Annotated in this window: 48 protein-coding genes and 4 tRNA genes (2 of these 52 cut by a window edge); 15 read left to right on the forward strand and 37 right to left on the reverse strand. The window is 68.4% G+C overall.

The genetic code is table 11. The annotated features are described in order from the left end of the window. The 8 genes from DMC61_RS37580 to ruvC form a co-directional block, all read right to left on the reverse strand. A protein-coding gene (locus tag DMC61_RS37580) for a bifunctional (p)ppGpp synthetase/guanosine-3',5'-bis(diphosphate) 3'-pyrophosphohydrolase (RefSeq protein WP_037338923.1) crosses the window boundary here: on the reverse strand, nt 1-1,354 show its 5' portion. It extends 977 nt beyond the left edge of the window; 1,354 of the gene's 2,331 nt are visible here — the first part of the coding sequence; the start codon lies at nt 1,352-1,354; the stop codon falls past the left edge of the window. Nucleotides 1,355-1,432: 78 nt separating this feature from the next. Beyond that, nucleotides 1,433-1,951, reverse strand: a complete 519-nt coding sequence (locus tag DMC61_RS37585) for an adenine phosphoribosyltransferase (protein ID WP_125695263.1) — start codon at nt 1,949-1,951, stop codon at nt 1,433-1,435. A 107-nt stretch (nt 1,952-2,058) separates the two neighbouring features. Beyond that, on the reverse strand, nt 2,059-3,261 hold the full coding sequence (gene secF, locus DMC61_RS37590) for a protein translocase subunit SecF (RefSeq protein WP_016334754.1): 1,203 nt from the start codon (nt 3,259-3,261) through the stop codon (nt 2,059-2,061). Then, nucleotides 3,258-4,952, reverse strand: coding sequence for a protein translocase subunit SecD (gene secD, locus DMC61_RS37595; RefSeq protein WP_016334755.1), 1,695 nt, complete (start codon nt 4,950-4,952; stop codon nt 3,258-3,260). The genes secF and secD overlap by 4 nt, the downstream gene beginning before the upstream one ends. A 207-nt stretch (nt 4,953-5,159) precedes the next feature. Then, complete coding sequence (yajC, locus tag DMC61_RS37600) at nt 5,160-5,567, reverse strand: preprotein translocase subunit YajC (RefSeq protein WP_016334756.1); 408 nt, start codon at nt 5,565-5,567, stop codon at nt 5,160-5,162. A 145-nt stretch (nt 5,568-5,712) separates the two neighbouring features. Continuing rightward, entirely contained in the window at nt 5,713-6,786 is a 1,074-nt protein-coding gene (gene ruvB, locus DMC61_RS37605; RefSeq protein ID WP_016334757.1) for a Holliday junction branch migration DNA helicase RuvB, read from the reverse strand. 8 nt (nt 6,787-6,794) lie between these two features. Further along, the gene (gene ruvA / locus DMC61_RS37610) at nt 6,795-7,394 is read right to left on the reverse strand and encodes a Holliday junction branch migration protein RuvA (protein WP_016334758.1); all 600 of its coding nucleotides are present in this window, start codon (nt 7,392-7,394) and stop codon (nt 6,795-6,797) included. Continuing rightward, nucleotides 7,391-7,975, reverse strand: a complete 585-nt coding sequence (gene ruvC, locus DMC61_RS37615) for a crossover junction endodeoxyribonuclease RuvC (RefSeq protein WP_125695264.1) — start codon at nt 7,973-7,975, stop codon at nt 7,391-7,393. Before ruvC ends, ruvA begins: the two co-directional genes overlap by 4 nt. Before the next feature lie 76 nt (nt 7,976-8,051). Here ruvC and DMC61_RS37620 point away from each other — a divergent pair, with 76 nt between their 5' ends. After that, a complete protein-coding gene (locus tag DMC61_RS37620) occupies nt 8,052-8,498 on the forward strand; it encodes a cupin domain-containing protein (protein WP_125695265.1) in 447 nt (148 codons plus the stop codon). Nucleotides 8,499-8,611: 113 nt separating this feature from the next. Here DMC61_RS37620 and DMC61_RS37625 read toward each other — a convergent pair whose 3' ends face one another. The 5 genes from DMC61_RS37625 to DMC61_RS37645 all read right to left on the reverse strand — a co-directional run bounded on the left by DMC61_RS37625 (nt 8,612) and on the right by DMC61_RS37645 (nt 11,728). Next, entirely contained in the window at nt 8,612-9,142 is a 531-nt protein-coding gene (locus DMC61_RS37625) for a DUF4262 domain-containing protein (protein ID WP_125695266.1), read from the reverse strand. Nucleotides 9,143-9,209: 67 nt separating this feature from the next. Next, complete coding sequence (locus tag DMC61_RS37630; protein ID WP_016334762.1) at nt 9,210-9,959, reverse strand: YebC/PmpR family DNA-binding transcriptional regulator; 750 nt, start codon at nt 9,957-9,959, stop codon at nt 9,210-9,212. A 51-nt stretch (nt 9,960-10,010) separates the two neighbouring features. Continuing rightward, the gene (gene pdxT / locus DMC61_RS37635; RefSeq protein WP_016334763.1) at nt 10,011-10,640 is read right to left on the reverse strand and encodes a pyridoxal 5'-phosphate synthase glutaminase subunit PdxT; all 630 of its coding nucleotides are present in this window, start codon (nt 10,638-10,640) and stop codon (nt 10,011-10,013) included. 54 nt (nt 10,641-10,694) lie between these two features. Next, nucleotides 10,695-11,015 (reverse strand): AzlD domain-containing protein, encoded by a 321-nt coding sequence (locus DMC61_RS37640; RefSeq protein WP_125695267.1) that lies wholly within the window; start codon nt 11,013-11,015, stop codon nt 10,695-10,697. After that, nucleotides 11,015-11,728 (reverse strand): AzlC family ABC transporter permease, encoded by a 714-nt coding sequence (locus tag DMC61_RS37645; protein WP_148106756.1) that lies wholly within the window; start codon nt 11,726-11,728, stop codon nt 11,015-11,017. The genes DMC61_RS37640 and DMC61_RS37645 overlap by 1 nt, the downstream gene beginning before the upstream one ends. 68 nt (nt 11,729-11,796) lie before the next feature. Between DMC61_RS37645 and DMC61_RS37650 the strand changes: the two genes are divergently transcribed. Next, nucleotides 11,797-12,363 carry a helix-turn-helix domain-containing protein gene (locus DMC61_RS37650; RefSeq protein ID WP_125695268.1) on the forward strand — a complete coding sequence of 189 codons (567 nt, stop codon included), beginning with the start codon at nt 11,797-11,799 and terminating at the stop codon, nt 12,361-12,363. Here the strand turns inward: DMC61_RS37650 and DMC61_RS37655 are convergent, their stop codons facing one another. After that, nucleotides 12,364-13,740 (reverse strand): APC family permease, encoded by a 1,377-nt coding sequence (locus DMC61_RS37655; protein ID WP_125695269.1) that lies wholly within the window; start codon nt 13,738-13,740, stop codon nt 12,364-12,366. It lies immediately after the preceding gene. Between the two features lie 142 nt (nt 13,741-13,882). Here DMC61_RS37655 and DMC61_RS37660 point away from each other — a divergent pair, with 142 nt between their 5' ends. Both DMC61_RS37660 and DMC61_RS37665 read left to right on the forward strand, forming a co-directional pair. After that, complete coding sequence (locus DMC61_RS37660) at nt 13,883-14,494, forward strand: TetR/AcrR family transcriptional regulator (protein WP_125695270.1); 612 nt, start codon at nt 13,883-13,885, stop codon at nt 14,492-14,494. Then, a complete protein-coding gene (locus tag DMC61_RS37665) occupies nt 14,491-15,558 on the forward strand; it encodes a P1 family peptidase (RefSeq protein ID WP_125695271.1) in 1,068 nt (355 codons plus the stop codon). The genes DMC61_RS37660 and DMC61_RS37665 overlap by 4 nt, the downstream gene beginning before the upstream one ends. On the opposite strand, the gene DMC61_RS37670 is transcribed toward DMC61_RS37665, so the two are convergent. From DMC61_RS37670 to DMC61_RS37680, 3 genes are all read right to left on the reverse strand, one after another. Then, entirely contained in the window at nt 15,548-18,250 is a 2,703-nt protein-coding gene (locus DMC61_RS37670; protein WP_125695272.1) for an AfsR/SARP family transcriptional regulator, read from the reverse strand. The genes DMC61_RS37665 and DMC61_RS37670 overlap by 11 nt on opposite strands. A gap of 89 nt (nt 18,251-18,339) precedes the next feature. Beyond that, nucleotides 18,340-18,840 (reverse strand): peptidase inhibitor family I36 protein, encoded by a 501-nt coding sequence (locus DMC61_RS37675; protein ID WP_125695273.1) that lies wholly within the window; start codon nt 18,838-18,840, stop codon nt 18,340-18,342. Nucleotides 18,841-18,963: 123 nt separating this feature from the next. Next, nucleotides 18,964-19,380, reverse strand: a complete 417-nt coding sequence (locus DMC61_RS37680; RefSeq protein WP_125695274.1) for a hypothetical protein — start codon at nt 19,378-19,380, stop codon at nt 18,964-18,966. A gap of 75 nt (nt 19,381-19,455) precedes the next feature. Between DMC61_RS37680 and DMC61_RS37685 the strand changes: the two genes are divergently transcribed. Beyond that, nucleotides 19,456-19,881 carry a PaaI family thioesterase gene (locus DMC61_RS37685; RefSeq protein WP_125695275.1) on the forward strand — a complete coding sequence of 142 codons (426 nt, stop codon included), beginning with the start codon at nt 19,456-19,458 and terminating at the stop codon, nt 19,879-19,881. Between the two features lie 49 nt (nt 19,882-19,930). Here DMC61_RS37685 and pdxS read toward each other — a convergent pair whose 3' ends face one another. Both pdxS and DMC61_RS37695 read right to left on the reverse strand, forming a co-directional pair. Beyond that, entirely contained in the window at nt 19,931-20,845 is a 915-nt protein-coding gene (gene pdxS, locus DMC61_RS37690) for a pyridoxal 5'-phosphate synthase lyase subunit PdxS (RefSeq protein WP_016334773.1), read from the reverse strand. Nucleotides 20,846-21,040: 195 nt separating this feature from the next. After that, nucleotides 21,041-22,459, reverse strand: coding sequence for an FAD-binding oxidoreductase (locus DMC61_RS37695; RefSeq protein ID WP_125695276.1), 1,419 nt, complete (start codon nt 22,457-22,459; stop codon nt 21,041-21,043). A 164-nt stretch (nt 22,460-22,623) separates the two neighbouring features. Between DMC61_RS37695 and DMC61_RS37700 the strand changes: the two genes are divergently transcribed. Further along, nucleotides 22,624-24,732: an elongation factor G-like protein EF-G2 gene (locus DMC61_RS37700; RefSeq protein ID WP_125695277.1), complete on the forward strand. Its 2,109-nt coding sequence runs from the start codon at nt 22,624-22,626 to the stop codon at nt 24,730-24,732. Here DMC61_RS37700 and DMC61_RS37705 read toward each other — a convergent pair. The 6 genes from DMC61_RS37705 to DMC61_RS37730 all read right to left on the reverse strand — a co-directional run bounded on the left by DMC61_RS37705 (nt 24,726) and on the right by DMC61_RS37730 (nt 29,048). Continuing rightward, nucleotides 24,726-25,187 (reverse strand): XdhC family protein, encoded by a 462-nt coding sequence (locus DMC61_RS37705; protein WP_125695278.1) that lies wholly within the window; start codon nt 25,185-25,187, stop codon nt 24,726-24,728. The genes DMC61_RS37700 and DMC61_RS37705 overlap by 7 nt on opposite strands. Before the next feature lie 11 nt (nt 25,188-25,198). Beyond that, a complete protein-coding gene (locus tag DMC61_RS37710) occupies nt 25,199-25,681 on the reverse strand; it encodes an NUDIX hydrolase (protein WP_125695279.1) in 483 nt (160 codons plus the stop codon). After that, entirely contained in the window at nt 25,678-26,823 is a 1,146-nt protein-coding gene (locus DMC61_RS37715) for a glycosyltransferase family 4 protein (protein ID WP_125695336.1), read from the reverse strand. The genes DMC61_RS37710 and DMC61_RS37715 overlap by 4 nt, the downstream gene beginning before the upstream one ends. A 22-nt stretch (nt 26,824-26,845) precedes the next feature. Beyond that, the gene (locus DMC61_RS37720; protein WP_016334779.1) at nt 26,846-27,763 is read right to left on the reverse strand and encodes a phosphatidylinositol mannoside acyltransferase; all 918 of its coding nucleotides are present in this window, start codon (nt 27,761-27,763) and stop codon (nt 26,846-26,848) included. Beyond that, nucleotides 27,760-28,401 carry a phosphatidylinositol phosphate synthase gene (gene pgsA, locus DMC61_RS37725; protein ID WP_125695280.1) on the reverse strand — a complete coding sequence of 214 codons (642 nt, stop codon included), beginning with the start codon at nt 28,399-28,401 and terminating at the stop codon, nt 27,760-27,762. The genes DMC61_RS37720 and pgsA overlap by 4 nt, the downstream gene beginning before the upstream one ends. A 104-nt stretch (nt 28,402-28,505) precedes the next feature. Then, entirely contained in the window at nt 28,506-29,048 is a 543-nt protein-coding gene (locus tag DMC61_RS37730; protein ID WP_043848884.1) for a MarR family winged helix-turn-helix transcriptional regulator, read from the reverse strand. A gap of 105 nt (nt 29,049-29,153) precedes the next feature. Here DMC61_RS37730 and DMC61_RS37735 point away from each other — a divergent pair, with 105 nt between their 5' ends. Beyond that, nucleotides 29,154-29,696, forward strand: a complete 543-nt coding sequence (locus tag DMC61_RS37735) for a YceI family protein (protein ID WP_125695281.1) — start codon at nt 29,154-29,156, stop codon at nt 29,694-29,696. A 189-nt stretch (nt 29,697-29,885) separates the two neighbouring features. Here DMC61_RS37735 and DMC61_RS37740 read toward each other — a convergent pair whose 3' ends face one another. The 5 genes from DMC61_RS37740 to DMC61_RS37760 form a co-directional block, all read right to left on the reverse strand. Beyond that, on the reverse strand, nt 29,886-30,422 hold the full coding sequence (locus tag DMC61_RS37740) for an HIT domain-containing protein (protein ID WP_016334783.1): 537 nt from the start codon (nt 30,420-30,422) through the stop codon (nt 29,886-29,888). Then, a complete protein-coding gene (thrS, locus tag DMC61_RS37745; protein WP_199750201.1) occupies nt 30,419-32,437 on the reverse strand; it encodes a threonine--tRNA ligase in 2,019 nt (672 codons plus the stop codon). The genes DMC61_RS37740 and thrS overlap by 4 nt, the downstream gene beginning before the upstream one ends. Nucleotides 32,438-32,617: 180 nt before the next feature. Further along, nucleotides 32,618-33,232, reverse strand: a complete 615-nt coding sequence (locus tag DMC61_RS37750) for a malonic semialdehyde reductase (protein ID WP_125695283.1) — start codon at nt 33,230-33,232, stop codon at nt 32,618-32,620. 109 nt (nt 33,233-33,341) lie between these two features. Beyond that, nucleotides 33,342-34,868, reverse strand: a complete 1,527-nt coding sequence (locus DMC61_RS37755) for a sugar transferase (RefSeq protein ID WP_199750196.1) — start codon at nt 34,866-34,868, stop codon at nt 33,342-33,344. Between the two features lie 893 nt (nt 34,869-35,761). Beyond that, nucleotides 35,762-35,833: transfer RNA gene (locus DMC61_RS37760), tRNA-Val, on the reverse strand. Between the two features lie 400 nt (nt 35,834-36,233). Here DMC61_RS37760 and DMC61_RS37765 point away from each other — a divergent pair. The 4 genes from DMC61_RS37765 (at nt 36,234) to DMC61_RS37780 (ending at nt 37,040) form a co-directional block, all read left to right on the forward strand. Further along, on the forward strand, nt 36,234-36,659 hold the full coding sequence (locus tag DMC61_RS37765) for an SsgA family sporulation/cell division regulator (RefSeq protein WP_005159130.1): 426 nt from the start codon (nt 36,234-36,236) through the stop codon (nt 36,657-36,659). A 136-nt stretch (nt 36,660-36,795) separates the two neighbouring features. Then, nucleotides 36,796-36,868, forward strand: a tRNA-Gly gene (locus DMC61_RS37770). A gap of 25 nt (nt 36,869-36,893) precedes the next feature. Beyond that, a tRNA-Cys gene (locus DMC61_RS37775) sits at nt 36,894-36,964 on the forward strand. Between the two features lies 1 nt (nt 36,965). Next, a tRNA-Val gene (locus tag DMC61_RS37780) sits at nt 36,966-37,040 on the forward strand. Between the two features lie 49 nt (nt 37,041-37,089). Here DMC61_RS37780 and DMC61_RS37785 read toward each other — a convergent pair. From DMC61_RS37785 to DMC61_RS42175, 3 genes are all read right to left on the reverse strand, one after another. Next, nucleotides 37,090-38,448: a tyrosine-type recombinase/integrase gene (locus DMC61_RS37785; RefSeq protein WP_125695284.1), complete on the reverse strand. Its 1,359-nt coding sequence runs from the start codon at nt 38,446-38,448 to the stop codon at nt 37,090-37,092. Between the two features lie 63 nt (nt 38,449-38,511). Beyond that, nucleotides 38,512-38,823, reverse strand: a complete 312-nt coding sequence (locus DMC61_RS37790) for a helix-turn-helix domain-containing protein (RefSeq protein WP_233595078.1) — start codon at nt 38,821-38,823, stop codon at nt 38,512-38,514. A 177-nt stretch (nt 38,824-39,000) separates the two neighbouring features. Next, nucleotides 39,001-39,279, reverse strand: coding sequence for an XF1762 family protein (locus tag DMC61_RS42175; protein ID WP_370456444.1), 279 nt, complete (start codon nt 39,277-39,279; stop codon nt 39,001-39,003). Nucleotides 39,280-39,291: 12 nt separating this feature from the next. Here DMC61_RS42175 and DMC61_RS37800 point away from each other — a divergent pair, with 12 nt between their 5' ends. Both DMC61_RS37800 and DMC61_RS37805 read left to right on the forward strand, forming a co-directional pair. Then, the gene (locus DMC61_RS37800; RefSeq protein WP_199750197.1) at nt 39,292-39,627 is read left to right on the forward strand and encodes a hypothetical protein; all 336 of its coding nucleotides are present in this window, start codon (nt 39,292-39,294) and stop codon (nt 39,625-39,627) included. Between the two features lie 684 nt (nt 39,628-40,311). After that, nucleotides 40,312-41,067, forward strand: coding sequence for a DUF5753 domain-containing protein (locus DMC61_RS37805; RefSeq protein ID WP_125695286.1), 756 nt, complete (start codon nt 40,312-40,314; stop codon nt 41,065-41,067). A 544-nt stretch (nt 41,068-41,611) separates the two neighbouring features. Here the strand turns inward: DMC61_RS37805 and DMC61_RS37815 are convergent. Then, entirely contained in the window at nt 41,612-42,844 is a 1,233-nt protein-coding gene (locus tag DMC61_RS37815) for a Shedu immune nuclease family protein (protein WP_233595079.1), read from the reverse strand. Between the two features lie 506 nt (nt 42,845-43,350). Beyond that, on the reverse strand, nt 43,351-44,112 hold the full coding sequence (locus tag DMC61_RS37820) for a GNAT family N-acetyltransferase (RefSeq protein WP_125695287.1): 762 nt from the start codon (nt 44,110-44,112) through the stop codon (nt 43,351-43,353). 863 nt (nt 44,113-44,975) lie between these two features. Here DMC61_RS37820 and DMC61_RS37825 point away from each other — a divergent pair. After that, on the forward strand, nt 44,976-46,403 hold the full coding sequence (locus tag DMC61_RS37825; protein ID WP_158634162.1) for an MFS transporter: 1,428 nt from the start codon (nt 44,976-44,978) through the stop codon (nt 46,401-46,403). Nucleotides 46,404-46,414: 11 nt separating this feature from the next. Next, nucleotides 46,415-46,768, forward strand: a complete 354-nt coding sequence (locus DMC61_RS37830; RefSeq protein WP_125695289.1) for an antibiotic biosynthesis monooxygenase — start codon at nt 46,415-46,417, stop codon at nt 46,766-46,768. A 63-nt stretch (nt 46,769-46,831) separates the two neighbouring features. On the opposite strand, the gene DMC61_RS37835 is transcribed toward DMC61_RS37830, so the two are convergent. Further along, nucleotides 46,832-47,956: an ROK family transcriptional regulator gene (locus tag DMC61_RS37835; protein ID WP_158634163.1), complete on the reverse strand. Its 1,125-nt coding sequence runs from the start codon at nt 47,954-47,956 to the stop codon at nt 46,832-46,834. Nucleotides 47,957-48,164: 208 nt separating this feature from the next. Then, nucleotides 48,165-57,671 carry the 3' portion of a hypothetical protein gene (locus DMC61_RS37840; RefSeq protein WP_125695291.1) on the reverse strand. The gene runs 366 nt beyond the window's last position, so the window shows 9,507 of its 9,873 coding nt (coding positions 367-9,873); its start codon lies off the right edge, out of view; it ends in the stop codon at nt 48,165-48,167.

Below are 57,671 nucleotides of genomic sequence, written 5' to 3' on the forward strand. Positions count from 1 at the left end.
GCAGCGTGATCACGTCACCCTTGGGCGTGAACACGAAGATCTCGCGCGAGGCGAGCTCGTAGCGCAGCGACTCCAGGAAGTCGCCCGGGTCCGCCGCTTCCCGCTGCCAGTCGAGGAGCTGGCGCATCCACGCCATCTCGTCGACGTCCATGGCGTTCCCGTTGTGGGTGCCCTTGGTCTCCTTGTAGCGCCAGTGCGCGGCGATGCCGTACTCGGCGGTGCGGTGCATCTCGTAGGTCCGGATCTGGACCTCGAGCGGTTTGCCGTCCGGCCCGATCACCGTGGTGTGCAGCGACTGGTACACCCCGAAGCGAGGCTGCGCGATGTAGTCCTTGAACCGGCCGGGGACCGGCTGCCACAGCGCGTGGACGACACCCATCGCGGCGTAGCAGTCGCGGACGTCCTCGACCAGGATCCGCACGCCCACCAGGTCGTGGATGTCGTCGAGGTCGCGGCCGCGGACGATCATCTTCTGGTGGATCGAGTAGTAGTGCTTCGGGCGGCCCTCGACCTTGGCGGTGATCCGCGAACCCTCGAGGTGGCTGGTCAGATCCGTGATCACCGATCGCAGGTACGTATCGCGCGAAGGCGCGCGATCGGCGACCAAGCGGACGATCTCGTCGTACTTCTTCGGCTGCAGGATGGCGAAGGCCAGGTCCTCCAGCTCCCATTTGACCGTCGCCATCCCGAGCCGGTGCGCCAGCGGGGCGAGGACCTCCAGGGTCTCGCGCGCCTTGCGGGCCTGCTTCTCCGGCGGCAGGAAGCGCATCGTGCGCATGTTGTGCAGCCGGTCGGCCAGCTTGATGACCAGCACGCGCGGGTCGCGCGCCATCGCGATGACCATCTTGCGGATGGTCTCGGCCTCGGCGGCCGTACCGAGCTTGACCTTGTCCAGTTTGGTGACGCCGTCGACGAGCTCGCCGACCTTCTCGCCGAAGTCGGCCTTCAGGCTCTCCAGCGAGTAGCCGGTGTCTTCGACGGTGTCGTGCAACAGCGCCGCGACCAGCGTCGTGGTGTCCATGCCGAGTTCGGCGAGGATGGTCGCGACGGCGAGCGGATGCGTGATGTACGGGTCGCCGGACTTGCGCCGCTGCTCGCGGTGCAGCTCTTCGGCGACGTCGTACGCGCGCTGCAGCTGCGCGAGGTCCGCGTTGGGGTGCAGCTCGCGGTGGATGACGGCGAGCGGTTCGAGAACCTGCTTGACCGGCGCGGCGCGCTGCGCGGTGATCCGGCGGGCGAGACGGGCGCGCACGCGGCGTGTCGCGGACGGTGTCGGCGCCGCCCCCTGTCGCGCCGCACCGTTCTGCTCGGTGCCGTCCTTCGAGGACACCGCGGCATCGAGCTCTTGGCTCACCCGCACCTCCTGCGCTTCGTGCGGCCTTCGGACATCAAGGGTAACCGCTCCCCCTCGCGGCTCACTTGGTGCGCCCGGTCAACACACCCGGAGGGCCTCCACACGGCGCCCCTCAAGCACGGAACGACCACCGAGCGCGCCGAGTTCCATGACCACCGAAACCCCGCTGACCTGCGCCTTCGCGTCTTCGAGCAGTTTGCAGGTCGCCGCGACCGTGCCACCGGTGGCGAGCACGTCGTCGAGGATCGCGACACGCTGGCCGGGCTCGACGACACCTTCGGGCAGTTCGACGGTCGCGGTGCCGTACTCCAGCGTGTAACCGACCCTGCCCGCGACGCGGGGCAGCTTGCCCGGCTTGCGGATCAACGCGACACCGAGGCCGCGGGCATAACCGACGGCGGCCGCGAGCAGGAATCCGCGAGCCTCCACCCCGGCCAGCAGATCGACGTCGGGGTCGACGGTGGCGGCCAGCGCGTCGGTGACGGCCTTGAAGCCCGCCGCGTCGGCGAACAGCGGGCTCAGGTCCCGGAACAGCACACCGGGTTCCGGGAAGTCCGGTACGTCGGCGATGAGGTCGAGTGCCTTGGGCAGCTCCATGTACTTCCTGCTCTCCAGTCGTGCTTCGGGTCCCTGAACGCTATGAACGGTCCGTTCCTTGCAAATTTCGCAAGGAACGGACCGTTCATAGCGTTCGACGGCCGGGATTACCTCTTGCGCTTACCCGACGGACGCCCCTTGTGGGCCTTCTGGTTCCGCGCCGGCACGCTCGCCGCCGCGGCGTACGCCTTCTCCTTGCGGAGCTCGGCGGCCAGGGCGTCCTCGTCGTTCGGGTCGAAGTCGTCGTCGCGCTCGGCGGCCTTGCGGGCCTGGTTCGCGCGCCGCGCGGCCACCCGGTCGGCCTGCTGACGGAACTTCGGGTCACGCATCTTCAGGTCCACCAGCAGCGGCGTGGCCAGCGCGACCGAGGACAGCACGCCGACCAGGGTGCCGGTGAGCTGCACCAGCGCCAGGTCCTGCAGGGTGCCCGAGCCGAGCAGGATGTACCCGACGACGAGCAGACCGAGAATCGGCAGCATCGCGATCAGCGCCGTGTTGAACGACCGCATCAGCGTCTGGTTCAGCGCCAGGTTGGCCGCCTCGCCGAAGGTGCGGCGGGTGAGCCCGAGCAGGCCACGCGTGTTCTCGCGGACCTTGTCGAACACCACCACCGTGTCGTACAGCGAGAACCCGAGGATCGTCAGCAGACCGATCACCGTCGCCGGCGTGACCTCGAAGCCGATCAGCGAGTACACACCCGCCGTCACCACGATGTCGTGCAGGAGCGAGATCAGCGCCGCGGCGGCCATCCTGGTGTCGAAGTACAACGCCAGGAACAGCGTGACCGCGAGGAGGAACACCCCGAGCGCGATCAACGCCTGCCGCGAGATCTCCCCGCCCCAGGACGCGCTGACCGCGCTGTCACTGATGGCCTGGACACTCGGCTGGCCGTTGGACCCGATCGGACCGAGGTCGCGGAACAGCGCTTCCTTGATCTTGGCGACCTCGGCGGCGTCCAGGGTGTCCGAACGCAGCTGGATGGTCGACGAGGCACCGCTGCCGACCTTCTGCGCCTCGTCGGCCGGACGGCCGAGCGCTTCGGAGAAGACGTCCTTGGCCTGCTGTTCGGTGATCTGCCCGTTCTTGCCGTTCGCGGGCAGCTGGATCTGGGTGCCGCCTTCGAAGTCGATCCCGAAGTTGAAGCCCTTGATCCCCATCGACGCGATGCAGACGAGCACCAGCGCGCCGAAGAAGATGTACCAGCGCTTGCGCTTGCCGACCACGTCGAACGCGCCCGTGCCCACGTAGAGGCGGCGGAAGATGCTCTCGCGCTTGCCCGCGGTGGTGGTGTTGTCGTCGACCACGGTCACGCCTCCTTGACGTTCGGGCGGCCGGCGGCCGGACGGGCCGCCTTGCGCTCCGAGCCCACCTGCTGCACGGCACCGAGGCCGAGGTTCTTGGGGTTGGACAGGAACTTCGACTTCGAGCGCGACACCATCGCGACCAGCGGGTGGGTCACGAGGTAGACCACGACGAGGTCGAGGACCGTCGACATGCCGAGCGTGAACGCGAAGCCCTTGACCTCACCGACGGCCAGCCAGTACAGGATGGCCGCGGCGAGGAAGCTGACCGCGTCCGACGCGAGGATCGTGCGCTGGGCGCGGGACCAGCCTCGCGGCACCGCTGAGCGGAACGTCCTGCCTTCCCGGATCTCGTCCTTCAATCGTTCGAAGTAGATGACGAACGAGTCGGCGGTGATACCGATCGCGATGATCAGGCCCGCCACTCCGGCGAGGTCGAGGGTGTACCCGATCCACCGTCCCAGCAGCACCAGCACCGCGTAGACCAGCGAGAACGACAAGGCGAGCGACAGGATCGTCAGCACGCCGAGCAGCCGGTAATAGAACAAGCAGTAGATGAAGACGATGAGGAGGCCGAGGCCACCGGCGATCAGGCCCGCCTGCAGCGACGCGAGACCCAGCGTCGCGGACACCGTCGTCGCGTCCGAGGACTCGAACGACAGCGGCAGCGAGCCGTACTTCAGCACGTCCGCCAGGTCTTTCGCCTCGGTCTGGCTGAACCGGCCGGTGATCTGGGTCTGCCCGCCCAGGATCGCGGACTGGATGGTCGGCGCGGAGACGACCTGCGTGTCGAGGACGAACGCCGCCTGCTTCTGGACGTTCTTCGAGGTGAAGTCGCCCCAGATGCGGGAACCCTCGCCCTTGAAGTTCAGGTTGACGACCCACTGCGAGTTCTGCGTGTCGTAGCCCGAGGAGGCGTCGGAGATCTCGGTCCCGGGCAGGAACTCCGGCTCCAGCAGGTACTTCATGGTGTTCTTGTCACCGCAGGCGACCAGCGGCTTGTCGGTGAGGTCGTTGCCGACCAGCGGGTCCGACACCTTGGGGTCGCAGTTGAGCGCCGCGAAGGCCTTCTCGGCGGCCGCGGCCTGCTTCGCCTGGTCCGTGGAAAGCAGATCGGGGTTCTGCCGGAGGTTCCGGGCCTCCTCGATCTCCTTCTTCGTCTGCTCGTCGGAGTCCGCGCCGGGCTGCTGCTGCGGCGCGCCGGCGGCGCCACCGCCGTTGGCCGGACTGGTCGGCGGGGCGCTCACGCCCGGCGAGGACGGCGGCGCCGAAGACGGCGCGCCGGAAGCGGGCGGGGTCGACGGCTGCTGGACCGGGGTCGCCGGCTGCGACGTCACGACCTTCCGGAAGCCCAGCTTCGCGGTCTTGCCCAGGGTCTTGGCCTGGTCGCCCTGCTCACCGGGGACGGTGATGACGACGTTGCTGCCGTCGAGGACGACCTCGGTGCCGCTGACGCCGATACCGTTGACCCGGCGCTCGATGATCGAGCGGGCCTGTTCGAGGGACTCTCGCGGAGGGTCGCCGCCGTCGGGGTTTCGGGCGGACAGGGTGACCCTCGTGCCGCCTTGCAGATCGATGCCGAGCTTCGGCGTCGGCTTGCCGCTTCCGGTGAAGAACACCAGGGCGTACAGCGCCACCACGATCAGGGCGAAGAAGGCGAGATAGCGTCCCGGGCGGAGATGCCCGGCCGGTGCGGCCACTGTGCTTCGGTCTCCTCGGACGGACTGGGTTTTTCCCCAATGGACTTGGCTGTTCACTCAACCGGACGGGAGTCCGGTGGTACCGCGAACGAGCACGACTATGACGACGGACACGCACGCAGCACCGAGACACTACTCGGTGCTGCGTGAGCCCGGCGTTGGCCCCGCACCTACGAAAGTCTGGTGTCGGGGATGGCCTTACAAGCGCTACTTCTTGCCGTGCTCCAGCGGAGGAGCGATCTGCGCGCCCGACTTCTCCTCGACGCGCTCGTCGTCCTTCGACTCGACGACCGGCGCCTCGACGACCTCGTCGGTGTCGGTGGCGTCAGTGGCGTCCTCGTCGGTCTCCACGACCGGCTCGACCTTCTCGCGGACGGCCTGGCGCAGCCAGGTGGTCACGACGCCGGGAGCGACCTCGAGGTCGATCGTGGTGTCGGCGGAGGCGTCGGCGACAGTCGCGTAGAGACCGGAGGTGGTCATCACCCGGTCACCGGGAGCCAGGCTCGAGAGCAGCTCCTGCTGCGCCGCCGCCGCCTTCTTCTGCTTACGGGTGCCCATGACGAGCGGAATCGCCACAACGAGCATCAGGAGCAGCGGCAGCAATAACTGGTTCATGATTCTCCATTTCGAGCGGACGCCGCGCGGTGCGCTGTTTTGTCCGGTTTGGCGGGGTGTGCTCTCCCCGAGTGTGCCAGGTGCCAGCGGAAACTCCACCACCACCCGTCGTCACCACGGGCCTCGAACCGCGTGAACGGTCCGTTCAGTCCTGGTCGAACAGGTTCGGGCCGCCCTGCTCGCCACGCGTGGCACCGGCCGGGGCCGGCAGGCCGAGGTGTTCCCACGCGGCCGCTGTGGCGACCCGGCCGCGAGGAGTGCGGGCGAGCATACCGGCGCGGACCAGGTAAGGCTCACACACCTCTTCGACGGTGGTCGGTTCTTCCCCCACCGCGACGGCCAGCGTGGACACGCCGACCGGGCCGCCGCCGAAGGAGCGGACCAGCGCGGTCAGCACCGCACGGTCGAGCCGGTCGAGGCCGAGTTCGTCGACGTCGTAGACCTCCAGCGCGGCACGGGCGATCTTGCGCGTGACCTTGCCGTCCGCCCGGACCTCGGCGTAGTCGCGCACGCGGCGCAAGAGCCGGTTCGCGATACGAGGTGTACCGCGGGACCGGCGGGCGATTTCCGCGCAGCCGTCCCGGTCGATGTCGATGTCGAGGATCGTGGCGGCCCGGCGCGCGACGAGTTCCAGTTCGGCGTCGCTGTAGAACTCCATCTGGCCGGTGAAGCCGAACCGGTCGCGCAGCGGACCGGTCAGCGAACCGGACCGCGTCGTGGCCCCGACCAGCGTGAACGGCGCGATCTCCAGTGGGATGCTGGTGGCGCCGGGCCCCTTGCCGACGACGACGTCGACGCGGAAGTCCTCCATCGCGAGGTACAGCATCTCCTCGGCGGGGCGGGCGATGCGGTGGATCTCGTCGATGAACAGGACGTCGCCGGGCGCCAGGTTGGACAGCATCGCGGCCAGGTCGCCCGCGCGTTCCAGCGCGGGCCCGGAGGTGATCCGGATGGCGGCGTTGAGTTCGGCGGCGACGATCATCGCCATACTCGTCTTGCCCAGTCCCGGCGGGCCCGAGAGCAGGACGTGGTCCGGCGGGACACCGCGGCGCCGCGCGCTTTCCAGGACGAGTTCGAGCTGTTCACGCACCCGCGGCTGACCGACGAACTCGTCGAGCTTCCGCGGGCGCAGCGTGGTCTCGACCTCGCGTTCGCCCGTCTGCGGCAGCGCCGAGAGCGTCTCGTCGGTTTCGAACTCCGTCACGGCCTCATAGTCCATGTGGCCGGTTACCGCTTACGCCCGAGGGTGGCCAACGCGGCGCGCAGCACGGACGACGTCGTGTGGCCTTCGCCCTCACCGAGCACCTTGTCGACGGCCTGCTCGGCCTGCTTGGCCGGGAAGCCGAGGCCCGCGAGCGCCTCGACGACCTCGCCCCGCAGCGCGCCGGGCGCGACGACCGACGGCGAACCGTCGGTCGGGCCCGCGAGCGCGGTGACCTTGTCGCGCAGTTCGAGCGTGAGCCGCTCGGCGCCCTTGCGGCCGATGCCGGGCACCTGGGTGAGCACGGTGATGTTGCCTTCGACCAGCGCGGACCGCAGTTTGTCAGGATCGAGGACGGCGAGCGTCGCCAGCGCGAGCCGCGGCCCGATCCCGGAGACCGTCTGCAGCAGGCCGAACAGTTCGCGGGCGTCCGCGTCGGCGAAACCGAACAGCGTCAAGGAATCCTCGCGGACCACGAGCGCGGTGTGCAGCATCGCCTGCTCGCCGCGGCGAAGCGTGGCGAGGGTGGCGGGGGTGGCCTGCACGGCGAAGCCCACTCCCCCGACCTCGATCACGACGTGGTCGAGACCGATGGAGAGGATTTCACCGCGTACCGAGGAGATCATCGAGGCGCTCCCTGCGTCTTGGCTTGCTTGGCCGCGGCGGCGAGCCTGGCCTTGTGGTTCTTGGCGATCTCGGCCGCCCTGGCCTCGGCTTCGGCGAGCCGGACGCGCATCGGCTCACGCCACAGGTGGCAGATGGCGAGGGCGAGCGCGTCGGCGGCGTCCGCCGGATGCGGTTTGACCTCGAGACCGAGCAGCCGCATGACCATACCGGTGACCTGCGCCTTGTCCGCCCGGCCGGAGCCGGTGACGGCGGCCTTGACCTCGCTCGGGGTGTGGAACACGACGGGTAGCCCGCGCCGGACCGCGGCGAGCGCGACGACGCCACCCGCCTGCGCGGTGCCCATCGCGGTGCGCACGTTGTGCTGCGCGAACACCCGCTCGACGGCGACGGCCTCGGGCTTGTAGCGGTCCATCCAGCGCTCGACGGCATCGGAGATTCCCAGCAGGCGCACGGCGAGATCGGCGTCCGGCGGGGTCCGCACGACGTCGACGGCCACCGGGCGGACGGTGCGGCCCGTGCCGCCGTCGACCACTCCGAGCCCGCACCTGGTCAGACCGGGGTCGACCCCGAGTACCCGCACGCGTTTTCCTCCGCTCCGGCGAACATCAGTTCGAGATTCGAGGCTACCCGGCGAGGGGTCCGGGCAAGATGAGGACATGCCGAGTCCCGACGACTTCACCGCCCATCTGGGTCTCCAGCCGTTGCCCGTGGAGGGTGGCCGCTGGACGCAGAGCTGGCGCGACGAAACCGCGTCCGCGATCTATTACCTGCTCGCGCCGCCGGAAACCTCGGCGCCGCACCGGCTGGACCGGCTGGAGATCTACGCCCACCACGCCGGCGCGCCGGTACGGATGCTGCTGCTGTTCCCCGACGGGCGTGTTTCGCGGCCGGTGTTGGGGCCCGACGTCGCGGCCGGCCAGCGTCCGCAGGTGGTGGTGCCGGCCGGGGTGTGGCAGGCGTCGGTGAGTACCGGTGAGTGGAGCCTGGTCGGGACCGTGGTCGTGCCGCCTTATACGGACGACTGCGTCGAGTTCCGTCCGGCGGCGGCTCTGGCCTCCGAGTGGCCCGACGCCACGGAAGACCTGGCGCCCTGGCTTCGGTGACCCCGCAATTAGTCCTCTGAATGCGTGGACGCAGGTGCCCCGAACGCTAGGAACGGTCCTTTCCTTGCAAATTTCGCAAGGAAAGGACCGTTCCTAGCACGCGTGGCGGTGGCTCAGGGGCCGTCGACGCCCGGCGTCCAGCTCTCCGGGTCACCGGATTCGGTCAGCACCGGCTGGTACCGCGCGAAGCCCTCGGGCGCGTCCGGATGCCACGGGAAATGCCCGTCCGGCGTGGCGACGATCAACTGCAGCGCCGGGAAGTCCCCGTCCGGGTAGATCAGGAACGCGCTCCCGAAGTACTCGGGATAGTGCCCCTTCGCGACCCGTTCGAAGACCACCGGCGCGCCCTCGAAGAAATCGTCGTAGCGCTTGCCGACCTCGAAGATCTCGCCCGCGGCCGCCCGGTCGACGTAGGCGTCGAGAAGGACCGGCCCCATGTGCTCGGGCAGTCCGATCACGACCGCTTCCGCGACGTTGTGCAACGCCCAGGCGCAAGCGGTGAAGCAGAAGTTCGCTTCCTCCTCGTCGCCTTCGACCGCGATGACCGCGTTCCCTCTCGCCTGCGCCTGCGACTCGATCCACTGGATCAGTTCGGTTTCTTCGGCGGTGAGGGCATCGGCTTCGGAGGTCGTCACGCGCGACATTCTGCCCCACGCGAGCGCCCGCACCTAGTCCCGGGACCGATTTTCCGCGGCATGGCGGGAAAATCGATCAGCCGACCTCGGCCATGACCTCGTCGGAAACGTCGAAGTTCGCGTAAACGTTCTGCACGTCGTCGCAATCCTCGAGCGCGTCGATGAGCTTGAAGACCTTCTTCGCACCTTCGACGTCCAGCGGGACGCTGACCGACGGCAGGAACGTGAGATCCGCGGACTCGTACTCGAAACCGGCTTCCTGCAAGGCTTTCCGGACCGGGACGAGGTCGGTGGCCTCGGAGACGATCTCGAAGTTCTCGTCGAGGTCGTTGACCTCTTCGGCGCCCGCGTCGAGGACGGCCATGAGGACGTCGTCCTCACCGGCGTCACCCTTGGGCATGATCACGACGCCCTTGCGGTTGAACATGTAGGCGACCGAACCCGGGTCGGCGAGCGAGCCGTTGTTCCGGGTGAGCGCGGTGCGCACCTCCATGGCGGCACGGTTCTTGTTGTCGGTGAGGCATTCGATCAGCACGGCCACACCGTTCGGGCCGTAGCCTTCGTAGGTGATGGTCTGCCAGTCGGCGCCACCGGCCTCTTCACCGGCGCCGCGTTTGCGGGCGCGCTCGATGTTGTCCTGCGGGACCGAGTTCTTCTTGGCCTTCTGGATGGCGTCGTAGAGCGTCGGGTTGCCGTCCGGGTCGCCACCGCCGGTCCGGGCCGCCACCTCGATGTTCTTGATCAACCGGGCGAAGAGCTTGCCGCGCTTCGCGTCCAGGTTGGCCTTCTTGTGCTTCGTGGTGGCCCACTTGGAGTGGCCGCTCATCTCTCCTCCATCTACTCCTGTGCCCGCCGCTGAGCACAGTGTCGGTTTTGCTTAAGCCTGCCGCACGAGGTCGACGAACAGCCTGTGCACGCGCTCGTCCCCGGTGAGTTCGGGGTGGAACGACGTGGCGAGTACCGCCCCCTGCCGGACCGCGACGATCCTAGCGGCCGCGTCCTCGGAGCCCGGCATTTCGGGGACACTGGCGAGTACCTCGACCCCGTCGCCCGCTTTTTCCACCCACGGGGCGCGGATGAACACAGCGTGCACCGGGCCGCCTTCGATACCGGTGAAGTCGAGGTCGGCCTCGAAGGAGTCCACCTGCCGTCCGAACGCGTTGCGCCGGACGACCACGTCGAGCCCGCCGAGTTGCCGCTGGTCGGGCCGCCCGTCGAGGGCCTGACGGGCGAGCAGGATCATCCCGGCGCAGGAGCCGAACGCGGGCATCCCGTCCGCGATGCGCTCGCGCAGCGGCTCCAGCAGTTCGAAGGTCTCCAGCAGCCTCGACATGGTGGTCGACTCGCCGCCCGGCAGCACCAGACCGTCCACTTCGGACAGTTCGTTCGCACGACGGACCGGCAGCGCCCGCGCACCCGCGCGTTCCACCATCGCGGCGTGCTCTCGCACGTCGCCCTGCAGTGCGAGCACGCCGACCACCGGCCGTGCCCCCGTCGCGATCGCCACCCGACCTCCCGAAAGACCTTCCCCTTAGCTTAGGCGCCTCGGGGAAGGACCAGGTCAGGGGACCCCGGCCAGCCGCAGGAGGGCGGCGGTCGCGGCCGCCGCGACGACGACCAGCGCGAACGGCGCCTTGCGCCAGGCGAGCACGCCGCCGACCAGCACCCCGGCGGGCCGGGCGTAGCCGGCGAACTCGTGTCCTTCGGTGAGCGCGGCGACCGCGACCAGTGCGGCCAGCAGGACGACGGCGGAACGCGCCATCAGCTTCTCGGCCCTGGGCGACACGGTGAACCGCGCCTTCAGCACCGGTCCGGCGAACCGGAAGGCGAAGGTCCCGGCGGCGAGCACACCGCCGGCGATGATCAGTTCCAGCGGATCCATCAGCGCACTCCCTCGGGTTCGCGTTCGGCGGGTTCCTTGGCCGCCACCCCGGCCAGTACGCCGACCAGCGCGAGCAGCACCGGCAGCCCGGCGGGCAGGAACGGCGTCGTGGCCAGCGCGACGGCGACGCCGACGAGCACCGGCAGCCGGGCGGCGCGGTCGCGCAGCGACGGCAGGACCAGCGCGAGCAGGACCGCCGGGAAGGCCGCGTCGAGCCCGAACGCGTCGGTGTCGCTGATCGCCGTCCCGGCGTAGGCCCCGGCGAGGACGCCGAGGTTCCAGCAGACGAACAGGCCGATCCCGCACACCCAGTACGCCGCCTTGCGCCGCTCTTCGTCGCGCTGGGCCAGCGCGAACGCGACGGATTCGTCGATCATCAGGTGGCTGCCGACCACCCTCGACGACCACCGCTTCCCGAGGACGTCGCCGATCGCGAAGCCGAACGGCAGATGCCGAGCGTTGGCCAAGAGACCCGCCACGACGGCCGCGACCGGGCTGCCGCCCGCGGCGATGATGCCGACGAACATGAACTGCGAGGCACCGGCGAAGACCAGCACGGAAAGCAGCATCGGCGCCCAGATCGGGAAGCCGGAGCCCACCGCGATGGCGCCGTAGGAGATGCCGACAATGGTGTCGGCGAGGCAGACCAGCCCGATGTCACGGAGAAGATCGCGTCCCAGGACACGAGTGGTTGTTCGCCATATCGAACGCATAGCGTCATACAATGAACGAACGCCACCGTGTTCGTCAAGGCGAACGCAACGACCGATGGAGCGAACGCATGTCCCCGACCGCGTCCGACGGTGCCCCACTGGACGTCATCGCCATGTCCCTGCGCCGGGAACGCGCCCGCACCGGGCTGTCGCTCACCGAGGTCGCCAAACGCGCGGGCATCGCGAAATCCACGCTTTCCCAGCTGGAGTCCGGGACCGGGAACCCGAGCGTCGAGACGATCTGGGCGCTGTGCGTCGCGCTCGACGTGCCGTTCTCGCGGGTGGTCGAGCCGGCACGCCCCCGCGTGCAGGTCATCCGCTCGGGCAGCGGCCCGACGGTGTTCGCCGAACACGCCGACTACGCGTGCACGCTGCTCAGTTCCTGCCCGCCCGGCGCCCGGCGCGACGTGTACCTGATTCGCGCCGAGCCCGGGAAGCCGCGGCTTTCGGATCCGCATATGAGCGGCATCGTGGAGCACATCGTCCTCAGCGCAGGCCGTGCCAAGGTCGGACCGCTGGACGAGCCGATCGAACTGCTGCCCGGCGACTACATCTGCTACCCCGGCGACGTGCCGCACATCTTCGAGGCGCTCGAACCGGGCACGTACGGCGTGGAGATCGCCGAGTACACCTGATCAGGCCGACTCCTCCGCCTTCTCCTCGGTGACGTCGGCGAGCTTCCAGCCGCCCCTCCGCCGCAGCACCAGGACGTAGTACGCGATCGACAGCAGCGCGACGCAGGCGGTGACGATCAGGCTCGGCCGCCCGACCGACGGGTCGAGCACGTTCTGGTAGACCACGAACACCAGGACGCCCAGCGCCAGCACCGGCGCGACCGGGAACCACGGCATCCGGTACTTCGCGTGCGCGGTGGCACCGGTCCGCCTTCCGACGATCGCGCCGAGACAGAGCGCCGCGTAGACCGCCACGATCGACGTGCTGGTCACCACCAGCAGCAGTTTCGGGTCGACGAAGCAGAGCAGCGCGGCGACCAGCCCGGTGCCGACGGTGGCGACCCACGGCGTCCCGAACTTCGGGTGCACCGCGGCGAGCGCCCGGTTGACCGGCGACGGCCACGCGCGGTCGCGGCCACTGCTGAACAGCATCCGCGAGCTGATCAGCACGATCGCCAGCACGGCGTTGATGATCGCGAGCGCGACGGCGAGGCCGATCACGGTGTCGAGAGTGCCGCCGCCGCGCGAATCGATGAAGTAGGACAGCATGTTCTCCGAGACGAACAGCGCGTTCAGATCGGGCGCACCGAGCAGGACGGCGGTCACCGGGATCAGCTCGGCGAGCACCGTGATGCCGAGGGCCATCAGGATCGCGCGGGCGATGCCGCGTGAGGCGTCCTGCGTCTCCTCGCCGAAGTACACCGCCGAGCCGTAGCCGTTGTAGGCGAAGATCGCGACCGAGGTGGCGATCGCGATGGCGCCGACCGTCGCCGGTCCGCCGTCCGAGGCGACCGGATGGGCCAGCAGCTCGGTGAACGATCGCGCCGGGTTCAGCAGCCCGAGCGCGCTGACCACGATCAGCGCGAGGATCTCGATGGCCAGGAAGATCCCGGTGACCCACGCGTTGAGCTTGATGTCGAACACCCCGACGACGGCCGCGACCACGCAGGTCACGGCGGCGATCACCGGACCGGGCACCCCGGGCAGGAGCACCCCGAGATAGGTGCCGACGCCGAGCGCGATCACCGCGACGATGAGCACCTGCGTGATGATCATGAGGCCGAGTACCGCGAAGCCGGGCAAGCGGCCGAGCGTGCGGGTGACGATCGCGTACTCGCCACCCGCCAGCGGGAAGGCCGACGCGAGTTCGGCGTAGACGAAGGCCATGAACACACCGACGACCGCGGCGGCCACGAAGCTGTAGAAGGCGCCCGTCCCGGCACCGGAGATCACCCCCGGCGCGATGATGAAAACCGACGAGGCGGGGCTGATCGCGGAGAGCGTGATGAGCAGCGTGCCGAGGGTGCGCAGACCGCGGCGCAGGGCGGGAGTGGACACGGCCGACCTCCTACAAGGTGGATTCCTTGAATCTCCTTCGAAAAACTGTTGAGCACGCATCAAAGGCCCTCGACGGTGTGACGTCAAGAGCCGACCGCGCGCCGCTCTTGCGTTTTTCGAACAAGATTCGAAGAATGAGGGTATGGCGAGACCGAGCAAGGCACCGGAGCGACGGGCCGAACTGATCGAGGTGGCCAGACGGGCCCTCCTCGAACGCGGCGTGCTGAACCTGCGGCTGAGGGACGTCGCCGAGGGCGCGGGCCTCTCGCCGGGTTCGGTCCTGTACTACTTCCCCACCCTCGCCGACCTCCTCCAGGAGGTGCAGCGCGAGGCGGTGGCACGGTTCTGCTCGGCGAGGGAACAGGCCGCGAACGCGACGACGAAACCGTCCGGCCGGCTGCTGGCGATGATCCGCAGCGGCCTGCCGACCGGCCCCGACGACGAACTCTGCGTGCTGCTCTACGAACTCGGCACGATCGCCCGCCGCGACCCCGCGTACGCCGCCCGCCACATCACGCTCTACGAGCAGCAGGTCCGGATCTACACCGGCATCCTCGAAGCCGGTGCGGCCACCGGCGAGTTCACCCTGACCGCGGAGCCGGTGTCGATCGCGCGGAACCTCGTCGCGCTGGAAGACGGCTACGGCCTGCACCTCACCCAGGCCGTGCCGACGCTGGAAACCGCCACCGCCGAAGCGATGTTGCTCTCCTACGCCCGCACAGCCACTTCGAACCCCTTGGAGGACCGTCCATGACCCGTGCCCGCGACCTGGGTGTCCCGCTGCCCGGCCGGACCGGCGAGCACAACGCGCTCACCGACGTCCCCGGCGTCGAGATCGGTTTCACGACCCTCGTCGAAGGCGAGTCGGTGCGCACCGGCGTCACGGCCGTCCTGCCTCGCGGACGCGAGGACTTCGCCGTGCCGTGCGCGGCCGGGACGTACGCCCTCAACGGCAACGGCGAGATGACCGGCACCGCGTGGCTGGCCGAGACCGGTTCGCTGACGCTGCCGGTGCTGATCACCTCGACGCACGCCGTCGGCGCGTGCCACCGCGGCACGATCGACTGGGTCGTGCGCGAGCGGCCCGACGTGGCGGCCGAATGGCTGCTGCCGGTGGTCGCCGAGACCTGGGACGGGTACCTGAACGACAGCACCGCGCCGACCATCCACAGTGGACACGCCATCGCCGCGATCGACGCCGCCCAGGCGGGCCCGGTCCGCGAAGGCTCCGTCGGCGGCGGTACCGGGATGACCTGCTACGGCTTCAAGGGCGGCACCGGCACAGCCTCTCGCGTCGTGTCCTATGGGGACGACGAGTACACCGTGGGAGCGTTGGTACAGGCCAACTTCGGCTCACGTCGCGAACTCACCGTCGCGGGCGAGCACGTCGGAGCCGAGCTCGGCGCCGACAACCCGATGGAGGAGGCCTGGGCGGCACCCGCGGGGGCCGGTTCGGTGATCGTGATCGTCGGCACCGACGCTCCCCTGCTGCCCGGTCAGTGCACGTCGCTCGCCCGCCGGGTCCCGCTCGGTCTCGCCCGCACGGGAACCGCGGGTTCGCATTTCTCCGGCGACCTCTTCCTGGCGTTCAGCACGGCGAATCCGGGGGCGCTCACCAGCCGGTTCCCACGGACGGACGAGGCCGAGTACGAAAGCATGCGCTTCATCCCGTGGGGCAGGCTCGACCCCTTCTTCGAGGCCGTCGTGCAGGCGACCGAGGAAGCGGTGCTCAACGCGCTGTTCGCGAACGAGGAGATGACCGGTCACCTCGGGCGCCGGGTCCCCGCGCTGCCGACCGGGCGCTGGTCTAGGTCCTGATCAAGATCTTCCCCGACGGCGGCCGGTCGCTGGAGCTCGCGCGGATTCGCGCGAGCTCCAGCCGGACCCGCGAGGCGCAGATCTCGTCGGACAGCGAGTCGAGCAATTCGAGCGCGCGGCGCAGGCACGACATCGCGCTTCGCCGGTCTTCGCGCCGCAGGTGCAGTTGTCCCCGCCTGCGCAGGACGAGCGCCGTGCGATGCGGATCGTTCAGCTCGGCGCAAAGCCGCCCGGCCTCGTCCAGTTCCGCTTCGGCCTCGTCGAGCAGGCCGAGTTCGGTGCTCGCGACGGCGGACGAGGTGTGGGCGTGCGCCATACCGAGCACGTCACCGATCTCGCGGAAGATGGCCAGCGCCCGGCTCGCCGTCGCGCGCGAGGTTTCGGGCCGCCCGGCCACCCGCGCGAGCACGCACAACCCGGTCAGTGCCCTGGCCCGGCCCGCGCGGTCGCCGATCCGGTCGCTGATGCGGCACGACTCGGTGAGCGCCTCGCACGCCGTCCGGAAGTCGTCCCGGTACAGATGGATCTGGCCGATTCCCCGCAGCAAGGCGGCTTCCCCGCGCGCGCATCCCGACTCCCGCGCCGCGGCGAGCGCGCACCGGTGGCACCGCGACCATTCCGCGTACAGTCCACTGTGGTCGAAGTACGACGCGGCCACGACGGCGAGTTCCCAGGCGAGCTCGCCGAGCCCGGCGCCGGCCGCGTGCGAGACGGCGGCCTCCAGCGCGGGAACCTCGTCCCGGAACCACGAAAGCGGTTCGGCCACCAGTCCTTCGTCGAGCGAGGTCCGGGCTGCAGTGCCGGGCTCAGGCCGCAACACGCTGCGGGACAACCGGTCCGCGGCCTTCTCGGCGAGCCAGAGCCAGCCGCCGAGCACTCGTTCGGTCGCGTCCGCGCGGTCGTGTTCCGGTTCGACGGCGACCTCCTCGACCGCGAACGCGCGCAAGAGATCGTGCACCCGGTAACGGGGAGCGCCGGTTGCCCGCGGGGCTGGCTGGACCATGTTCCGATGCCGCAGGTCTTCCAGCGCGCGAGACGTCGCTCCGGGCTCCCCGTCGTCGGCGAGCGCCGCCGCCCAGGCGGGGAAGTCGGCCGGAGGCAGCAAACCCAGCCTGCGGAACAGCCGCTGACGATCCGGCGCCAGTTGCCGATACCCGAGGGACAGACTGCCGCGGACCGCGAGATCCCCCGCGCACAGCCAATCCAGCCGCCGCCGTTCGACGGAGAGCTCGCCCGCGACGTCGGCGAGCCGCCAGCCTGTGCGATCGCCGATCCGGCTGCCGACGATCCGCAGTGCCAGCGGGAGCCCGCCACAGTGTTCGAGAACCTGTTGAACAGCAACGGGATCCTCGTCTGTCTCGGTGAGTTTCGCGAGAAGCGCCTCCGCGTCGGCCAGTGGCAGGACGTCGACCGGGACCTGCCTGCCGAGTTCGAGTCCGGCCAGGACGAACCGGCTCGTGACGATCACCGCGCAGCCGCCACCGGCGGGCAGCAACGGCCGCAGCTGGGCCTCACCGGCGGCGTCGTCGAGGACGAGCAGCACGCGGCGCCCGTGGACCAGGCTGCGGAAAAGGCAGGCGCAATCGTCGACGTCGGCGGGGATCCCGTCGGTCGGAACGCCGAACGCGCGCAGGAATCCGGCGAGCACGGCCTCCGGGGATCTCGGCTCGTTCGTGGTCCCACGCAGCGCCGCGAACAGCCTGCCGTCGGGATAGTCGTCCGCGACCTGGTGTGCGAGCCTGATCGCGAGCGAGGACTTCCCGATCCCGCCGGCGCCGGTCAGCAGCACCACGGGCGGGGTGTCACGGCCGTCGTCCCGGCGCAGTTCCGCCAGCAGATCCGCGATCAGCGCCTCCCTGCCGACGAAATCCGGGATGCCCGGCGGCAGCTGGCTCGGCACGGCGGGTTCCTGGTACGCGGGATATTCGCGCGTCGTCATGCCCTGGCCGTCGCGCAGGATCTCGCAGTGCAGGGAGCGGATCGACGGCGACGGCTCGACCCCGAGTTCGTCCACCAGCCTGCGGCGCCAGCCGGCGTAGACATCGAGCGCCTCGGCCACGCGGCCGGCCCGGGCGAGCGCGGTCATCAACAGCCCGCAGACCCGTTCCCGGAACGGGGCGGCCGTGAGCAGATCACGGAGTTCAGGCACCAGCCGGTCGTGCTCGCCGAGCCCGAGTTCGGCTTCGGCCTTGTCCTCCAGCAGCGAAAGCCGTTCCTCCTCCCAGCGCGCGACGACCTCCGCGGCGGCCGGGATCCCGGCCAGTACCGGCCCCCGCCACAGTTCGAGCGCGTCCCGGAAGTACTGGGCCGCCTCGCGATGGCAGTCACGGGCCAGCAGTTCGCGGCCCCGCGCGGCGAGGCAGGTGAACCGGCCGGTGTCGGTGTCCTCCGGCCGCGCGTCGAGCTGATAGGCCGCTCCCCTGGTCAGGATCGGCTGATCGCCCCGTGACGAACGCAAGGCGCGGCGCAGACCCGAGATCAGCCCCTGGATCTGGACTTTCGCCGAGGCGGGTGGCGTTTCGCCCCACAGCTCGTCGATGATCCGGCTCGACGGCACCGGACGGCCCGCCTCGATCAGCAGGAGCGCGAACACCCGGCGCGCCTGTGGCGGGCCGAGTGGCAGGTCCGTGCCCTGCCACTCGGCCGCGGGTTCACCGAACAGGCGATAGAAATAGAGGTTCTTTTCCTTCACCGATTTCTCCCCCAGTAAATCGAGACACCCCAGTCGAGAGTCTCAGAAATATCCGGGGTCGGCGTCCGGCATTCGAAGGAACACCTCGCTCAGCAGGCGCCGGCCGACGTGTAAATTCTCAACGAAGTCGCCTGGTCGTTGTCGGCGTTCCCGACGTACGACGACTGCGAGTTCGCCTGCATGCAGCGGCTGGTCCCACTGCCGATGTTGTAGTACCAACGGGCGTCGACTCCGCGTCGGTTGTGCCAGGACGACATCTGGTCGTTGAATCCGTAATCGACGAGGTTCTTCAGTCCCGGGTCCCGGAACTGCAGCCGCCGTCCGCCGAAGTCGCGGTGCTCGTACAGGCACACGTAGTTCGCCTGGCAGTTGCTGGCCGCGCTGGACGACAACGACAGCGTGGTCTCCCCGCCGTTCCAGACGATCTGGCCGCCGTCGACCTTCCACCCGGGAGCGAGCTTCGCCGCGTCGATGCCGGCGGCCTTCAGCGTGGCCGCCCCGTCCGTCGCGGCGGAAGCGGGCGTCGCCACGAGTGCCGTCGCGATCGCGGCGGCCCCCAAAGCGGCGGAAACGAACCGAAGAGTGCGCATTTGTCCTCCTTGATCCCGGCGTGCCCTCCGCACGCCGGAATCAAGGTCCCGCGCCCCGCTTCCCGATGCCTAAGCAGTCGAAAAGGGAACGCGGTTCCTTCGCTTAGCTCCGCTGGTCGCCGATCAGAGCCAGTCCGCCTCGATGCCGCGGGCGCGCAGCGACTCCAGCGCCTCTTCGTTGCCCGTGAAGAGCAAGGTCATCGACTTCAGGTTGGGAAAGTGCGCGACGTCGGCGAACTCGTCGACGTCGAAAAGGGAGTCCTCGCCGTCCCAGTTCGGCGCGATCTCGAGGTAGATCTCGTTGCCGCCGTCCATCTCGATCTCGGTGATCTTCTCCGCGAGCTCGGCCGGGACTTCGAGCTCGGCGAAGTAGGCCAACGCCTCGGGGACCGCTTCGACGCTCCCTGCGTCGTAGGTGAAGCCCTTCTCGGCGGCGTACTCCCGCAAGTCGAACTTCGGGAGGAGTTCCTGGTTGTACATCAGTTCCTGGACCACGGCGAGCTTGAAGTTGCGGTCGGCGAACTGGATCGTCTGGCTCATGCCCGGACCTTATAGGCCGCCGTGTCCGCTTGGGTCCGGATCCGGGAAGTCGTCCGATGGCAGGATGGTGGCCTGATGACAGCACTGACACTCGAAGACGCCCAGAAGGGCCTCGCCTCGCAACCGTTCAGCGTCCTGCTCGGCGCCAGGGTGACCTCGTTCGGAGACGGCGCGGCGGTCCTGGAGCTCGACATCCGTGAAGACCTGTTGCAACAGAACGGGTATCTCCACGGCGGCGTGCTCGCCTATGCCGCGGACAACGCGATCACCTTCGCGGCCGGGACAACACTGGGACCGGACGTCCTCACCGGCGGCTTCAGCATCAACTACCTGCGGCCGGCACAGGGCATCCGGCTCGTGGCGGAGGCCAGGGTCCTGCACAGCGGCCGTCGTCAGGCGACTTGCCGCTGCGATCTGTACGTGCTCGGTCAGGACGGGACCACGACACTCAGCGCCGCGGCGCAGGGAAGCGTACTGACCAGGAACGGCCCTACCCGCTGACGGACGCGGGACGGCCCGGTGCTCGTCGAAGAGCACCGGGCCACCGGTTTTACCAGCCGCGTTCGGAAAGACGGTGCGGCTCGGGCACATCGTCAACGTTAATTCCTACCATTGCTTCACCGAGGCCACGCGAAACCTTCGCGATGACGTCCGGGTCGTCGTAGAACGTAGTGGCCTTGACGATCGCCTCGGCGCGCTGCGCCGGGTTGCCGGACTTGAAGATGCCGGAGCCGACGAACACGCCTTCGGCACCGAGCTGCATCATCATCGCGGCGTCGGCCGGGGTCGCGATGCCACCCGCGGTGAACAGCACGACGGGGAGCTTGCCCTTCGCCGCGACCTCCTTGACGAGCTCGTACGGGGCCTGGAGTTCCTTGGCCGCAACGTAAAGCTCGTCCTCGGGGAGCGAGGAGAGGCGGCGCAGCTCGGCGCGGATCTTGCGCATGTGCGTGGTCGCGTTCGAGACGTCGCCGGTGCCGGCCTCGCCCTTGGAGCGGATCATCGCCGCGCCCTCGTTGATGCGGCGCAGCGCCTCGCCGAGGTTGGTGGCACCACAGACGAAGGGCACGGTGAAGGCCCACTTGTCGATGTGGTTCTCGTAGTCGGCCGGGGTCAGCACCTCGGACTCGTCGATGTAGTCGACGCCGAGCGACTGGAGCAGCTGAGCCTCGACGAAGTGGCCGATGCGGGCCTTCGCCATGACGGGGATCGAAACGGCCTCGATGATGCCGTCGATCAGGTCCGGGTCGCTCATCCGGGCGACGCCGCCCTGCGCGCGGATGTCCGCGGGGACCCGCTCGAGCGCCATCACCGCGACGGCGCCGGCGTCCTCGGCGATCTTCGCCTGCTCGGCGGTGACCACGTCCATGATCACACCGCCCTTGAGCATCTCCGCCATCCCGCGCTTGACCCGGGCGGTGCCGGTGAGCGAGGTGGTGGCCGTGTTCGTGGAGTCGTCAGACACTGCTGGACCTTTCGGAAAGCGCACGAGTGAGGGTGACGCCTCCGAGAGTAGGCCGCTTTTGGACCTCTGAAGCAGGCCAGTTCGCGGCGATTTCAGCAGTCCACTGGGTGATCTGGCCCGCACCCCTCCCCCGCGTTTCGTCCTCTGGATGCGGTAGTTCGACTGCGAACTACCGCATCCAGAGGACGAAACGCGTCAGCGGGCCAGGCCCTGTTCGAAGGCGAACAGGCCATCCGGGTCGTACTTCCGCGCGACCCGGCGCAGCCGCGGCAGGCTGTCGCCGTAGTACGCCTTCGCCCACTCCGGCATCTCCGGGTCGATGTAGTTGACGTACCCGGCCTGCCCGTATTCGCGGCCGAGTTCGTCCCGGACCCTGCCGATCACCTGGCGCGCGTACGCCTCGCCGCCCTCAAGACCGCGGATGATCTGGATGCTGCCCAGCGCGGACCGGTGCGGGAAGCACGATTCGCTCGGCGGCACCCTCGCGATCGCGCCGCCGTACGCGTCCACGATCGAGTACAGATGCGGATCGCTCGCCAGTAACGCCGCCAGCGCGTCCGGGTCGGGCACCGGATGGGTCAGCATCCGCGAAGTGGCCACGTACTCCCCGCGCTGCGCGACCGCGGCGGGGAACGCGGATTCCTGCGCGTAGGTCCGCATCGTGGCCAGGTGGCCTTGTTCGGTCACTTCGCGTTCGAGCGGCTGGACGCCGACACGGCGGACCAGATCGTCCAGCAACGGGTTCACCTGCGCGGCGGAACCCACGAAACAGCCACCGCAGTTCGCGGCCGCGGCGCCGAGGCCCATCCCCGCCCACAACTCGTCCGGCATCGCTGGCTGCCACTCCTGCCAGGCCGCCACGAGAGGGGCCAGCGCGGCGGGCGGGAAGACCAGATTGAAGTTCGCCAGCGTCCTGGCCGCCGCCGTACGGAAGGTGAACGACGTGACGATGCCGAAGTTGCCGCCGCCACCGCCACGCAACGCCCACAGCAGGTCCGGCGCCGTCTCCTCCGACACCAGGCACGCCTTCCCGTCCGCGCCGACGAACCGCACGGACTCGACGTTGTCGCAGGTCAGGCCGTACTTTCGGGCCAAGACGCCGATCCCGCCGCCGAGGGTCAGCCCGGCGATGCCGACCTGAGGACAGCTGCCGGCGGGCAGCGCGCGGCCCGCAGCCGCCAGGGCCTCGTACACCGGGCCGAGCTGCGCGCCCGCCCCGATCTCCGCCCGGCCACCGGGCAGGATCCGCACCGCGTTCAGCCGGGACAGGTCGACGACCAGCCCTCTGTCCACTATGGAATAACCGGCGTAACTGTGCCCGCCCGACCGGGCCGCGAGCGGAATCCGCTGCCTGGCCGCGAAATCGACACAATGACGGACGTCGTCCTCGTTCGCGCAGACCGCGACGCCGTCCGGCATCCGATGGTCGTAGAGGCTGAAGAACCCGAGCCTCTTTTCGTCGTAGCCGGAGTCGCCGGGCCGGAACAGCTCACCCGTCAGCCGGGCACGCAACCGTTCCCACGGACCTCCGCCCCCGGGGATCGCGGCGGGCACCGCCGCCATCATCGGGACCGCTCCCGCCAGCCGTAACACCGTGCGCCTGTCGAGCTCCATCGCTCATCCCCCACCGTCGGATCGACCTCCGGGTGTCCGCCATCGAGCATAACGGCGCGTCGACATTCGGGGGGTCCCTCGCCGGTCGCCTTGCCGCGACGCCCGTCGCGGGTGTGTGATCGAGGACACACCTGTACGCGGCATCGTGTGGTGAGGAGATCGGCATGGCCGACAAACAGAGCAAGAACGGAGACTCCGGGGCCGCCGTCGCTGTGGACGACCCGGCGAAGGTCCGCAACGTCGTCCTGGTCGGCCCCTCGGGATCGGGCAAGACGACACTCGCCGAAGCACTGCTCGCCGCGTCCGGCACGGTGACGCGGGCAGGCTCGGTGGTGGAAGGGACCACGGTGTGCGACCACGATCCCGCCGCGGTCCGGCAGCAACGATCGGTCGGCCTCTCGGTCGCGCCGGTGATGCACCAAGGGCACAAGATCAACCTCATCGACACCCCCGGGTACGCCGATTTCGTCGGCGAACTGCGGGCCGGGCTCCGCGCCGCCGATGCCGCGTTGTTCGTGGTCTGCGCGGCGGAAGGCGTCGACGCGGCCACCGTCGCGGTCTGGGAGGAGTGCGCCGCCGTCGGGATGCCGAGGGCGGTGGTCGTCTCCCGGCTGGACCATCACCGCGCCGACCCCGAAGGCGAGATCGCCGCCTGCCAGGAGGCCTTCGGCGCCGGCGTCCTGCCGCTGTACCTGCCCACGCGCGATGGGCTCGTCGGGCTCATCACGCGCCGCTATTTCGACTACTCGCAAGGCTTCCCGCCCGAGGTCGGCGAGCCGGACGCGGCCGAGCTCACCCGGATGACCGAGGCCCGCAACGAGCTGATCGAAGGGGTCATCGCCGAAAGCGAGGACGAGTCCCTGATGGACCGGTACCTCTCCGGCGAGGAGATCGCCGAGGACACGCTGATCGCCGACCTCGAAACCGCCGTCGCCCGCGGCTCCTTCCATCCGGTGATCCCGGTGTGCGCGGCGACCGGGGTCGGGCTGGCCGAAGTCCTCGACGGGATCGTGCGCGCCTTCCCGTCACCGCTGGAACACGTCCCGCCGGAGGTCACCTCGCCCACCGGGGAGCCGCACGCCGGGCTCCGCGCCGACCCCGACGGCCCGCTGGCGGCCGAGGTGGTCCGGACCGCCGTCGACTCCTACGTCGGCAGGGTCTCGCTGGTGCGGGTGTTCTCCGGGACGCTTCGCCCCGAACGGCCGGTGCACGTCTCGGGCCACGGCCTCGCCGAACGCGGCCACGAGGATCACGACGCCGACGAGCGGGTCGCGCATCTGTACTCCCCGCTGGGGTCGAACCTGCGCGAAGTCCCGTACTGCGTCGCGGGCGACCTCTGCGCGCTCACCAAGGTCGGCTCGGCAGAAACCGGTGACACCGTTTCGTCGCCGGAAGACCCGCTGATCATGAAACCGTGGGCGATGCCGGAGCCGCTGCTGCCGGTCGCCGTCGTCGCGAAGACGCGCAGCGACGAGGACACGCTGGCGCGCAACCTCTCCCGGCTGGTCGCGGGCGACCCCACGCTCCGGCTGGACCGCAACGCCGAGACCAACCAGCTCGTGCTGTGGTGCATGGGCGAGGCCCACGCCGACGTCGTGCTGTCGCGGCTGCGCGCGGGAGGCGCCGACGTGGGTACCGAACCCGTCCGCATCAGCCTGCGTTCGACCTTCGCCGGGCCGGCTCGCGGGCACGGCAGGCACGTCAAGCAATCCGGTGGGCACGGCCAGTTCGCCGTCTGCGACATCGAGGTCCAGCCCCTGCCGAGGGGGTCGGGCTTCGAGTTCGTGGACAAGGTCGTCGGCGGCTCGGTGCCGCACCAGTTCATCCCGAGCGTCGAAAAGGGTGTCCGGGCGCAAGCCCAGCGGGGGCTCGTCGACGGCCATCCGCTGATCGACATCCGGGTGACCCTCGTCGACGGGAAGGCGCACAGCGTCGACTCGTCGGACGCCGCCTTCCAGACGGCGGGAGCGCTGGCGTTGAAGGAGGCCGCCGCGGCGGGCAAGATCGCGCTGCTCGAACCGCTCGAAGAGGTGGCGGTGCGGCTTCCGGACGAGCATCTGGGCACCGTGCTGGGTGATCTCTCGTCCCGGCGGGGCCGCGTCCTCGGTACCGAATCGGGTGAAGGCGGCCGCACGGTCATCCGCGCCGAGGTGCCCGCCGTGGAGCTGCTGCGCTACGCGATCGACCTGCGTTCCCTGACCTCGGGGACGGCGACGTTCACCCGCAGGCACGCCCGGTTCGAGCCGATGCCGGAAGGAGCGGTGGCCTACTGAAACTCGAAGCCGCCCGGCCGCCCGTTCCGGTCGGCCAGCAGGCCGGCCAGGGTGGCGACGGCGATCTCGGGCGGCGTGCGTGAGCCGATGTTCAGCCCGACCGGGCGATGGACGCGCGCGATCTCGCGGTCCGGGACGTCCAGCGCCTTGAGCGCGGCGACGTGCGGGCCGGCGTGGCGCGGGTTGCCGAGCACCCCGACCCACCGCGTCGGGAGGTCGAGCACGGCCTTGAGCACTTCCCCCAGCTCGGGCCGGTCGTGATCGGTGACGACGACGTCGGCGTCCGCGCCGAGGTCCGGCAGCGTCGTGACGGCCTCCAGGCCGGACTCGACGTCCGTCGCGCGTGCGCCGTCCGGCTCGAACAACACCGCCTTGTAGCCGAGGTCCTTGCCGTAACGCAGGAGGAACGACGCGACCGGCGTCGCGAACACCGCCACCAGCAGCCGATCGCTCATCGTCCGTCCTCCTAAAGTTCGGGCTCGGCGATTTCGAAGTATTCCGGAAGCCGGGCGGTCCCGGCGAGACCGAAGTACCGGACCTTCCGGCGCCGCCTCAGATGCAGGGTGTCCCGGACGGCGTCGTTGTGCACGCGCCGCGCGATGACGACGCGGTGTTCGGCGTCGGTCAACTCTTCGGCCAGCGACGGCGGCAAGGCCGCGCGATCGACGCACGCCAGCCGCAGCGTCAGCTCGCTTTCCTCGGCTTCGCGATCCGGCCTCGGTGCCCGCTCGGCCCGCTCGCCCAGCGTGCGCAATTCCTCGTCACCCAGGATCGCGGCCGCCGCTCTGGCGACGACGGCGCGCCGCGCGAGGGCCGCGTCGAGCGCCGCCCAGCCCGCGTCCGTGCGGACGTGCAGCCGGTCGAGCCGGTTCGCCGTCGCGAGCAGGAACAACCCGCCCAATACCACGATCGCGGCCACCAGACCGCCGATCCACACCCAGGTCGTCACCGGCTGAACTCGCGTTCACCCGCGCCGACCCGCCGGGGGTCGGCGGCGATCGCCGTCTCGTACACCCGCAGGACCTGCGTGGTGACCACGGACCAGTCGAACATCGCGACCCGCTCCCCCGCGGCCGCCGCCAGGGAAGCCCGGCGAGCCGGGTCTCCGAGAAGCTCACGCAACCCGTCGGCCAGCGCTGCCGCGTCGCCGGTCTCGGTCAGCATCCCGGCCTTGCCGTCGTCGAGGACGCGGCGGAACGAATCCAGGCCACTCGCCAGTACGGGCGTGCCCGCCGCCATCGCCTCGGTGAGGATCATCCCGAAGCTCTCGCCGCCCGTGTTCGGCGCGCAGTAGACGTCGACACTGCGCAGCGCCCGCGCCTTCGTCTCGTCGTCGACCTGGCCGAGCAGATCGATATGCGGAGCCAGCTGCGGCCCGGCCTCGCGCCGGAGCTGATCGGCGTCGCCGCGGCCGACGACCAGCAGCCGCAGCTCCTCGAACTCCGGGAGCAGCATCCGCAACGCCTCCAGCAGCACCCCCATCCCCTTGCGGGGCTCGGTGTACCGCCCGACGAAGCCGACCGTGCCGCCCGCTCGCGGGTAGCCGTCCAGCGGGAGCGCGCGGGAGAAGAAGTCGACGTCGACGCCGTTGGGCACCTCGACCGCGTCACCCCCGGCGTGCTCGACCTGGACCCGGCGGGCCAGTGCCGAAACCGCGATCCGCGCGGTGATCTTCTCCAGCAGCGGCCGCAGCACCGGCTGGAACGCCGCCAGCGTGCGCGAACGCGTCGTCGCGGTGTGGAAGGTCGCCACGATCGGCCCGTCCGCGACCTTCAGCGCCAGCAAGGAAAGGCTCGGCGCGGCGGGCTCGTGCAGGTGCAGGACGTCGAAGTCGCCGTCGCGGATCCATCGCCGCACCCGGGCGTAGGACACCGGGCCGAACTGCAGGCGCGCGACCGAACCGTTGTACGGGATGCCGAGCGCCTTGCCCGCGGGGACCACGAAATCCGGGACGTCTGAGTCCTCGTCCGCCGGCGCGAGCACCGAGACCCGGTGCCCGCGCGCCAGCAGCGCCTTCGCCAGATCGATGACGTGTCCCTGCACGCCGCCCGGCACGTCGAACGAGTACGGGCAGACGATCCCGATCTTCATGACCCGCGACTGAGCCATCCGCTCAGCTCGCTTCGCCGAGTTCGGCCTGTTCCCCGGCATCGAAGTCGGAGAGCCAGAACTTCTGCATCATGTGCCAGTCGGCCGGATGCGCGGCGATGTCCCCGGCGAAGATGTCCGCCAGCGCCTGGGTGGCCGCCGGGACCTCGGACCGGTTCGTGACCCGGATCCGCGGGTGCAGGCGGATCTGCCAGCCGTCCTCGGTGAACCAGCAGCCGGCCGGGATCAGGGCGGCGCCGGTGGTGGCGGCCAGCCGCGCGGGACCGCCCGGCATGCGGGTCTGCTCGCCGAAGAACTTGACCGGCACCCCGGAGTTCGTCAGGTCCCTGTCCCCGACCAGGCAGATCGCCTTGTTCTCCCGCAGCCGCTTGAGCAGCACGCGCATCGCGGAGCTGTCGCCGGTCAGCGGGACGATCTCGAAACCGAGGGACTCCCGATAGGACACGAAGCGCTGGTACAACGATTCGGGTTTCAGCCGCTCCGCGACCGTGGTGAAGCCGCCGAGGTAGTCCGCGAGCCAGACGCCGGCGGCGTCCCAGTTCCCGCTGTGCGGCAGCGCCATCACCGCGCCGTTGCCCTCGGCGAGGGCGGCGTCGAGGTTCTCCACCCCGGTGATCGACTGGGCGACCTTGCGGCTGACCTCCTTGTGGTCCATCGAGGGCAGCCGGAACATCTCGTGCCAGTAGCGGGCGTACGACCGCATCGCGCGACGGGTCAGCTCGTCGAGCTCGACGCCGTCCGCCTGCGGCACGACCCTGGCGAGGTTCCGCCGGAGCTGGCGCACTCCGCCGCCGTCCCGCCGGACGGCCAGGTCGGCGCCCAGCCCGAAGGTCACCGAGCCCATCGACTCCGGCAGCCAGCGCGCGAGCCGCCAGCCCGTCGCGTAGCCGAAGTCACTGAGCCGCTGGGAGAACCCGCTCATGCCCCGCCCTCCGCGGCGGGTGGACCCGCCGCCTTGGCGGCCCTCGCCGCCTTGGCCACCGCGGCCGTCCGCTGCAGCAGGGTGATCACCGAAAGCACCGCGAGGAGCCAGAGCGTGATGTCCACGGTGTACGGAACGCCCAGACCGTGCAGTCCGGTTCCCACGAGGGCGATGATCAGGCGCTCCGCGCGTTCGACGAGGCCGCCGTCCGCCTCCAGCCCGGAGGCCTCGGCGCGGGCCTTGACGTACGAGATGACCTGCGCGAGCACCAGGCAGATCAGCGCGGCGGCCGCGGCCGGGCGGTTGTCGTCGTGGACGAAGCACCACCAGGCGATCGCGGCGAACAACGCGCCGTCGACCAGCCTGTCGCAGGTCGCGTCGAGGACGGCACCGAAGGCCGTGCCGTACCCGCGGGCGCGGGCCATCGCGCCGTCGAGCAGGTCCAGCATCGCGAAGCCCCAGACGGTGAAGGTGCCCCACAGCAGCATGTCGTTGGGAAAGAACCCGAGCGCGCACAACATCGCCCCGGCCGTGCCGATGACGGTCATCGCGTTGGGGGTCAGACCGGCACGCACGAGCACCTTCCCCATCGGGTCGGTGACGCGGGAAACGGAGGCGCGCGCGAAAATGTTGAGCATCGGTTCTTCAGGTGCACCTAAAGCAGCAGGGTCGGGTGGCCGCCCGAAGCCTATCCACCCGCACCGACACTCGTCGTCGCGCCCGCCCCTGGACCGCCTCCAGGTCAGTCCGCTTTGGCCAGTTCGGCCGAGTCGGCGAGGTCCGCGAGACTCTCTTCCCGCAGCGCCAATTCCGCCTCGGCCGCGGCGCATTTCGGCGACAGCCGCGCCAGCAGGGCGGCGCTGATCTCGCCGAGCGCCTTCACCTGTTCGGGGGTCAGCGGGTCGAAGAGGCTCTCGCGAACCGCCTCCACGTGGCCGGGCGCGGCCTCCTCCAGCGCGGCGAAACCTTCGGCGGTGAGCACCGCCCACGAGCCGCGTTTGTCGGTGGGACAGGACTCACGGCGCACCCAGCCGTTCGCCTCCAGGCGCGCGACCGCGTGCGAGAGCCTGCTGCGCGACGCCTTGCGCGCGTCGGCGAGCTCGCTCATCCGCAACCGCCGCTCCGGCGCCTCGGAAAGGGCGACGAGCACTTCGTAGTAGGTGTGGGGCATGCCCGCCTCGTGCTGAAGCTGGCCCTCCAGATGCGCTTGCAGCATCCGCGTGGCCGCGGAGAAGTCGCGCCAGACTTTTTGCTCCTCGTCGGAGAGCCATCGGGGTTCGGACATGACGCCCATTCTACCCCTGGTTGAGCGCTCAACCAAATTGCGCTACAGTCATGGTTGAGCGCTCAACCAGCTCAGGGTTCACCACAGACTTTGGAGATCGAGTTCATGACCACCACCGAAATCCCGGGCTACGTCGCAGGCAAGTGGACGATCGACACCGCCCACTCCGACATCGCCTACACCGTGAAGCACCTCGGCCTGGCGAAGTCCCGGGGCAACTTCACCGGCTTCACCGGTGAGGTCGTCACCGCCGACAACATCCTCGACTCGTCGGTCACCGTCGAGATCGACGCCTCGTCGGTCGCCAGCGGTGTCGACGGGCGTGACACGCACCTCAAGTCCGAGGACTTCTTCCACGTCGACGAGCACCCGGTCATCACCTTCCGCTCGACCGGCATCCGCGAGGACGGCGGCGACTACGTCATCGACGGCGAGCTCACCTGGCGCGGCAAGACCGTCCCGGTCTCGCTCGAGGCGGAGTTCAACGGCATCGGCACCAACCCGGCCAACGACAACGCCACCACCCTCGGCGTCTCGGCCACCGCCACGGTGAACCGCCGCGACTTCGGCATCGGCCCGGAGGGCAACGCCTTCCTGTCCGAGAAGGTCAAGATCGACATCGAGCTGCAGGCCGCGCTGAACGCCTGAGGCCCCCGAGTGTCATGAAAGGGTCGTTCAGGACGTTTTTCGTCCTGAACGACCCTTTCATGACATCAGCCACTGCCCGCGCCCGCGCCCCCAGGCGCCCACCGGCGCGTGCAATGAACGGTCCTTTCCTTGCAAATTTTGCAAGGAAAGGACCGTTCATTGCATCCGGGCGGCCGAGTACGGCCGGACCTACCAGGCGTCCGCCAGCAACTGCCGCGTCTCTCCCAGCAACTGCGGCAACACCTTCGTGTGCCCGATCACGGGCATGAAGTTCGCGTCGCCGCCCCACCTCGGCACCACGTGCTGATGCAGATGCGCGGCGATCCCCGCGCCGGCGATCACGCCCTGGTTCATCCCGATGTTGAACCCGTGCGCCGACGAAACCTCCCGGATCACCCGCATCGCGTGCTGGGTGAACTCCGCCACCTCGACGGTCTCCTCCGGCGTCAGATCCGTGTAGTCCGCGACATGGCGGTACGGCACGGCCATCAAGTGCCCGGGGTTGTACGGGTACAGGTTCAGCACCGCGTACACCGTCTTCCCGCGCGCGAGGATCAGCGCGTCCTCGTCACGCTTCTCGGGGAGATGGCAGAACGGGCAACCCTCGTCGGGCCGCTTCGACCCCTGCACGTAGGCGAGCCGATGCGGGGTCCACAGACGCTGCAACGCGTCCGGGACCCCCACACCGTCCTGTCCGACGGCTTCCGGGCCATCGGGGCCCGTCACCGGAGTACCGCCTCCAAGCCCGCCACGGTCGGCGAAGCGTTCTCACGGCGCTGGACCCAGCCGGCGATCGCTTCGACCGCGTCGTCCACCGAGACGCCGTTGATCTGGCCGCCGTCGCGGAACCGGAACGACACCGCGCCGGCCTCGACGTCCTTCGCGCCCGCCAGGAGCATGAAGGGCACCTTCTGCGTGGTGTGGGTGCGGATCTTCTTCTGCATCCGGTCGCCGCTCGCGTCGACCTCGACCCGGATCCCCTTGGCCCGCAGTGCCTTCTCGACCCCGCGCAGGTGCTCGACCTGGTCCTCGGTGATCGGGATGCCGACCACCTGGACCGGCGACAGCCACGCCGGGAACGCGCCCGCGTAGTGCTCGGTCAGCACGCCGAAGAACCGCTCGATCGAGCCGAACAGCGCGCGGTGGATCATCACCGGACGCTGACGGCTGCCGTCGCCCGCGGTGTACTCCAGTTCGAACTTCTCGGGCAGCATGAAGTCCAGCTGGATGGTCGACATCTGCCAGGTGCGGCCCAGCGCGTCCTTCGCCTGCACGGAGATCTTGGGCCCGTAGAACGCGGCGCCACCCGGATCCGGCACCAGTTCCAGCCCGGAGTCCACGGCGGCGGTGCGGAGCACCTCGGTCGCCTCGTCCCACACCTCGTCCGAACCGATGTACTTCTCGTCGTTCCGAGTGGACAGTTCGAGGTAGAAATCGTCGAGACCGTAGTCGCGCAACAGGTTCAGTACGAAGTCCAAAAGGGACTTCAGCTCACCGGGGACCTGCTCCAGGGTGCAGAAGATGTGCGCGTCGTCCTGCGTCATGCCGCGCACCCGGGTCAGGCCGTGGATCACGCCGGACTTCTCGTAGCGGTACACGGAACCGAACTCGAACATCCGCAGCGGCAGTTCCCGGTAGGAACGCCCGCGCGAACGGAAGATCAGGTCGTGGAACGGGCAGTTCATCGGCTTGAGGTAGTAGTCCTGGCCGGGTTTGCGGACCGAACCGTCCTCGTTGTGCTCGGCGTCGAGGTGCATCGCCGGGTACATGCCGTCGCGGTACCAGTCGAGGTGACCGGAGGTCTCGAACAGCGCGCCCTTGGTGATGTGCGGCGAGTAGACGAAGTCGTACCCGGCTTCGACGTGCCGCTGCCGCGAGTAGTTCTCCATCTCCTGCCGGATGATCCCGCCCTTGGGGTGGAACACCGGCAGCCCCGAGCCGATCTCGTCGGGGAAGGAGAACAGGTCCAGCTCCACACCGAGCTTGCGGTGGTCGCGCCGCTCGGCCTCGGCCAGCCGCTCCAGGTAGACGTCCTGCGCCTCGGCGGACTCCCACGCGGTGCCGTAGATCCGCTGCAGCTGCGGGTTCTTGTCGTCACCGCGCCAGTACGCGGCGGCGACCCTGGTGAGCTTGAACGCCGGGATGAACTTGGTGGTCGGCACGTGCGGGCCGCGGCAGAGGTCGCTCCACACGCGCTCCTTGGTGCGCGGGTCGAGGTTGTCGTAGATGGTCAGCTCGCCGCCGCCGACCTCCATCACCTCGGAGGTGTCCACATCGGACTTGATGTCGACGAGTTCGAGCTTGAACGGCTCGTCGGCCAGTTCCTTCTTGGCCTCGTCGACCGAGTCGAAGACGCGGCGGGAGAACTGCTGCGCGCCCTTCACGATCTGCTTCATGCGCTTTTCGAGCGCCTGCAGGTCTTCCGGCGTGAACGGGGTGTCGACGGCGAAGTCGTAGTAGAAGCCGTCCTTGACCGGCGGGCCGATGCCCAGCTTGGCCTGCGGGAACTGCTGCTGCACGGCCTGGGCGAGCACGTGGGCGGCCGAGTGGCGGATGACGCTGCGGCCGTCCTCGGTGTTCGCCGCGACGGCTTCGACCTCGACCTCGGCCTCCGGGGCCCAGGCGAGGTCGCGGAGGTTCCCCTCGGCGTCGCGCACGACGACGATCGTGTCCGGCCCCTTGGTCGGCAGCCCGGCTTCGCGGACCGCGGTGCCCGCCGTAGTGCCCGCCGGTACCACCACGCGCGGGGCGGTTGCGGCTGCTACTGACGACGGCTGGGACACGATGGACTCCTCGCGGTTAAAGCGGATGGTTCCCGTGATGTTAGTCGTCAGGTGCGGCGCGGCTCACGCGCATTACCCCTAACACCACGAAGGCCTCCTTCCCATCGGAAGAAGGCCTTCGTGTGGCGAGGAACGAGGTCAGACGGTCTCGACGACCTCGTCGAAGTCGAGCCGCGGCAGGCGGTCGAACCAGGGGTTCTCGCCCGGCTTGCCGACGTTGATCACGACGAGGGACTTCCACGGCTTGTCCCCGAAGAACTCCTTGTCGATGCCCTCGGCGTCGAAGCCGGTCATCGGGCCGGCGGCCAGCCCGGCGGCACGGACGCCGATGATGAAGTAACCGACCTGCAGCAGCGCGTTGAGCTTGGCGGTCTCGACGCGGCCCGCCTCGTCGGCGAACAGGTCCTTCGCTCCCGGGAAGTGCGGGAAGGTGCGGGGCAGGTTCTCGTGGAACTCGGTGTCGGCGGCCAGTACGACGGTCACCGGCGCGGCCTCGGTCTTCGCGCGGTTGCCCTCGGACATCAGCGGGGCCAGCCGCTTCTTGCCCTCTTCGGTGCGGATCACCAGCGCGCGCAGCGGCTGGTTGTTCATCGACGTCGGGGCCCATTTGACCAGCTCGTAGATCGCGCGGATCTGCTCGTCGGTCACCGGCTCGTCGCTGAAGTTGTTCGCGGTGCGGGCTTCGCGGAACAACAAGTCCTGAACGTCCTGCGGGAGGTTCAAGGCTTCGGTCGGCTCAACGCTGGTGGTCATGGGTGAATCTTCCTTCCGTACGCGTCCTTGTACCCGTCCCAACCTAGTTGAGCGCTGAACTATTTCTCGCTCAACTATCTCTGCGTGTGGGTCCGGTCACAGGAAAGCGTCAGTAGGCACCTCGTCCCTGCACCACGGCACGGAAGGTCTTCCAGAGGATCACCAGGTCGAGGGCCAGCGACCAGTCCTCGACGTAGCGCAGGTCGAGGCGGATGCTCTCGGCCCAGCTGAGGTCGCTACGGCCGCTGACCTGCCAAAGCCCGGTCAGCCCCGGCTTGACCAGGAGACGGCGGCGTGCGTCGGGAGCGTACTTCGCGGTCTCCTCGGGCAGCGGCGGACGAGGGCCGACGAGCGACATCCGCCCGCTCACGACATTGAGCAGCTGCGGCAGCTCGTCGAGGGAGTACCGGCGAAGCAGACCGCCGACTCGCGTCACCCGCGGGTCCTTCCGCATCTTGAACAGCGGGCCCGCGCCTTCGTTGTCCGCCTGGAGATCCTGCTTGAGCTTGTCGGCGTTCGTGACCATCGTGCGGAACTTCAGCATCGTGAAGGTGTGCCCGTCGCGGCCGACGCGACGCTGCCGGTAGATGACCGGGCCGTGGTCGTCCAGCTTGATCGCGACCGCGATCGCCAGCAGCAGCGGGGAAAAGAGGGTGAGAAGCAAGGCGGAGCCGAACCGGTCGAGCGCCTCCTTGACCAGACGGCGGCCGCCGGTGAACATCGGCGCGGTCACCCGCAGCAGCGGCATGCCGAGCACGCCGGAGACGTTCAGCCGCGGCCCGGCGACCTCCATGAGCATCGGCGCGACCACCATCTCGGCCGAGGTTCCTTCGAGATCCCAGGCGAGCCGCTGGAGACGCTTCGGGTTCCAGTGCTGATCGGCGGTCACGGCGACCACCCGGTAGCCGCCGCGGCGGACATGGCTCGCGAGGTCGTCGAGCTTCCCGACGATCGGGACGCCTTCCACCTCGCCGCTCCCCCGCTCCGCGCCGGCACCGGAATATGTGCAGACGGCTTCCACCCGCCAGCCGACATGCGGATCGGCCTTGGTGCGGGCGATCAGGTCGGCGACCGTGTCGGGACTTCCGGCCGCGAGCACCGGCAACAGGCATTCACCGAGCCGTCTGCGCCGGTGCAGCACCTGTCTCAGCGCGTATCGCTGCAGGAACATGAAGACCGAGATCATCGGGACGACGATGAAGACCCACGGCTGCACGGCGAGCGCGCCGAAGAGCAGGCCGCCCAGCGCGACGAGGACGGCGGTGGCCACGAGGCCGCGCCCCAGCGTCCGGTACTCCTCCGCTCCCTCGCCCAGAACACGCGGGCTCCAGGCACGGCAGGCCGACAACCCGAACAGGAAGGCCGCGGCGGTGCCGAGCGCGTGCATGTCGTGCGGATCGGATCGATCGATCAAGAAGGCGCTCATCACGATGAGCACGAACGCGGTGAAAACGTCACTACCGATGACCCAGGCGCGGTAGCGCGATTCCCAAGCCGCGTAAGGGGGCCGCGCCGACGTGGTGTCGACCGCGGCGGCATCGCCCGCACCCCTTTGGGGAGGAAGCGGAATCGACTGGAGGTCGATGTGCTGCGGCGTCCCGTTGACGGTGGACGACGGCCGCACCGACTCTTCCATCAGACCTCCCGGAGTGGGGATTCCCGAACGCCGGATCAACACGCTGAGTAAATGAGACTGATCTCGAAGAGTGATCGATTCTCAGGGTCTCTCAGCGGCCGATGGGGCGACACACGCCAAGGTATCGGCCACTCTCCGGCCATCGTTACAAGGATTTCCAGCCACACCCTGGGCGAGCATCCGGCAAATGAATGCCGCGTTGATAACAAGATGATGACGATGCGTAATAGACCGTATCCCCCGAACAACTACTCAAAGTAGTCACCAATTATCAAGACTCACGGCCACTTGGAGCACCGCTTCCCCGATCGGCCGAACAGCCCGGAAAACTCCAAAATGGACGGTTCCCGGAAGTCGATCTCCGGCCGGTCCATTGTGGATTTCACCCACCGGGAGGACCGCGGCCCGCCCGGCGCACCCACCGGCCGCCGACCTACCTTGTCAATCGGTCACCGGTGTGGCGTTTCGTCACATCACGTCAGCGTCACGACGGCCCTGCGAGCGGAGCCGGACGAGTGAGCCGCCCGACCATGCCCCACATCACTTTCTTCATGGTCTGGACCTTTCGCCGGGGGTTTCGTGCCGAGGATCACAAAGAAGTCTCAATGATCGGATCATGCGACATTTTCGTGGCGCGACACGAGATCTCCGGCGAATGTCCACACCGGCCCGAAGGGTGGACTTCGGGGATCTTCGAACCGGCGGCTCCCCGCGTTCCCGATCGGCCAGTGTGGATCCACCCGCACGAGCCGGACCGCCCGCGACGGCAGAAGTACCGCCCCCACACAACCCGCGTCCGACCTGGGGATCGAATGCCCCCGGACGGCTCACCCGCCGACAGTGGCCGAGAATGAATCAAGGCCCCGGACCGATGGTCCAGGGCCTTCATCCGGTGGGCGATACTGGGATCGAACCAGTGACCTCTTCGGTGTGAACGAAGCGCTCTCCCGCTGAGCTAATCGCCCGCTCGCGGTGTTCGGCAGACTCTACCCCACGACTTTAGGGGGCCTGCAAACGGGTGGTTCCCTCCGACCACACTCCGCTCACCAGCAAGTACGGAGCGAACAACCGCGAGCTAGCCGGGGTTGTCCGGGCCGGGGGCCGCCCGCGACGCGTTTCGACATTCGTGCGACGGTGCTATCGCGTGACGACTAAACCGCGCAGTATGTACATGTGGACTGCCTGCAGGGCGCATGTAGGGCTGCGCGTCGCGCGGGTGATGATGGGGTGACGGAGTATGGACCCGGGGTCCGATGACCCCGTCCGGGTGATCTGCGGCAAAACCGCGTTCCGATCAGCCGGCCGATACGTCACATCATCGCCACTCGGTTCGACCGGGCCGGGAAGGAGACGAAGGGTAGGACGATGCGCAACGATCACGTGACGCTCCGCTCGACGGCGGTGTTCGACCTCCTGGCGCCGCGGACCCCCGCGGTTCCGGTCAAGGTTGAACTGCGATACGACACTCGCGACCCGTACGCGGTCGTGGCCGCCTTCCGCACCGGCCGCGCCGGCTGGGTCGAGTGGGTCTACGCGCGCGATCTCCTCGCCGACGGCCTCCTGGCCGACGCGGGCGACGGCGACGTACGCATCCGCCCCTCCGTCGAAGACCCCGAGTCCGTCCTCATCGAACTGAACTCGCCGTCCGGGCACGCCATGTTCGAGGCGTCCGCTCAGGAGCTGGCCGACTTCCTCGACCGGACCTACGACGTCGTGCTCCCGGGCAACGAGCACCTGTGGGTCGACGTCGACGACGCCCTGACGCACCTGATCCCCAACGATCTGGCCTGATGACGGCCTTGCGAACAGCAAGTGGCACCCCGGTTGCAGAGCCGTTTTCGGGATCGGATAGTGTTCACACACACCACGGCGACGGGGTGAGAGACAGAACCGCGAGGCTCTGAACTCCCATCCAGACCGAGGATGTGCGGATGTAGCGCAGCTGGTAGCGCATCACCTTGCCAAGGTGAGGGTCGCGGGTTCGAATCCCGTCATCCGCTCGGAAGGCCCTCTCGGGCCTGACACGGTGGAGTGGCCGAGAGGCGAGGCAACGGCCTGCAAAGCCGTGTACACGGGTTCGAATCCCGTCTCCACCTCGCGCGATTAGCTCAGCGGGAGAGCGCTTCCCTGACACGGAAGAGGTCACTGGTTCAATCCCAGTATCGCGCACCATCTGTTTTCGCAGGTCAGAAGCCCTGCTCCTCCTCGGAGGGGCGGGGCTTCAGTCGTTCAATGGCGATGAAATGGCGATGGCCCTCGGGGCCGTCTCCAACTGCCCGTCACGGAAAGTGGCGTGCAGGTGCGGGAACCACTCCCCCAGCTTCGTCCGCTCACTCGGCGTGAGCGCGACCAACGAACCGATCCACCGGGTCTCGAGCGCCTGCAGAATCTGACGGCGCATCAGCGGAGTCACGTGGTCGTAGACCCTCGCGATGCCTTTCATCTTCTGCCCGAGCCGCGCTCGCCGGGCGACTTCGGGGATGCCGTCCTCGGCGAGCCAGGTGCTGTGGCTATGCCGGCCCTCGTGGAAGGTGAAGGTCGGCAGGATCGGCTGCACCACTTCCGCAGACCGCGTGTGTTCAGCGTCACTGCCGTCCCACACCGGGCGCCAGTACCGGTTGCGGAAGTTCGACCGCCGCAACGGCGCACCCTCGGCACTGCAGAGGATGAACGGGAAGCTGTGGCTGTCGATCAGCTCCTCATAGAAGACCGCGATGCTCGGCGGCAACTCCACGCTCCGCGTGCCCGCCGGAGTCTTGGTCCTGCCCTTCTTCGCCCGACCGCCCTGTCGTCGCGGTGTCACCGGGCGAGTCGGCCGGGGACCGAGATCGGCGAGCCGCGAGGTGTCGACCCGGCGACCACCCTTGAACAATCGTCCACCGATCTCCTTCAGCGGCTCGCGGATCTGGATCGCCCGTGCTTCGCTGTCGTACTCGTGCCGCTGCTGACCGACCAACTCGCCCCACCGGGAACCGGTGTAGAAGTCGAGCAGACCGAGCACGAATCCGGCGAGTCCGAGTCCGCTCTCGTAGAGCCGCATCGACGCCCTCAGTGCTTGCACCGGAGTTGCGACGAGGTTCTCGATCTCGAACTCGCCCGAAGTGACCCGGATCCCGGCACACGGGTTCGCAGGAATCTTCCTCGCCTTGACCGCGGCACCCAGGATCGTGGAGAACAGCGAGAAGATCGACGCCACCGCCGAGTCGGCGTAGTCCTCGTGCAACTCCGAGAGCCACTTCTCGATCTCGACGTAGCTGTTGAAAATTCCGGCCAGCGGCCATGACGACCACTGCGGGAGTAGATGGTTGTCCAGAAAGGACCGGTACTTCGCCGATGTCGTCGGCTCCAGCCGCGGACCGACCGCGTCCATGAACTCTTCGGCGAACACGCCGAACAACATCTCCGCTTCCCGCGGGTCCAGCCACAGGTTGCGCCGGATCAACGCCTCCTGCTCCACACCCCACGCCTCGGCCGCCTTCTCGGTGTTGAAACCCGACCTGCTTCCCCACGTCCCGTCAGGACGTTTGAACCGAGCACGCCAGCCCGGCGGATCACCGTCGGTTGGTTGTGCGTAGGCCACGACGGATACCTCTCTTTCTTTGGCGAGCGCCCCGGCCAGTTCCGGGACGTAATGGGCCGACGCTCACGCAGCACGCATGCCACCGCGGTACGGACGCACCGCGTTCTTCGTCAACTGCACGATCTCCGCGACGTCCTCCCGGCTGAACCGGTAGTGCTTGCCGAACCGGCGATGCGGAAACACCCCGGCCGCAGCACGATCCTTCAACGTCCTCGGCGACAAGCCGAGCAACGCACCGACGTCCTCCGCTGTCAGCAGCGCGTCGGGATCGCGGGGCGCATGTGCCGCCAAGGTGCGGACCGCGCTGGCGAGCTCCCGGATCGAAGCCGCCAGCGCCGCACCGCCATCGACGGAATCCAGCGCGGAAGTGCTCACACGCGGACTGTCGTCCGTCACAACATTCACCTCCTCCAGTGATGCGCACAGCACGGTTCAGCAACGGATCAGCTGATCAGACGCGGTAGCTTCGGCCGATCGCCAGCTGTACCAGCTGAAACAGCTGGCGCACAAGGCAATCCTGAGCGGATCGGACGACCTACCCGATCGCGTGAACTACCGGTCCGCTCGGATCTCCCACCGCGTCCGCCGGATCCCATCGACACCGCGCGACTCGCGCGGTCGCGACACAGTGGACCAACCCGGACGCGGCCGAAGATCGGCGACCGGACGGAAACCGGCCGCGCGCAGACTCGCGCCACTTTCACCGTCCTGCGTGTAGGTGATCAGTCGCCGAAAGCCGAGTGTTCGAGCGACGCGCCACGAGACTCCGTACAGCTTGGAGTTGGCGTTCCGGGCCCCGGTCGTGCAAGTGCGCGTCACCTCGACGCTCACCCCGTCATCGAGGTGACGGGCAACAGGTCGCTGCGCAAGCTGATCGACCTACGAAGTACCGCCCAGTGGTCCTTCTTCCCCGTCGTCACGGCGGGCGAAGTCACCGAGATCCGCGGAGTACGCGCCTGGGTGTACGGATGGGCCGATGCGCTCTTGGTTCGTCACAGCAGTGATGCAGCCGCGCTTCGGGTGAATCCCGACGACGAGATCGTGTGGCAGCAGGACGGCGGCCTCGCCGAGGTTGTGGACCGCTTGAACGAACTGCCGCCCCCGAAATCCTCCCATTCGCCCTCCCTCGCCATTGGCCACGCGCGCCGGCTCCTCTGGATACCAGGTCGAAGTCTGTAACAACACAGCGTTCGCATTGACGTTTCGCGCCGTCGTATGGACAAATCGAGAGGATCAATGTTCGCCAGCGGAAACTCCTCGTCGACGCAGTGCGCCGAGGCCCATCGACCAGACCTTCAGGTGTCGAGCAGGACTCATCCGGCGTTCGACCTTGACTGGGCATTGGTGAACCTTCCGTCCCGCGAGGTACGAGCACACCACGTCTACGGCCCCCAATTACAGAGACGTGTTGCACGGGAGTACGAGCGCGACTACAACCTCACCGCGGCGAAACTCGCAAAGACTTACGGGACCTCGCCCTCGTGGATGCAGAGGGCCATCGAAAAGTCTGGCGTCGAACTCCGCCCCAAAGGAGCTAGACGCAAGCCCAGACCATACACCGACGCGCAACTCCGCACCGAATATGAAAGAGACCGGAGATCAGTTCGGACCATTGCACAGAAGTACTCCGTCGGACTCAGCCTGGTATATCGCGATATGACCAGGCTTCGAATTCCACTTCGCAGCGTCAGCGAGCAGCGACGTTTGGATCAATCATAAACTGACACGCGGCGAACATCTGGACAGCAAGAAGGAAAGACGGCAATGCGCAAAGATGATCCATCCCTCCCAAGTCGACTTCTCGGCAGTGAGATACGCCGCATACGGAAACGTGCAAAATATCAAGCAGTCGATATTAGTCGCATGACCGGAATCGGGTCTGCGAGCATTTCGAAACTTGAGAAGGGCATGCGAAGCCTCAGCACTGTCCAGGTAGCGTTTATTCTCGGACTCGTCAAAGCAACACCCAAGGAATTCTCCGACGCAATGACCATAGCAGGACTTGCCGCCTCAAATATCTGCACATTAAGGCACCCTGCAAGGTTCCCCGATCAAGTCGGCCCCCTTCTCGCCCTCGAGGAGCAAGCGACGAACGCGACGATCTTCGACCCAGCCGGAGTACCAGATCTTCTCCAGACCGAGTCGTATATTCAAGCCGAACTCTCGACACTCGACACGCCCGTTTGGGACCATGAGTCCTTGCTTGAAGCGCGGAAACTCCGTCAGCGACGATTCTCCAACCTCAACGGCATGCAAGCAACATTCTATCTCGACGAGCGAGTCTTGCGCCGTCATCCCAATGACGCTTCAGTGATGCGAGACCAGCTATTACATCTTACGTTCATGGCATCCACTTCACAATGTCATATCAGGATCATACGAGCGAACACTCCCGTTCCAGCCGCGCCCGGAATAGTAGGACTTTTCGAAGACCGCGAACTCCCCGCGCTGACGAAGACCGAAACCCCCTTCGCGACCATATTCTCCCAAGACGAAAGTGAAGTCAGCTTTTACAGAGACGAGTTCAAGAAGCTCAAAAACTACGCAATGGACGCAGATGAATCAATCGCCTGGATGGCCACACAGGCCGACAATCTCCAGCCGCTTGCGGCCGATTAGGCCACACTCGACGTTGCAGCCAAACCGGAAGCCGACTTCGCGCGGCCCCAGCTCGGCTCAGTGAGGTTTCGCGCGCTCACTAGCGAGAACGTCGCCGCGCGGTCAGAGGACACAGCGGGCGCAGCCCGCCTCTGCCGCCGTCGTACAATGCCGCCTCCGTCGTAGCCCCTCCCGACACCCTTAGCGTCCTCTAGCGAAACTCTCGGAGGATGTCAGGTCTGGGTAACCGTCGGGAGCACCCACCACCCGCTCACCAATAACGTGGACTTCGAAGCGCCGAAGGTCGTAGCCTCCGGCTTCCCACGCCATGTCACTTGTCTCCACGCGCCACTCACGCCCGGTGACACGCTCACGCACCAGCCAGCCCAGCCCGTCCACCTCCTTGACCTGCACGTCACGCTGCACTTGACCATGCAATCTAACACGACAATAGAACACATGTTCGCATCCAGGTCTGGGAGGGCGACCGCCGACGGACACCTCGGCGGCCCGACGTGCTCGCAGGCTGACGGAGAATGACGCCCAAGCGCCAGATGCCCTGACGCTAGGTCTCCCGGGGCGCGACGTCGTCTTCAGCCACGGTGACGTGCCATTCCGCGCGCGCAAGGAGTTCGTCGAAGGTCACGACTTCCGGTTCGTGAAGCTGTCGCCGATACAGCTCGAAGGAACGGATGCGGTCGCGATGATGCCCGCCGTCGCGCCCAAGGAGTTGGCCAAGGGAACCGATGACCAGGAAAGCCCGCGGCTTGAGCATGTAGGTGAACCCGCCTGGCACATCCGAGCCATCGGGAGCGACGTCCTCAAGGCGTTCACCGATCTCATTCACCGCTCGATGCACCGTGCCCTGCACCTGCGCCACTCCGCCGGCCAACTCGTCGGAGGGCGGCCAGCACCCTGACCTGTACTCGCTAGCGGACAGCAGTGCGGTGCGATGGGTCTTGATCTCGGCGAACACCATCGACTTGATCCGACCGGAAGTACGGAGCAGCGCGTCGGCCCGCTTGCCCACGCTGACGACCGATGCTCCGGCGACGACCTGTTCCAGCTTCCGGCCACTCCATGACGTGAGCAACTGGCCGGTGAGCGGCACTCCAAGTATCCACGGGTTGTCCTCGAAGAACCTTTGCCACACCGCCTCCCGCCGCCTCCCGGGAGTTTGCTCGACCTCGGCGTCGAAATAGTCGTCATCACTCAGCAGACGCCGGAACTTCTGCAGCTGACCGCGGCGATGCGACAACGCGATCACATCGCGCGCGGACTCATCGTCGGAGATCAACTGCCGCAGCTGCGATGGGTCTTCGCGATAGATTCTCGTCAACGACTCCGGATTGGCGAACAGCTCTCGCACCAGGGAGTAATCGACCCGTACGGACTGCTCACCATCGACTGGGATGCAATCGAGGGTGCGCAGCAACTCCACCAGCCGCCCTGCCTCCGGCTGTCTCAGGTTCAGCCTCGTCTCCACCTTTCCCTGGCCTTTGACCGGTACCCGCTGCACCCAGAGCTCACGGACGTTGCCCGCTTCCCGCGCGATCAGCAGCTTGACTTGGTACCGGCCGGCCGGGGACTCGGAGACCAGCCACTGCTCTCCATCGAGTTCCGCGGTTGACTCCGCCTCAGGATCGAACACCTTGTACACGAACCGGGCCGGTTGACCGTTGTCTGCGGAGTTCGGCCACGAGATCGGGAAGCTGGCCGACGCGTAGGTCCTGCTCGGAAGTCTGCCCTGCGCGTACGTCGTCTCGTCGACGTCTTCCCCCCACGGGTCCACATTCACGATTCGCACCCCGCTCCCTGCCCGGCCTCGAGTGGCCTCTACCGTCCGCTAGACCGTTGCCCACAGGGGTCGGGGGCCCACTGCCCGTCGTTACGGCGGTTACCACACCTAGACCGAATATGCGACAGCGGAAACTGGGGGCTGGCGCGCGGTGATCAACATGGCCGTCTGCGACACGGCGGGACCAAAGCGCTGTCGGCGGCCCTTTGTCACCGACCGCACGATCTCAGCCAAGTTACGAACTTCGACGGTAGCCTTTGTCCCGCCGCAACCGGATACCACAGCTACTACCAGTGATTCCTCAACGGCGCCACGACACCGGCCTCCGAGTCCCACTAGGACACTCAGTGAATAACCGTCGCCGATGCCGCGACTGATGCTCGACGCCGCAGTCGATCATCTCTGCCTCGAGTCCCGCATCGGCGGCTACGAAGGGCGCAGCGGAGACAACCGGCGACGTAAGTTGATCCAACACGTGCCGGGCCTGTGGAGCGCGCATCCCGTCGCTAGTTGACGGGACTGCGGCGTTCGAGGAAGACGGTGTCGTGCCAGACGCCGTCGCGTTGGGCGATGCGTTCGCGGATGCCGACGGTGCGGTAGCCGGCGCTGTGGTGCAGGGCGATGCTGGCGCGGTTGTCGGTGAAGATCGAGGTCTGCAGGGTCCAGAGCCCGGCGGCGTCGGCCTCGGTGACTTGCTTGAAGAGCAGCGCCTTTCCGACGCCCCGGCCGCGGTGGCTTTCGGCGACGTAGACCGATGTCTCGGCCACTCCCTGGTAGCACTCGCGCTCTGAGACGGGAGTGACGGCGGTCCAGCCGGCGACTTCGCCGTCGGTCTCGGCGACCCACCGATGCCCGGGTAGCCATTTGGCGTCGAGCGCCTTGCGGCTAGGGACCTCGGTCTCGAAGGTGGCGACGCCGGTAGCGATACCTTCGCCGTAGATCCGGCGGACCGCGGTCCAATCGCCGGGTTCCAGGGCGCGAACGGAGACGTCGTCGGGCACGTTGTCCGGGCAGCACGGGCGCGGCGCGAGCATGCCCATGACGGCGTCGGCCGCGTGCGGGAGCCCGCTCCAGCAGGCCTGGTTGATCGTCACAACCGTAGCGGTGCCCTCTTTCCGCAAGTGAACGAAACCCACATCGGCCAACTTCCGGACATGGTGGGAGCACGTGGACTGGCTGGTCCCGAGGATCTCCGTCAGCGCGCCAGGTGAGGCTGGTTGACGATGAGTACCCGATCCAGACACTCGCGACGCACACTGCCTACCCATCGCGCGGCGATCGCCTTCGCCCGAGCAGTTCGAGCAGGACTTCGCAGGACGTCGACTTCGCCGTGGATTCGCCGGTAACCTCGTCCCGGTCGATACCCGTAGGTCCACCGACGTCGCACCAGCGCCGCATGCCACCGCAGGATCGTGCGCGACGACACGACCAACCGCATCCGACGCCAGCCTGGACAAGGCTCCCCAACGCCGCACGATCGGCCCAGGTCAAACGCGGCCGCGCCACCTGACGCAGAAGCACCACTCCGATTCCGTAGCCGAACAGATCGGACGACAGCAGCCGGTCCCGCCTCGTGGACCGATCAGGTTGTGCCGCCTTCTCCACTCGAAGGTTTCGTGTTTGAGCCGTTCCGCCTCCGAACGAAGCCGCCGCCTCGGTAAGGAAAAACGAGTTCGGGGTGATGAAACGTGGTCACGTCGAAGATCTACCACCCCGAAGCGCCGACCTCGTTGTCCGGCTCTCATGGGGGCCTCTCGCGGTGCCGAAGTCCAGCAGGACACGGCGTGATCCTTTGGTGAGTGCTTCCCCTACGATTCCCGCGACGGGTCACTTTTCGTGTGCGCCCGATATCCGTTAGTACACGATTACTGCATCCTCGGCTGCCGCACCGGCCGGGCGAGCCGTCGTAGCGAGCGAAACGGATCCGGATGCCAGTCAAGGCCGCCCGCCCGCTGGGCGCACAAGGAACTGCGCGGGGCTCGGCACTTCTCGACGGCAAAGTGCCCGATAAGGACCCGTCCACGGCGCGGTTCGCGAGACCGGACCCGATCACCTGACCATGATGGCCGTCCGCACCCGGTCACATCCCCATCGACTTCCCATCCCTCCCCGGAGGAGAGAGGATCCTCCCATGTCCGAAAAGGCCTCGACGTCGACCGCGAGTGCGCCGGCGGACCCGCCGGACGGACCCGTGGTTCTCGCCCGCCTTGAACGGCTGCCGTTCACCCGTGTTCACCTCAGGGTCGCGTCGATTTTGGGTATCGGCACACTGATCGACTCCTTCGACGGTCTCGTCGTCGCGGTCGCCCTGACCTCGATTCTGACGACCTTCGGCGCCCCGCTTTCCGTCGCAGGCCCGCTCATCGCCGCCGGCTACCTCGGCCAGATCCTCGGCGCGGTCGGCTTCGGCGTCCTGTCGGAACGCTACGGTCGCAAGTGGGCGTACATCGCCTCTTCGGTAATCTTCGGTGGCCTATCGCTCACCGCGGCGTTTTCCTGGAGCGTCGACAGCCTGATGGTGATCCGGCTGGTGCAGGGAATCGGGCTGGGCGCGGAGGTTCCGGTCGCCGCGGCGATGTTCAACGAATTCGTCCGGGCGAACGCCAGGGGACGGATCGTCACCCTTTACGAAAGCCTGTTCATCTGGGGCATCCTGCTCGCCTCGCTCCTCGGTGGCGTCTTCCTGGCGGTGTTCCCGCCGGAGACCGCCTGGCGCGGCCTGTTCCTGATCGGCGCGCTCCCACTGGTGACAGCGGTGTGGGCATGGTTCCGGCTGCCCGAATCCCCCCGCTATCTCGTCGAGAAGGGGCGGGTCGGCGACGCCGATCGTGTGGTCGCCGAGATGGAGCGAGCGGTGCGGCGGCCGGACGGGGAAAAGTCCGTCACCGAGCCGGCCCCCCTTGCCGCCGCGGCGCCCCCGAGCGGACGCACCAGGTTCGGTGAACTGCTCAGCCGCGAATACCGCGGCCGGACCGTACTGCTGTGGTCGACCTGGCTGACCACGTTCTTCGCCCTGTGGGGCTTCACCACGTTCATGCCTACCCTGCTGGTGAAGATCGGCGGTCTCTCGCCGTCCGTGGCGTCGCTGCTGACCGGCGCGATCACGCTCGGAGACCTCATCGTGCTGTACGTGGCGGCGTGGACCCTCGACCGCATCGGACGGCGATTCTGGTTCATCACCGGCTACTCGCTCGCGTTGTTCGGTGCGGTCCTCGGTGTGGTGTCGATCGGCTTGTTCGGGGTGAGCGGCTGGCAGATGCTGTTCGCGTCGGGTGCGATCGTGCTGATCGGCGTCAACATCAACGCCCCGCTCATCTATATGTACAGCGCCGAGCTCTATCCGACCCGGATGCGGGCCTGGGCCACCAACGTGGGCAGTTCCCTGCGCAGCCTGGCCGCGGTCGTTTCGCCGATCGTGCTCGGCCTCCTCCTGGAGCAGCCCGGCGGCATCGTCATCGCGTTCGCCGTCTTCGGCGCCGCGCTGGCGATCGGACTCGGGGTCTTCGTCAAGCTCGGGATCGAGACGCGTCAGCGGTCACTCGAAGAACTCGCCCGTTAGAAAGGAACCTTGTGGAAGCGACGCTCATCAACGTCTTCATCGTCCCGACGGAGCGGGAGGAGGAGTTCCTGGCGAACTGGGACCGGACGTCGGCGGTCTTCCGGAAGACAGGGGCGCTGCTGGAGGCGCATCTGCATCGCAACACCGACGTGGGTGACAACACCTTCCGGTACATCAACATCGCCCGGTGGACCAGCGCGGAAGCCTGGCGCAAGGCGCACGAAGAGTACCCGCCCACCGAGTACCAGGTGCCCGGGGTGAAGGGACATCCGTCCATCTTCGAAGCGTGCCGCCACATCTACACCGAAAGCTCCCCTGTCCCGTTCGACACCGGGCACTGGATCGCGACGCCTGCCTGCGGCTGACCGTGCGAGTCCGTGAAGGACTCCTTGAGGGACCACAAGTCCCTCAAGGAGTCCTTCACGGACTCAAAGCCCGGCCACCGCCCGCGGCAGGGCGGTGCCGCGTTTGATCAGCCCCAGGACCGGCAGGACGGCCGCGCCGGTGAGCGTCGCGTCGACCTCGACCCGTCCGAGCAGGACGGCGGCCGGGGAGAGTCCGTGCTCTCGCCCTTGCCGGGTCGCCGCGTCCCGGATCTCCGGCAGGAACCGGGACCCGAGCAACTGGCCCGCCCAGCCGGAGATCACGAGTCGCGCCGGCGCGAGCAACGAGATGAGATTCCCCACCGCGGCACCGATGTACCCGGCGGTCTCCTGCACCAAGGCGCGCGCGTCCGCGCAGTGCTCCGCCGAGCCGACCAGCGTGCGCAGCCGTTCGAAATCATTTCCTTCCGTGGGGAATTCCCGTCCGGACAGTTCCAGGTAGCGCTCGAGAATGCCGCTCGCGCCGACGTACGCCTCCACACACCCCCGCGCACCGCAACGGCAGCGACGACCGCCGTAATCGATGGTCGTATGCCCCCAATCGCGAACGCGTTTCGCGGTTCCGTCGGCGACGAGGGAAGCCTCGACTCCGAGGCCTATCTGCACCACGACGGCCCGGCCGACACCGCGCGCGGCGCCGAGCCGGCTCTCGACCAGTGCCCGGATGTTGACCTCACGTTCGATGAACACGGGGATGCCGAGTCCCAGCAGACTTTCGAGTTTTCGGGAGGTCCAGGGAATCGCCTGGTGCGGACTCGCCGACGAGGGCAGCCCGATGCCGATGCCGCTCAGGGCGGAGTCGTGAACGCCGCTCAAGGACAGCAGGTGGCGAATACCGATGCCGAGTTCGCGGGCCACCTCGTCGATGTCCTGGACACCGGTCGGGAGTGCGCGCTTCACCACCTGGATCCGGCGGCACGACAGATCGAACAAGCCGATCCGCAAGGCCCTGCCGGTGATCGCGACGCCCACCGTGTAGCCGAACGTCGGGTTGATGTCGAGAAGCGTTCTGGGCCGCCCTCCGTTGGAGTCGGCCTTCCCCGCTTCCCGCACCAGGCCGTTCTGGACGAGGCCGGTGATCGACTGGGAGACGGCGGACGGGCTGAGACCGGTCGCCGCGCTCAGTTCCTTCCGGCTCAGGGGCCCGTCGAGGTACAAGGCACTCAGCACAAAAGATTCGTTCCCTCTCCGTACCACCCTGGTGCCTTCGCCACGCATGTACGGTGCTCCCCTCTGTCAAAGCACGCCGAATCCGCGAATACAGCGGACCATCGCATTCTCGTATCGGCAAGAGGATTGTCTTTTCGAGTCAGCGCGGGTGCACTTTCGAACCCCGGATTCCACCGTTCGTGAACATCTCAGGCTTCCGAGGTGAGTCTCAGAGAGAATCCTTTTTCGTCATCGGCGCGAACACACGTTCCAGCTCCTCGAGTTCGGACCGCGGTGCGGGCGCTTCGCCGTCGTCGCTCAGTTCGGCCAGGCGTTGCTCGAATCGCGCCAAAGCGATTCCCCCGGCATTGTCCACCGGCAGGTCCACGCTGACGAGGGAGCCGGTCCTGTCCGGCCCGGCCACATGCTGGACGGTCCGCACCGCCAACTCTCCCCACCCCACCGGCTCGAGACCGTAGAGGGTGTGGAGCCGAGCGGTTTCGGCGAGGAACTCACTCTCGATCACCTGCGCGGCTTCCGCGATCAGTCTCCCCGCTGCCTGTTCGTCCCGGCCGTGACCTTCCACCCGGACCCGCACCGGTTCTGGGAGCGCCCCGTTCAGCGAGTGCCACATCACCGCCCGGGCGAGCTTCACGCCGAGGGTCCGGACGTCGGTGAAGCGATCGCCGTCGGCCGCGCCGGGCACCCACGCGGGGTCGATCGCGGTGGCCACCAGATCGGCGGCGGGCAGCGGTGGCAGATCCTCTCTGCCGAGCCGGACCAGATGCTTCCCGTTCATGACCGCGGGGACGAGATCGAAGATCCGGCCGACCGGCGCGGTCGGCGCGATCAGGACCGCCGGTTTGTGTGTCCCGGGCACCCGCACGTCGTCAACGCGTTTCGCCGTGCTGTCGGCGTTCGGGGCGGGTTGGGCCACGTGACAGCCGAGCAGCAGGACCTCGGCGGGTTTCACGCTGTCGAAGACCGCATTGCCGTAGAGCACGGTGGCGATGGTGGCGGGATCGGACATCGCGACGACGTCTCCACGCCGGTGGAGGTGCCCGGTCTTCAACGCCACGACCAGATCACCGTCCGCCACCCCGTGCACGTCGGTGACCCAAGGCGCGTCGGACGAGGCCGGGGTCACGAACACCCGCCAGGCCGGACTCCCGTCCGGACCGGCGACCTCGGAAGCGTAGAACCGGGTGCCCGCCGGACGTTCCTCGGCGGTCGACGAACGCCACTGGACGGCCTCGAAGTCACGTATCGGAAAGAACTGGCCGTGAACGCCCCGCGCGGAGGTGGACGGGTAGCTGAACACGTTGTCCCGGCCGGGCTTCACCGGCTTCCACGAGGTGAATCCGTCACCGCGCACCCCGAGGACGCCCCCGGGCAGCAAGGTCACCTGTCCTCGGGGTGCCCTCGTCCACCGCGAGTAGCCGCCTGCCGCCATGCCCTCGTGAAAGGCGCCGAGCTCGGTGAGCGGGTGGTCCAGGGACACCGGCATCAGCCATCGTTCCTTCGCGGGGTCCGCGAAACCGTGTCCCAGGGAACCGAGTAGCGCGCGCAGATCTGGGTCGTCCCGGAGCACCAGTGAGACGTCCGCGTAGGTCAGTGCCGCGGCCTCACCGGCCTCGTTGTCGCGGATCGCACCGACTTCGCCTGCCGAGCGTGCCCCCAGGAACAGCGGCACCGGACGGCCCGGCAGCTCCCACTGGCCGTCCTGGTCCTCGTAGAACCGGCTTGCGGCCGAATCGCCGCCCGCGACCCACTCCCGGACCTCGCGGAACCGCTTCGTGTCGCCCGGGTATCGTACGAACAACGCGGCCGGCCGTCCGGCCGCGTCCGCGAGCACCTCCGTCTTGACCTCCCCGGTCCGCCATTGTGAGACGCCGACGAGGTCCAGCCCCTCGCCCACGGCGGGTACCGGGCCGGTATGGGCGTAGACGTCGTTGTGGAAGTTCTGGGCGAGCAAGGCGTCGACGAGGTCGAAACCCTTGCCCCCGTGGCCGTTCCGGTCGGCGCCCGCTTCGGAGAGCAGCACGACCCGCCGCCCTTCGCCGAGCAGTTCCCGCAACCGCGGATTCTCCAGCAGCATCCGACCGGCCTCCGCGCCGGTCAGTTCGGCTTCCTGCGCGTGCTCCACCAGCCCGGCACGGAAGTGTGCCGGAGCCGCCCCGGACGCGAAAAGCACGATCGCCCCCGTCAGTTCCGGTGCTCGGGCGACGGCGAGCGCGGTTTCCGTCAGCGTGTCGTCGCCAGGAGTCCTGAGCCCGAACACCGTCTCGTTCTCGTACGGCTGGAGGTCTTCGAGCGAAAGACGGGTCTCCGAGGTGAACTCGGCCGGATCGGCGACGAGGACACCATGGGAGTCCAGAAGATCGACCTGGCCGGTGAAGTGATAGCCCTGCAGTGGACCGGTCAGCGCGGCCAGGATGCGCGTGAACCGCTCCGCGAAGGCGGGCGGCGCCGGGACGGACCCCGCCGTGGCCAGCACGACGAGACGCGGACGGACGGGTCCGGACATCAAGTCCTGGAACCGATCGTCGCCCGCGACGCGCCACGCCGCGTCCAACGGCGAGCCGATGGCGTCGACGACCAGGAAGCGGACGGGAGTGCTGCCGTCCGACAGGGCGTGGGCCCACGGCGCAAGGACCTCGGCGTAATCCGCGTTTCCCTCCTCGTCGCGGACCGGCTTCGCGAGAATCCGCTGGTCGAAGTCGGAGGACCGGTCCCAGCGGGATTCCAGCATCCGGGAGACCTCCGGATCGGAACCGAGGTCGAGCAGGTTCCGCCGCCCCTGGGCGTCCGCCAACAACTTGCCTTCGAGGGCCACCCGCGGCGCGGCGGGGGCGTGTCCGGCCGGAGCATCCGGTGTCAACGCCGCGAACGCCCGCACGATCGCGTCCTCGCGGCCGCTTTCCAGTGCCGCGAGGCCGAAGTCGCCCTCCGGCAGACGTACTGTGATCTCGGCCCGGGAAAGCACGGCTCCGACCTCGGTGAATTCGGTTCGGATCGCCAAGCGCCCGGTCGCGTCCGGAAGCCCGAACTCCTTCGTCAGCCTTTCCGCTTCGCCGTCGAACGCGACCCGCGCGACGTCCCGGAGAGTGTCCGCCCATCCGGACCCGGGTTCCGCTCCGCGTATCCGGATTTCGAGCGTCGCGGGCTCCCCGCCGTTGGCCAGCCGCCACGCCGTGGGCCGCGCGGCGAACTCGGCCAGCAGCCGCAGATCGGGGAAGTCCTCCAGTCCTGGCCGGAGCCTGAAGGACACCGGGTCCGTCCGCTCGGCGGCCAGGTGCGCCAGCCGCACCGGCAGCTGTCCAGGGCCGTCGACCCGGACGAGGTGACCATTCTCGTGCACCTGGACGCCACGGCCGTTCCAGCCGATCTCGATGACGGCCGTGGGGGCGACGACCGTCCCCGTCCCCCACCGGTTTTTGATGTTTTCGACTAGTCGCCGGGCGACCGCGGTTCTGCAGGCCATCAGCCGATAAGGCTTCGCGGGGTCGGGCCGCGCCGCCTGGTGGACCGCCGAAGCGAACAGCGCGGCGCTCGCCTGATCGGATTCGAGGTGCACCTGGTCGCCCAGGCCGTGACGGCGCCCTGCCGACAGCGCCATTTTGACGCCGTCCTCGAACCCGTGCACCACCCCACGCCAGCCGGGTCCACCGGCGGGCGACAGATACCAATCACCGGACTTGCCACGCCCGGATCTCCGGGACAGATAGATGCGGCCCGTGATAGCCCCCGCGGTGGCGTCGAAGCGCCACAGGGTCGCCAGATCCCAGACATTGGCGGGAAAGAAGACGCCGTTGTTCCCCAGGTTCACGTTCCTCAACGGATAGCTGACCATCTGTCCGGGCTCCGGTTCGGCGGGGTCGACCCGGTCGAACGCGACGTCGGTGACCTCCAGCGCACCGTCCTCGCGGAACTTCGCCGGACCCCGCGACGTGAACACCGTCCGGGAGTAGCCGCCTGAGGCCAGCTCACGCGCGAATCCCCCGAGATCGGTCACCGCCCCGTCCACGGCGAGCACCAGCGGCGCGCGCTCGTCCCGAGGCTCCACGCTGCCGTCACCGACGCGGCCCAGCGCGGCACGGAGCACAGGACTGTCCCTCAGGGCCGGTCCCAGTTCCCCGGTCACGGGCCGATCGTCGGAGCGCAGCAAGTGGACTCCGCCGTCCGCGGCGGGTTTGACGACGATCGGCACCGCCTTGCCGCGCCATGGGGGTTCGAACCGGACGCCGTCCGGTCCGGTCACCCGGAAGACACCGTGGGCCCCCTCCTGCCGGGCCCAGGCCCGGACTTCCGCCAGTTTCGCCTCATCCCCCTCGTAGCGGACGAAGACGGCCGCCGGACGTCCCTCGGCGTCGGGCAGCAACTCCGTCTTGACGCGGTCGGCGAACAGCCCGGACACCTGGTGGGAGATCGGCTCCTCGCCCGGCAGCCGGGCGGTCGTGGCGTGCACGGGATTGAACAATCCCTCGCGTGCGAGTGCCACACTCACCTCGAAGGGAACCGTCCCCGGACGAGTTCCGCCGGCGGTGAAGGCACCGACGACCACGACCGGGCGGGCCGGATCACTCGCCAGTGCCTCCCGTGCCCCTGGCTGTTCCAAATACAGCCGAGCCGCCTCGCCGCCTCCCGTGCGGAGCCTCATTTCGCCGTTCACCCAGCCGACGACGAACGTGAAGTCGTCGCCGGGCATGGACAGCACCGACGCCGCCCGGCCATCCGGCGACGTGCGAGCCCACCTCGCTGCCGCCGCGGCAGCCGTCACCAGGGCGTCGGCGGCTTCTCGCGGATCACCGGAGTCCAGGAAGGCGAACACGTCTCCGTCCGCCACGTGCCGCACGTCTTCGAGCGTCGCACCGAGGCTTTCCCCGAACACCGCTTCGCGCGGGAATTCGAGCAGTCCCGTCGACCGGATGGAGAACGGCCCCTGGTAGGCGAAGGCGTGCACCGGCCCGATCTCTTCGCGGAGCGCACCGAGGAAATCCGTCGCGAGCCCGGGCCGCGATTCACCCTTGTCCCGCACCAGGACCGCAAGCGCGCCACGCACCGGCTCCTGCCGGAACCCGCGGAACGTCTCGTTGTTCAGGAACGCGCGCACGGCGTCGGTGACGGTCACCTCGCGACCGTCCACTTGGAACCCACCGCCCACCGCTTCCAAGGTCAAGAAGAGCGGCCCGGGTACTTCGTCGGCGAACGTGTCGGCCCATGGGGCCAGCTCGGTCTCGGTCTCCCCCGCACGGCCGGTCGTCCGCGAAACGACCACCCCGGACGGGCCACCGGAAAACGCCCAGTTCGCCCGCGTCGAGACACCGGTCTCGGGCTCGGGGAGGAGGGAGATCAAGGTCTGTTCCCCGTACAGGTTCGCCATAGCCGCGACCGAGTCGGGTGACACCACGGACTCGAAGGGGGGCTCCGGCAGAGTTTCGAAAGACTTTCGTGAAGCCGGATCCAACGCCGAGAAGGCTTCCTTGATCGTGTCGAGCCCGCCGGTCTTCAGCGCCTCGGCACCGAAAGACCCCCGCGCCAGATGGAATTCGACCTCGGCCACCGGTGGATGCTGCCCGGTATCGTCGAAGTCGACGAGAATCTCCAGGGATTGCGCCAGCGGCAGTTCGTACCGAGTGGCCAGCCGCGCCGCCTCGGCTTCCGCGGTGTCCCGGATTTCCGTCGCGAGTTCGTTCCCCCACGTGGTCGCCTCGGCTTCGTCCGAGCCGTGCACGAGGACCTGGATCCTCGCGCCCTCCCCGCCGTTGGCCAGGCGCCACGCCGAGGCTTGTACCGCGCGACGGACCAGCTCGTGTACTTCCTTCGGCAGGCTCTCGGCGCCGTGGGTGATCAGCTTCGACGGGATGTTCTCGGCCGCCAGGTCGGCCAACCGGACCGGCGGTGCTTGGGGCTCGTCCGCCCGGACGAGGTGCCCGTCGTCCTTCACATGGATACCGCTTCCGTTCCAGCCGTAGTAGGTCTTCGCGGTGGAGGCGACGACCGGTCCTTTTCCCCATCGGGACTCGATCGCCCGAAGTGTTTCCGACGAACCGGCACCGTTGCACGCGAAGAGCACGTGAGGACGGTCCGGGTCGGGCAGCGCCGCCCGGTACACCGACGAGCCGAACAGCGCCGCGCCCGCGGCGTCGCCTTGAAGGAGGACTTGGTCGCCCAGTTCATAGGGCCGGGCGGTGGGCAGCGCGGCAGCGATCCCGGACTCGTTGCCGTGCACGACGCTGCGCCAACCGGGCTCGCCCCCGGGCACAAGATACGCCTCGCCGCCGAAATCCGCGGCCCCCGGCTTCTCCGAGAAGTAGATCCGGCTCGACACGGGATCGGCGCGTGTCTCGACCCGCCACTGGTTGACGATGTCGACCGGATCGCGGGGGAAGAACGCACCGTGGATTCCCGACTTGGCGCCGACCAAGGCGTAGCTCGTCACGTCGGAAGGGCCGGGTACGACCGCGTCGACTCGGTCGAGACCGGGCTCTATCAGAGCCATTTGACCGCCGGCGAGAAACACCGGACCGCGGGCCGCGAAGACGTCCCGCGCGTAGCCGCCCGCGGCGAGGTCCGCCGCGAGCTTCTCGAGTCCGGTGAGGGTTCCCTCCAAGGGAATCAGCAGCGGAGTCCGAGGCCGTCCTGCCTCGTTCCGCCCGAGGGCCTCGCGTAGCTGACGGCTGTCGCGCAGGGCCTGCCCGGGTTCCCCGGTGGCGGGGCGGCCGTCGGAGCGCGTCAAATGGACCTGGCCGCCCGCGGCCGGTTTGAGGAAGATCGGCACAGCGACCTGCCAAGGAACCTTCATCCGCCTGCCGTCGGTTCTCCTGAGTGTCCGAACCCCGGCCGCACCCGCTTTGGTGGCCCAGGCGCGCACTCGGGCCAGTTCCCTTTCGTCTCCTTGGTGCCGGACGAACAGCGCGACCGGATCACCCTCGGGGCCGGAGATCAGTTCGGTCTTGATCCGATCCGCGAACAGACCCGAGACCAAGACAGCGTCGCCGGTCGCGTCCCTGTTCATGGCATACACCGGGTTGAACAGACCTTCTCGCGCCAAGGCCGCTCCGACGTCGAACCGGACACCACCGGGCCGGGCCTCACCGTCCCCGAAATCCCCGACCAGCACGACATGCCTGTGCGGATCCGCCGCCAGTTCCGCCTTCAGGCCAGGCTCGGCGAGGTACAGCCGCACGATCTCCTCACCGCCCAGTGGATATCGGACGTCAGCCGTGTTCGCGCGGGCGCGCACGACCGTGTCATCACCGGGTAGCACCATCACCGACGCACCGGGTCGTTCCGCCTTGACCACCGCGGCGGTGGCCAGCGCTCCGTCCACCTCGGACCGATCCGTCGTGTCCAGCAGCGCGAACGTGCCGTTTCCGGTCACGTGCCGGACGTGATCCGGCCGCAGGCCGAAGGTCTCCTTGAACACCGCGCCCGGTGGGAAGGCGAGTGCGCGTTCTTCCCAGAACTTGAAGGGACCTTGATAGCCGAAAGCCTGCACCGGGCCGATTCGGGCACCCAGCGCGGTGACGAAATCCGCGACCAGATCGTGCGCGCTCCTGTCCTCCGTCCAGCCGAGCGCCACGAGCGGCCGCCGCACCGGTTCGGCCAGGAACCGCTGGAAAACGTCGCTCACCCGAAGCCGGTCCGCGGTGGCGACCGGATCGAGGATCTCCTTGCCGACCTGGAATCCGTGGTCGCGCGGCCAAAGCACGACCACCAGCGGGAGAGGGCGCTGGTCGGCGACCAGCCGCGCCCAGGGAGCGGGCTCGGGCAGGGCGACCGGAACGATTTCGTCCTGCCGGAGGATGAATCGCAGGGTGTGTGCGCCGGAATTGCGCCACATGTCCACGGCCTCGCGGCTCTTCTCGTCCGGTACCCAGGTGATCAGGTTCTCCTCGCCGTAGGTGTTCGCGACGACGAGCGGTTCCGGCACCTCGCCCTCCGGCCGCGTCCCTCCCGGCTCCGCGGGGAACAGCGCCTCCGACTCCTCGAAGTCCCTGCCGGCCAACCATTCGCCGAATTGCGAGAGACTCATTTCGGTGGGCCCGGACAGGGGGTCGGCCGTCAAGGACGTCAGCTGATCCACGAGGACCACCCGGTTCCCACCCGAGAGACCGGCCCGGACGAAGGCCGACTCGTCGGCGTTGGACAGCATCTGCCCGCCGTCGTCCGTCAGCCGTTCCCAGAACGCTCGTAGCGCCGCGTCCTCCGGCGGCCGTGCTCCCGGTACCGCCGATGGGCCGGCTCCGGCCGGCGACCGGACGTCGCCCCCTTGCGGCGCGCCACCCAGGATCCGCCCCTCCCTGGGCCAGCCCACGGCATCGACGAGACTCCGGGCGCGAGCTTCGGCGGCCACCACGCCCTCGCCGGTGTGGAGACGGCCAGGCCGGATCAACTCGGCCGCCACCAGGTCGGTCGCGGCCTGATGGCGTTCTCGATGAGCCTCGTGCGCCCGAGGCGGCTTCTCCTCGATGAACAGCCGCGGCGGCTGGTGATGACCGCTCATGATCTCTCGCGCGACGGAGAACACCGCGTCGTCCGATTCCAGCTCGGACAGGGCGGCCCGCGCCTCCTCAATCTCCCGCCGGTAGGCCGGTAACGGATCTCCCGGCTCCGAGTAGACGCCCGGCCCGTAGAGACCTGCCGGGGGGCGTTGCCCGTCCACCCGGACCTGCGCCAGGCCGAGCTGCTCATCCCCAGGGGGACGTACGAGCGGCGAGATGGAGACCTGCGCCAGAACCTGGTCTGGCGTCACGGTCACGGCACCCGCCGGGAACTCGTCCAGCCGCGACCTGACTCGCGACTCGACGAACGCGGTCAGCTCGGTCGTGCCGGTCGAGGTCCCCGGGGCGACGAAGACCGCGCCCTGCAAGTGAGGCTGCGCGCCAGTGCGCGCCTGCACGGCGGCATCGACGAAACCGTCGACCATCAGCCCGAGCGAAACCGCCGCGTTTTCCGGGAGACGACCCTCGTCGGTCAGCCGGGCTTCGAGGGTCACCCGCGCACGTCCCTCGTCGCGCACGCTCTCGTGCGGTTGTCGCGGCGGCGTCTCCGCCGAAGTCGCGTAGACCGCGGATTGGGCGGGCCCGGCAGCGATCGCGTCCACATAGGACGGTGGCGCCGCGGGGAAAAGCCGCTCCCCGGTGCTGATCCCGCCCTCGGTCTTGACCTCGCCTGCCGGGATCGTGAGCCGCGGCGCGCCCGGCAGACGATCCAACGCGTCCAGCGACCCCGCACCACTGCCCGGCGCACCACTACGGCCTCCGCCGAATCCCGACAACGCCCCCAGCATCCCCAACCACGGACTCGCGTGCGGCGACCCGGTCGCCAAGTTGATCACCGGAGCGGTGATGAACACCACCCCCACCTGACCGGCTCCATACGACACATGCCCCAACGCCTCCACCGAACCCGGGATCACCCGCTTCGGCGCCCCCACCACCTCCACCGCGCCATCCACAGCGTCCGCGGCCTCCTTCGCCGCCAGCTTCTCCGCCGCCTTGCCCGCACTCTCCAGAGCCACACCCCGCGCCCACACCGCACCCGCGTGGAAAATCCCCGCGAACGCACCGCCCAAGGCACCACCCACGAACGAGCCCAGCAACGACTTGCCGTCCAGCTCGTCACGTTTGCCCGCCGCGATCTGCCCGGTCTGGACCGACAGATCCAGACCCCCCATGATCCCCGCACCCGCCACCGCGAACTTCACCGTATGCGGTGTCGCGGCCACCAC

It is taken from the genome of Amycolatopsis sp. WAC 04169 (assembly GCF_003947535.1).
Taxonomy (GTDB): Bacteria; Actinomycetota; Actinomycetes; order Mycobacteriales; family Pseudonocardiaceae; genus Amycolatopsis; species Amycolatopsis keratiniphila.

Bases quoted from the DNA above. Each gene is read 5' to 3' on its own strand.
- DMC61_RS37585 (WP_125695263.1), bottom strand. From the start codon at position 1,951: ATGGAGCTGCCCAAGGCACTCGACCTCATCGCCGACGTACCGGACTTC.
- yajC (WP_016334756.1), bottom strand. From the start codon at position 5,567: ATGAACCAGTTATTGCTGCCGCTGCTCCTGATGCTCGTTGTGGCGATT.
- ruvB (WP_016334757.1), bottom strand. From the start codon at position 6,786: ATGGACTATGAGGCCGTGACGGAGTTCGAAACCGACGAGACGCTCTCG.
- ruvA (WP_016334758.1), bottom strand. From the start codon at position 7,394: ATGATCTCCTCGGTACGCGGTGAAATCCTCTCCATCGGTCTCGACCAC.
- DMC61_RS37620 (WP_125695265.1), top strand. From the start codon at position 8,052: ATGCCGAGTCCCGACGACTTCACCGCCCATCTGGGTCTCCAGCCGTTG.
- DMC61_RS37625 (WP_125695266.1), bottom strand. From the start codon at position 9,142: ATGTCGCGCGTGACGACCTCCGAAGCCGATGCCCTCACCGCCGAAGAA.
- DMC61_RS37630 (WP_016334762.1), bottom strand. From the start codon at position 9,959: ATGAGCGGCCACTCCAAGTGGGCCACCACGAAGCACAAGAAGGCCAAC.
- DMC61_RS37640 (WP_125695267.1), bottom strand. From the start codon at position 11,015: ATGGATCCGCTGGAACTGATCATCGCCGGCGGTGTGCTCGCCGCCGGG.
- DMC61_RS37645 (WP_148106756.1), bottom strand. From the start codon at position 11,728: ATGCGTTCGATATGGCGAACAACCACTCGTGTCCTGGGACGCGATCTT.
- DMC61_RS37650 (WP_125695268.1), top strand. From the start codon at position 11,797: ATGTCCCCGACCGCGTCCGACGGTGCCCCACTGGACGTCATCGCCATG.
- DMC61_RS37660 (WP_125695270.1), top strand. From the start codon at position 13,883: ATGGCGAGACCGAGCAAGGCACCGGAGCGACGGGCCGAACTGATCGAG.
- DMC61_RS37665 (WP_125695271.1), top strand. From the start codon at position 14,491: ATGACCCGTGCCCGCGACCTGGGTGTCCCGCTGCCCGGCCGGACCGGC.
- DMC61_RS37675 (WP_125695273.1), bottom strand. From the start codon at position 18,840: ATGCGCACTCTTCGGTTCGTTTCCGCCGCTTTGGGGGCCGCCGCGATC.
- DMC61_RS37680 (WP_125695274.1), bottom strand. From the start codon at position 19,380: ATGAGCCAGACGATCCAGTTCGCCGACCGCAACTTCAAGCTCGCCGTG.
- DMC61_RS37685 (WP_125695275.1), top strand. From the start codon at position 19,456: ATGACAGCACTGACACTCGAAGACGCCCAGAAGGGCCTCGCCTCGCAA.
- DMC61_RS37695 (WP_125695276.1), bottom strand. From the start codon at position 22,459: ATGGAGCTCGACAGGCGCACGGTGTTACGGCTGGCGGGAGCGGTCCCG.
- DMC61_RS37700 (WP_125695277.1), top strand. From the start codon at position 22,624: ATGGCCGACAAACAGAGCAAGAACGGAGACTCCGGGGCCGCCGTCGCT.
- DMC61_RS37705 (WP_125695278.1), bottom strand. From the start codon at position 25,187: ATGAGCGATCGGCTGCTGGTGGCGGTGTTCGCGACGCCGGTCGCGTCG.
- DMC61_RS37715 (WP_125695336.1), bottom strand. From the start codon at position 26,823: ATGAAGATCGGGATCGTCTGCCCGTACTCGTTCGACGTGCCGGGCGGC.
- DMC61_RS37720 (WP_016334779.1), bottom strand. From the start codon at position 27,763: ATGAGCGGGTTCTCCCAGCGGCTCAGTGACTTCGGCTACGCGACGGGC.
- pgsA (WP_125695280.1), bottom strand. From the start codon at position 28,401: ATGCTCAACATTTTCGCGCGCGCCTCCGTTTCCCGCGTCACCGACCCG.
- DMC61_RS37730 (WP_043848884.1), bottom strand. From the start codon at position 29,048: ATGTCCGAACCCCGATGGCTCTCCGACGAGGAGCAAAAAGTCTGGCGC.
- DMC61_RS37735 (WP_125695281.1), top strand. From the start codon at position 29,154: ATGACCACCACCGAAATCCCGGGCTACGTCGCAGGCAAGTGGACGATC.
- DMC61_RS37750 (WP_125695283.1), bottom strand. From the start codon at position 33,232: ATGACCACCAGCGTTGAGCCGACCGAAGCCTTGAACCTCCCGCAGGAC.
- DMC61_RS37755 (WP_199750196.1), bottom strand. From the start codon at position 34,868: ATGGAAGAGTCGGTGCGGCCGTCGTCCACCGTCAACGGGACGCCGCAG.
- DMC61_RS37765 (WP_005159130.1), top strand. From the start codon at position 36,234: ATGCGCAACGATCACGTGACGCTCCGCTCGACGGCGGTGTTCGACCTC.
- DMC61_RS37805 (WP_125695286.1), top strand. From the start codon at position 40,312: ATGACCGGAATCGGGTCTGCGAGCATTTCGAAACTTGAGAAGGGCATG.
- DMC61_RS37820 (WP_125695287.1), bottom strand. From the start codon at position 44,112: ATGGGTAGGCAGTGTGCGTCGCGAGTGTCTGGATCGGGTACTCATCGT.
- DMC61_RS37825 (WP_158634162.1), top strand. From the start codon at position 44,976: ATGTCCGAAAAGGCCTCGACGTCGACCGCGAGTGCGCCGGCGGACCCG.